The sequence below is a fragment of the Cryobacterium adonitolivorans genome (genome assembly GCF_004402695.1).
GTDB lineage: Bacteria > Actinomycetota > Actinomycetes > Actinomycetales > Microbacteriaceae > Cryobacterium > Cryobacterium adonitolivorans.
In genome coordinates this window covers 229,156-284,917 of the sequence record NZ_SOFL01000008.1, presented here as the reverse complement: position 1 = coordinate 284,917, position 55,762 = coordinate 229,156, and the positions used below count along the sequence as shown (strand labels likewise).

Here is a 55,762-nt window from a genome sequence, read left to right as displayed (position 1 = left end):
GTGGAGCCGCCGTGCAGGGTGGTGTCGGCACCATCGGTGGCGCCATCATCGGTGGTCTGATCATCGGTGTGCTGAACAACGGCATGTCGATCATGGGCATCGGCATCGAGTGGCAGCAGGCCGTGAAGGGCCTCGTGCTGCTCCTGGCCGTCGCCTTCGACGTCTACAACAAGCGTCGCTCCGGCGGACGCTAGGCACCACGCCTTTCCCGGCCGCCGGCCCCGCCTCTTCGGATGCGGGGCCGGCGGTCTTTGTGTGCCCGCCGCGGCTTCTGGCTCCGCACGGTGGCCCGCCCCATGTCTCGCGGCCCTCGTTGTGTGTGGTGGCCCGCGGTAGAGCACGTGCCGCCGGGGTCGGTGCGTGCCGCGGGGGCTATTGCGTGCCGCCGGGGCGGGCGAGCCGTTGGGTGGAGCACACGCGGAGCAGGGAAGGCCTGGCAGGCGCGCGTCCTCCACAGAGAGCGATGACGCGATCTCCGCACCGGTTCCTGGACGGTGCGTTGCTGTCGGTGCACGGCGCGTGAAGCTGCCGTATGTCCAACCTCCAGCCCTCGCCGTCCAGCCGATCGAACGCAGACGATCCTTCGGGTACCAGTCGCCGTCATCCGGCTCTCCGCCTCGCTGAAGTGGTCGGCGCTCGGCATGGCGGTCTTCTTCCGGCCGGGGCCCTGCGAGAGGCTGGAGTCTCCTCGCGCCGCCTGCACACCCTGTGCGCGGAGGGCGTGCTGCACAGTATCCGCCGCGGCGTGTACGTGGCGGAAGAGCGTTGGCGCGCAGCGGGTGTCGATCAGCGGTACAGCTTGCTGGTGAAAGCGACCGCTCTGGCCGCCAGAGAGCCGCTGGTCTTGTCGCATCAGTCTGCGGCCGTACTGCACGGGCTGCCGCTAATTGGGCCCTGGCCGGCCACGGTGCATGTCAGTACGCCTGGCGCGATCGGCGGCAGCAGCGCACGATTCATCACCAGCCATCGAGGGCCGTCGCCGGTAGATATCCAGGTCATCGAGGGGTGCCGGGTGACCTCTCTCGCCCGCACGCTGGTGGATGTTGCGACGACGTCGACCCTCCTCGCCGGAGTGACGATGGTGGATCACGCGCTGCGTGTTGAGCAGGCCCGGGTTGAGCGGGAGCTCAAGCAGGCTCGGAGAGGGCACATCCCGGGGCGCCCCGCGCTGAGCAAGGAAGACCTCTACCTAGAGCTTGCGGTCGTGAATCCGCGCACCGGCCGGATGCGCGCCGAACAGGCGATCGCCTTCGCGAACCCGCTGGCGGCGAACCCGGGGGAGACGCTGAGCCGGGTGCGCATCTTCCAGCTTGGCTTCGCCGCCCCGGAGCTGCAGGTGTGCTTTCCCGACATCCTCGGCGGAGATGCCTGGGTGGACTTCTTCTGGCGCCGGGTGCGCAAGATCGGCGAATTCGACGGTTTCCTCAAGTACGGCACGGGACCAGTCCTCGGCGATCGTGACCCGAGTGCGGTGGTCTGGCGGGAAAAGCAGCGCGAGGACGCGTTACGGGCCCGGGTGTCGAGCTTTGACCGTTGGGGTTGGGACCTCGCACTCTCACCCACCCGCTTCCACGGCTTCCTCACCGAGCGGGGAGTGCCCCGCGCCTGATCGCATCCGTTCGCGGCACGTATTGTGTGCCGCGGCCCGTGTCGTTACGCGGGCCGCCACACTCAACGCGGGCCGCCACACTCAACGCGGCCGTGAAACGTAACGTGTGCCGTGAGCACGAGCGCCGCCGCGCGGCGATGCGGATGTTGTCCGGGTGTGGTGCCTGCGGCGCGGGGTGGTGCGATGGGCATGGGCCGCCGCTCGTGATGAAATTGGCATGAAATAGGGGTTGTGAGCGCTAACTTGTGAGCGCTAACATTCCCACAACGGTCAGAATCGACCGCTCCCGGCACCAAGGCACGCAGCGCGGTACCGCCGGGAAACTAAACAAGGAGGTTTGGTTAGATGAAGAAAATTATTGGTATGGCTGCTGCCGGAGCGATGCTCCTGGCTTTGGCCGGTTGTGCGTCGGGCGCCGACTCCTCGACGGGCGCGGGCGACGCACCCGCCCCCGAAGATCTCATCGTGGGATTCTCCCAGGTAGGCGCGGAGAGCGGCTGGCGCGCAGCCAACACGAAAGACATCCAGGCGGCGTTTGAAGACGCGGGTATCGAACTGAAGTTCTCCGATGCGCAGCAGAAGCAGGAGAACCAGATCAAGGCCATCCGCTCCTACATCCAGCAGGGCGTTGACGTCATCGCGTTCTCGCCGGTGGTCGAGTCCGGCTGGGACACCGTGCTCAAGGAAGCCAAGGACGCCGATATCCCCGTTGTGCTGACCGACCGTTCGGTCGACTCGGCGGACACTTCGCTGTACGTCTCGTTCCTCGGCTCCGACTTCGTCGAAGAGGGCAAGAAGGCGGGAAATTGGGCGACCGAGGAGTTCGCCGACGCCGACGCCGTCAAGATCATCCAGCTTGAGGGCACCACCGGTTCAGCGCCGGCTATCGACCGTGCTGAGGGTTTCGCCGATGTTATCGGCAGCGACCCGAAGTTCGAGATCGTGGCCAGCCAGACGGGTGACTTCACCCGCTCCGGCGGCAAGCAGGTCACCGAGGCGCTGCTGAAGTCCAACCCTGACGTCGACCTGATCTACGCACACAACGACGACATGGGCCTGGGCGCGATCGAGGCCATCGAGGCGGCCGGCCTGAAGCCGGGCGTCGACATCAAGATCCTGACGATCGACGCGGTCAAGGACGGCATGCAGGCGCTGGCAGATGGCAAGATCAACTTCATCGTGGAATGCTCGCCGTTGCTCGGCAAGCAGTTGGTCGACATCGTGAACAAGGTGGTGGCCGGCGAAGAGGTTGAGACCCGCATCGTCACTGAAGAGACCACCTTCACACAGGAAGAGGCTATCGCGGCCCTGCCGGACCGGCAGTACTAGCCACACGGCACCACCCGCACCACCAGATTGGCACCACCCGCTCGCCGCGGGCCGACACCCAACCGGGGCCGGCCCGCGGCGACAGCGCAACAGGCATCGCCCGCAGTCCCAGACCGCCATCCGTCTCAATGAAGAGAGCCAGGCATGACCACTCAGGCCCCCGTCGTCGACATGACGAACATCTCAATCTCGTTCCCCGGCGTGAAGGCGCTCGACCGGGTGAACTTCCGCATGTTCCCGGGCGAGGTGCATTCGCTGATGGGGGAGAACGGCGCCGGCAAGTCGACCATGATCAAAGCGCTCACCGGTGTCTATCCGATCGACTCCGGCAGCATCATGCTCGACGGAAAGCCGCTCGTGATCAGCGGGCCTGCGCAGGCGCAGGAGGCCGGCATCAGCACGGTGTATCAGGAGGTGCACCTGCTCACCAACCTCTCGGTGGCCGAGAACATCATGCTCGGCCGGGAGCCGCGCCGCGGTGCCGCGATCGACTGGAGGGCCATGCGGGCCAGGGCGGCAGAGATCCTCGACGGACTGAACCTCGACATCGACCCGGCATCGCAGCTCGGCTCACACTCCCTGGCGGTGCAGCAGCTCGTGGCCATCGCCCGCGCGATCGACGTGCAGGCGAAGGTGCTCATCCTCGACGAACCGACTTCCAGCCTCGACGTCGACGAGGTCTCCGAACTGTTCCGCGTCATCCGCTCGCTCAAAGAGGACGGCGTGGCGATCCTGTTCGTCTCGCACTTCCTCGAGCAGGTCTACGAGATCTCCGACCGGCTCACCGTGCTGCGCAACGGCCAGCTCGTTGGCGAATACCTCACCGACGAGATCCTGCGCATCGAGCTCGTGCACAAGATGATCGGCAAGGACATCGCCGTGCTCTCTGACCTCGACCGCAAGGCCCGCGCCCCGATCAGCGAGGAGAGCGAGGAAATGCCCTTCGTGCAGGCGATCGGCCTGGGTCGCAAGGGCTCCATTGCCCCCGTTGACCTCGACGTCTACGAGGGTGAGGTCGTGGGCCTGGCCGGGTTGCTCGGCTCCGGCCGCACCGAACTGGCCCGGCTGCTCTCCGGCGCGGACCGGCCCGACCACGGTGAACTCAAGATCGGGGGGCGTGCGCTCCGGCTGCGCACCCCGCGCCTGGCCCTGAAGAGCCGCATCGCCTACTCCTCGGAGAACCGGCGCAGCGAGGGCATCATCGAAGACCTCAGCGTGCGCGACAACATCGTGCTCGCACTGCAGGCCGACCGGGGCTGGTTCCGGCGCATCCCCAGGAAGCGACAGGACGAGCTCGCGGCCAGCTATATCCAGGCCCTCAACATCCGCCCACCGGATCCGGACGCCATTGTGAAAAACCTCTCCGGCGGCAACCAACAGAAGGTGCTGTTGGCCCGGTGGCTGGCCGTCGCCCCACGCCTGCTGATTCTGGACGAACCCACCCGCGGCATCGACGTGGGTGCCAAGGCCGAGATTCAGAAGCTCGTCTCAGATCTGGCCGAGAACGGGATGTCGGTGGTTTTCATTTCAGCCGAGCTGGAGGAGGTGCTGCGCCTCAGCCACCGCATCGTTGTGATGCGTGACCGGGAAAAGGTTGCCGACATCGTCAACGACGACGTCACGGTGGGTCAGATCATGACCCTCATCGCGAGCGGAGCAGAATCATGAACCCCACAGTCAGCAAGGCTCTCAAGCACAGACTGTTCTGGCCGATCGTCACCCTCCTGGGCCTTCTCGTGCTGAACGTGGCGGTCTACCCCTCGTTCTTCTCCATTCGCTTGCAGGACGGCCACCTCTTCGGCAGCCTGATCGACATCCTCCGCAACGGAGCACCCACCCTGCTGGTGGCGCTGGGCATGACCCTGGTGATCGCGACCCGCGGTATCGACCTGTCGGTCGGTGCGGTCGTCGCCATTTCCGGTGCCCTGGCCTGCTCGATCATCGCCGGCTCCTCCGACCCGAACAGCCCGACCACGGTGCTGGCAGCGGTCGGCATCTCCATCATGCTGGCCCTCGTGCTCGGCGCCTGGAACGGATTCCTGGTGTCGGTGATCGGTATCCAGCCCATCATCGCGACGCTTATCCTGATGACGGCCGGCCGGGGGCTGGCGATGCTCATCACCGAGGGCCAGATCGTCACCATCAACTCGGCACCGTACAAGGTGATAGGCGGCGGATACTGGCTCGCTTTGCCCGCGTCGATCGTCATCGCCCTGGGGATGTTCGCCCTCGCCGCACTGCTCACCCGCAAGACCGCGCTCGGTCTGCTGATCGAATCCGTGGGCATCAACCCCCAGGCCAGCCGCATCGCCGGCGTGCGCAGTCGCAGCATCATCTGGATGGTCTACATCTTCAGCGGTCTGTGCGCCGGAATAGCCGGGTTGATGATCAGCTCCAACGTGACCGCCGCCGACGCCAACAACGCCGGCCTCTGGATCGAGATGGACGCCATCCTCGCCGTCGTGATCGGCGGCACCTCGCTGGCCGGCGGACGATACTCGCTCGGCGGCACCTTGATCGGCGCGGCAATCATCCAGACCCTCACCACCACGGTTTACACCGTCGGCATCGCCCCCGAAATCACCCTGGTCTTCAAGGCCCTCGTGGTGATCATCGTGTGCCTGCTGCAGTCACCCGCCCTCCAAACGCGCCTCGGGTCGCTCCGCCGCAGACCCGTCACGACTTCCACCGGAGGGGTCCTCTCATGAGCATCCGCACGATCGACCCGACCACCGCCCGCCCCAAGTTCGTGCCGTCGCGCCGCCGGTTCGACCTCGGCTCGCGGTACACCCCGGTGCTGGTGACCCTGGTTCTGCTCATCGCCATGTGGGGCGTCGGAGCCACCCGGTACCGCGGTTTCCTTTCGGTGCAGATGCTGCTCAACCTATTGATCGACAATTCCTTCCTGCTGGTGCTTGTGGTCGGCATGACCTTCGTAATCCTGACCGGGGGTATCGACCTGTCGGTGGGGTCGGTGGTGGCCCTGTCCACCATGATCGCGGCGTCGCTGCTGCGGGCCGGCTGGCCACCGCTTGCCGTGATCGTCATCGTGCTCGTCGTGGGCTCCACCCTCGGGATGCTGGTGGGCCTGGTCATCCACTTCTTCGAGATCCAGCCTTTCATCGCTACCCTCGCCGCCATGTTCCTGGCCCGTGGGCTCTGCTACGTGATCAGCTTGAACTCGATTTCGATCACCAACCCGTTCTTCGTCGACATGGCGCAGACCCGTATCCCGCTGGGGCCTGGGCTGATGATCACTCCCAGCGTGATCATCGCCGTGATCGTGGTGGGCATCGCGTTCTTCGTGCTGCACTACACCCGCACCGGCCGCACCGTGTACGGCATCGGCAACGGCGGCCAATCCGCGATGCTGATGGGCTTGCCCGTCGCCCGCACCCGGGTGCTCGTCTACGTGATCAGTGGGTTCTGCTCCGCCCTCGGTGGGGTGCTCTTCACCTTTTATACGCTGTCTGGATACAGCCTCACCGCGGTCGGAATGGAGCTGGATGCGATCGCCGCTGTCGTCATCGGTGGCACCCTGCTCACCGGAGGCTCCGGCTTCATCCTCGGTTCCGTGCTCGGCGTGCTGGTGCTCGGCATCATCCAGACCATCATCAGCTTCGAGGGCACCCTGAGTTCCTGGTGGACCAAGATCGTGATCGGCGCCCTGCTGCTGGTCTTCATCGTGCTGCAGCGCCTCCTCACCACTCTGCGGCGGTAATGCAGGGGCTCGGCAGTCGAGAGAATAGTAGTGCGCGGATTTCGGCGCATCGGTGCGGTCGCACCGGCTGCAGGAGGTGGTTGTGACGGACGACTATAAGGCGCGCGTCGCGACGATCTTCGACGTGGCCCGGCTCGCCGGGGTGTCGCATCAGACGGTGTCGCGGGTGCTCAATGACCTGCCCAACGTGCGGCCGGCCACCCGGCAGCGGGTGGAGAAGGCCATCGCCGCGCTGAACTACCGGCCCTCGCCCGCCGCGCGCGCCCTGGTCACCCGGCGGTCGCGCACCATCGGGCTGATCACGACGGGAGGGCCGGACTACGGCCCCTCCAGCGCCGTGCTCCATTTCAATGAGGCGGCGCGCAATGCGCGGTACGCGGTGAGCATGGCCAGCATGCTCAAGTCTGAACCGGATTCGCTTCGATCGGCGGTGGAGCTGTTGCTGCGCCAGAACGTGGAGGCGATTGTGCTGATCGCGGCCCACCGTGGCGCCCTGGACGCCGTGCAGGGGATCGAACTGGGCGTGCCGCTCGTCGCGGTGGACTCCAGCGGTCGGAGCGGCTTTCACAGTGTGGCCATCGACCAGTACCGCGGGGCCAGGGCCGCTGTCGCCCACCTTGCCGGGTTGGGTCACACCCGCATCCGCCACCTCGCCGGGCCGGCCGACTCGATGGATGCGCTCGAACGTGTGCGCGGCTGGCGTGACGAGCTGGCTGCCCGCGGGCTGGTGGCGCTGGAGCCTATGGTGGGGGACTGGTCGCCGGCCAGCGGATTCGGCTTCGGCACGGCGCTCGCCCAGCAGGGAGCGTCGTTGGATTTCACGGCGGTATTCGCCGGCAACGACCAGATGGCGCTGGGCTTGGTGCACGCTCTCACCGGGCATGGTTTCACGGTGCCGCGAGACGTGAGCGTGATCGGCTTCGACGACATCCCCGAGTCGGCCTACTTTGCTCCGCCGCTGACGACCATGCGGCAGGACTTCGACAGCCTAGGCCGGGACATTCTGTTCACCCTTCTGGCCGTGCTCGCCGACGAGGACTCACCGGGAGTGCCGCCCATGGTGCCAGAGCTGGTCATCCGTTCGTCGACGGCGCCGCCGCCGCGACCGTCGCTCCCGACCGGCGGATAGAGCACCTGCCGTCGCCGGTCGCGCCCGACGTGCCCGACGCGCCCGGCGACGAATTCCACAGGGTGAAATCCGGGCGTTCCGCTACCTGTGGATAACTGAGCCCGGCGCCGCGGGATTCTGCGGCTTTCGACTGATACGGCCTGTTGACAACCGGTGGAATGTCGGTGGATAAGTACACAATTGTAATTCCCGCATGTAGTGGCTGTTCCCATTCGCAATCACTAGATGTAGTATTGAAGTCCAAGCAATCGCACAACGCTTCACAAAGAACTTCGCACTTCACGGGTGCATTTCCACCACATTTCAACTACGTCTTCACCACGGATTTCGCACAGCTTTGCCTACGGTCCTGAACGACGAGAACGATACGAGAGGCCTCTTCGATGGCAATCACCGTTTACACCAAGCCGTCCTGCGTGCAGTGCACCGCGACCTACCGCGCCCTGGACAACAAGGGCATCGAGTACAACATCCTCGACCTGTCGGCCGACGAGAACGCACTCGAGGCCGTCAAGGCGCTCGGCTACCTGCAGGCGCCCGTCGTCATCACCGATGAGGACCACTGGTCGGGCTTCCGTCCCGACAAGATCAACGAACTCGCCGCGCGCCTGGCGTAACCGCCAGTGCGCCTGGGGGGCGCCGACCGCACAACTCGCACGAAAAGGGGACCCATGCTGCTTCAGGCTGATTCCACTCGCGAGTCCACTGCCGGTGCGGCCGAACGGGCCGCCGGGGAGATCGACGCCGGAGACGTGGACATCGTCTACTTCTCGAGCACCTCCGGCAACACCCAGAGGTTCGTCGAGAAGCTCGGCCGCCCCGCCGCCCGCATCCCGCTCTACGCCAAGGATGCGCCGCTCGTGGCCCGGAAGCCGTTCGTGCTCGTCGTGCCGACCTACGGCGGCGGCGATCTGGGGCCGGCCGTGCCGCGCCAGGTCATCCGCTTTCTAAACGACAAACGCAACCGCTCACTCATCCGCGGCGTCATCGGCGCCGGGAACACGAATTTCGGTGTGGCGTTCTGCCTCGCCGGGGACATCATCGCTCAGAAGTGCGGTGTGCCCCACCTGTATCGCTTTGAAGTATTCGGCACACCGGACGACGTAGCCGCCGTTCACGAAGGATTGGAAGAATTTTGGAAGCAACAGCCGTGAAGGTCACCCCGATCAGCCCGCCGTCAGGCCTGGACATGGACTATCACTCCCTGAACGCCATGCTCAACCTGTACGGACCGAACGGGGAGATCCAGTTCGACAAGGACCGCGAAGCTGCCCGGGAGTTCTTCCTGCAGCACGTGAACCAGAACACGGTGTTCTTCCACTCGCTGCGCGAACGCCTCGACTACCTGGTCGAGAAGGAGTACTACGAACAGGCCGTGCTCGACCTGTACACCTTCGAGTTCATCACCAGTCTCAACGAGCTGGCGTACTCGAAGAAGTTCCGCTTCCAGACCTTCCTCGGTGCGTTCAAGTACTACACCTCGTACACGCTGAAGACCTTCGACGGTAAGCGTTACCTCGAGCGATTCGAGGACCGTGTCGTGATGACCGCCCTCGGCCTCGCCCAGGGCGACGAGCAGCTCGCGATCGCCCTCGTGGAGGAGATCATCGCCGGCCGATTCCAGCCCGCGACCCCCACCTTCCTGAACTCCGGCAAGGCGCAGCGCGGCGAGCTCGTCTCCTGCTTCCTGCTGCGCATCGAAGACAACATGGAGTCCATCTCCCGCGGCATCAACTCCTCGCTGCAGCTGTCCAAGCGCGGCGGCGGCGTAGCCCTGCTGCTCTCCAACATCCGTGAGTCCGGCGCGCCGATCAAGCAGATCGAGAACCAGTCCAGCGGCATCATCCCCGTGATGAAGCTGCTCGAAGACTCCTTCAGCTACGCCAACCAGCTTGGTGCCCGCCAGGGCGCCGGCGCGGTGTACCTGCACGCTCACCACCCCGACATCATGCGCTTCCTCGACACCAAGCGGGAGAACGCCGACGAGAAGATCCGCATCAAGACCCTCTCCCTCGGAGTGGTCATCCCCGACATCACCTTCGAGCTGGCCAAGAACAACGAGGACATGTATCTGTTCTCCCCATACGACGTCGAGCGCGTCTACGGTGTGCCCTTCGCGGACATCTCGGTGTCCGAGAAGTACCACGAAATGGTCGACGACTCGCGCATCAAGAAGTCCAAGATGAAGGCCCGCGACTTCTTCCAGACCCTCGCCGAGATCCAGTTCGAGTCCGGCTACCCGTACATCATGTTCGAAGACACCGTGAACGAGGCGAACCCGATCAAGGGCCGCATCAACATGTCGAACCTGTGCTCGGAGATCCTCCAGGTCAACACCCCGACCACGTACAACGAGGACCTCTCCTACGACACCATCGGCAAGGACATCTCCTGCAACCTCGGCTCGATGAACATCGCGCTGGCCATGGATGCGCCCGACTTCGGCCGGGTCGTCGACACCGCGATCCGCGGACTCAGCGCGGTCTCCGACCAGAGCCACATCGCGTCGGTGCGTTCGATCGAGAGCGGCAACGACAAGTCTCACGCCATCGGCCTGGGCCAGATGAACCTGCACGGCTACCTCGCCCGTGAGCGGGTGTACTACGGCAGCGAAGAAGGCATCGACTTCACCAACGTCTACTTCTACACGGTGCTCTTCCACGCCCTGCGCGCCTCGAACAAGATCGCCATCGAGCGCGGCACTGCCTTCGAGGGCTTCGCGGACTCGACCTACGCCTCCGGTGCCTTCTTCGACAAGTACACCGATCAGGTCTGGGCTCCCAGCACCGTGCGTGGCGCCGAGCTGTTCGCTAACTCGGCCGTTGAGATCCCGACCCAGTCCGACTGGGCCGAGCTCAAGGCATCTGTCATGGCGCACGGTATCTACAACCAGAACCTGCAAGCCGTGCCGCCGACGGGGTCGATCTCGTACATCAACAACTCGACCGCGTCGATCCACCCGATCGCCTCGAAGATCGAGATCCGCAAGGAAGGCAAGCTCGGCCGGGTGTACTACCCGGCGCCGTTCATGACGAACGACAACACCGAGTTCTACCAGGATGCCTACGAAATCGGCTACGAGAAGGTCATCGACACCTACGCCGCTGCCACCCAGCACGTGGACCAGGGCCTCTCGCTGACGCTGTTCTTCAAGGACACCGCCACGACCCGTGACATCAACCGCGCGCAGATCTACGCGTGGAAGAAGGGCATCAAGACCATCTACTACATCCGCCTGCGCCAGATGGCCCTCGAGGGGACCGAGGTTGAGGGCTGCGTCAGCTGCGCGCTTTGATTTCATAGCGAAAATAAGTCGTTGGTCGAGCTTGTCGAGACCACGAAAGCAGATCTCGTGATCTCGAGGTCTCGACAGGCTCGACCAACGGTGCACCACCACAAGAGGACTAAGAAATGATTGACAAGCTCAAGCTCGTCTCACACGTTGACGCGATCAACTGGAACAAGATCGAAGACGAGAAAGACGTCGAGGTCTGGAACCGCCTCGTCAACAACTTCTGGCTGCCAGAGAAGATCCCGCTCTCCAACGACGTGCAGTCCTGGAACCAGCTCACGCCGGTGGAGCAGCAGCTCACCATGCGAGTGTTCACCGGGCTCACCCTGCTCGACACCATCCAGGGCACCGTCGGCGCCGTCTCGCTGATCCCCGATGCGATCACCCCGCACGAAGAAGCCGTCTACACGAACATCGCGTTCATGGAATCGGTGCACGCGAAGAGCTACTCCTCGATCTTCTCGACACTCGCGTCCACGAAGGAGATCGACGAGGCGTTCCGTTGGTCGACGGAGAACGTCAACCTGCAGAAGAAGGCGTCCATCGTGATGGACTACTACCAGGGCGACGACCCGCTCAAGCGCAAGGTCGCCTCGGTGTTGCTCGAGTCGTTCCTTTTCTACTCGGGCTTCTACCTGCCGATGTACTTCTCCAGCCGCGCCCGCCTCACCAACACGGCGGACCTCATCCGCCTGATCATTCGGGATGAAGCCGTGCACGGCTACTACATCGGCTACAAGTTCCAGAAGGGTCTCGAGGGCGCCACGCAGGAGCGTCGCGACGAGATCAAGGACTACACCTTCAACCTCATGTACGAGCTGTACGAGAACGAGGTGCAGTACACGCAGGACCTCTACGACGAGGTCGGACTGACCGAGGATGTGAAGAAGTTCCTTCACTACAACGCCAACAAGGCGCTGATGAACCTCGGCTACGAGGCCATGTTCCCCAAGAGCGTCACCGACGTGAACCCGGCGATCCTGTCGGCGCTCTCACCGAACGCCGACGAGAACCACGACTTCTTCTCCGGGTCGGGTTCCTCGTACGTCATCGGCAAGGCCGTCAACACCGAAGACGACGACTGGGACTTCTAGTCCGCTCGTTCGATCCGTCACAGGCCAGGGCACCCGCGTTCACAAACGCCGGGTGCTCCGGTATCAAACCCACGGTCACCTAAGCGCGGCCGGCCGTGTGTGCACAACTCCTGCAATTCGCCTCTCGCCGGTTCGGATGTCCGCGGAATTGGGCGGCGGTGCCCGGACGGGCCTGAAAACTGCAGGAGTTACGCAACCTAGCCCGGATGGTGGCTGGGTGTCGGGCGAGCGCGAGGCAGGGCTAGGACGTGGGTGCGACCTCGGCGGCGGGTGCGGTTGCACCAACAGCTCGGTGCGGCCTCGTCGAGGATGAGCAGAGACAGGTTCGCGAGAAACGCCCTGGCGCGATGGTGAGTAGCTGGCGCTCGCCGGCTTAGACGCAGGGTTGTGATCCGGACCTGCCCGAGCGGCCTACGCTGGGGAGATGTCCCGCACCATGCGCCTGAAACCGAACGAGCTGGTCGCGGCGTGGCCGGACGGGCCCGCCCGCGACGCCATCGGGGAGGTCGCGCGGGCGTTCGCGGCGAACCTGCGGCGCGCCATCGGGTTGCGGAGCATTCGCAGTGCCGCGGAGGTCTGCGGCATGAACCACGCCACCCTCATCGGCATCCTGGAGGGGCGGGCCTGGCCGGACATGGAGACGATCGCCAAGCTCGAACGTGGGCTGGATGCGGCGCTCTGGCCGGGCCACGCGCCGGAGGTCTGACGGGTTCCTTTGGTTGCGGCACGAGGTCGGCTTGCGGGATCTCGACAAGCTCGACCCGCGAGGCGGGCGCGACCATCCGCTGATCGAGCCTGTCGAGATCCTGCGAGGCGAGCCTCGCGCGGCGCTCAGCGGTGGTTTTCGGTCTGCTCGATCTGGTCGGCGAGATTGTCTGGACTGAGGTCGGCGTACTTGAACTCGGCGGTGAGCGGCAGTTCGAGGTGCAGGTCGGTGCCGATGCAGATCTCGATGGTGCCCGAGAGCAGCGCGAAGTCGAGCACGTGACCGCCATGCTGCCGGTCAGCGTCGATGAAGTGCACATGCCCGCCGGGCACCCCGATGCCCTGCCCGTAGAGCGGGGTGCGGAAGCCCGCCACGACGCCGGTGGAACTGCCGAACTCCAGGGTCTTCTCGCCCCGGATGGCCTCCGACATGGGCTGGTACGGCTTCTCCTGCCGCTGCACCGCCCGCACCCGCACCCACTCGAACTCGCCGGTCAGTCGCACCGCGTAGAGGTAGTTTGCGCTCTGCAGACGTTCGTTGATGAGCGCCACCGCCTGATCGCGGGTGGCGGGCCCGGCGACGGGGATGGTCACCGTGGGGACGAACTCGGTGACCACGGCGAACGGGCTCAGGTCGGCGCCCGCGGCGGGCGCCACCGTGCCGTCCACCCGCATCCGGTAACAGACGCCGTCGAGGATCAGCATCTCACCGTCGAGCGCGTTGAAGGTGCCCAGGCCGAAGTCGCCGTGCTCGAGCAGGGTGGCCACGGTGGTGTCGCCGTCGTAGACGCCGTCGAGTAGGGCGCTCATGAGGCTGGTCTGGTAGACGAGATGGCGGCCGGTGGGGACGTCCACGATGGTTCCTCCTGAGCTTGACGCGGGGGTTAGAGCGACGGGATCAGCTCGGGCACCCGGCAGGGCTGGCCGAGGCGGTAGTTGAGGCAGGAGCCGAGGGCATCCGGGTACGGGTCGGGGTCGCCGGAGCCGAACCAGGCCGTGTAGAACAGCCAGAAGTTGAGGTTGCCGTGGGTGGAGCATCCGTCGCCGTCACTGTCGGGGTCGGCGAGGGCCGCCTCGTTGGGCTGGTACGGCGTGTAGTTGTACAGGTTGGCGGTGGCCTGGTTCTGGATGTCGACGGTGCTGGCGCCGCACGCGGCGTCGGGGTTGTAGCCCACCTCGGTGTCGCCGATCATGTAGGTGCGGTCGGGCTCCTGGGTGTACTGCCGGAACTGCCAGGCCGCGTTGTAGACCTGATTGAAGAAACCGAAGTACTCGGTCTCACAGTCCGCCGTGTCGGGGCAGCCGTAGCCGGTCGCGCGCAGGTAGCCGGACTCGGTGGGCCGGCTGAGCAGGGACTGCTCCTTCTGTAGCAGCACCAGCAGAACGCGGGGGCTGATGCCGCAGGCCTCGGCGACTTTGCTGAGGATGGTGCTCGCGTGTTCGTTCTCGGCGCCGCGATAGGCGGCGCAGTGGCCCGCACCGGCGGCGGGCTGGTCGACGGTGCTCTCGCGGTACTCCCAGAGGCAGGGCGAGCTGTCGCTGCGGATGCAGCTGCGGGACAGCAGGAACGACTGCACCTGCTGCTCGGTCATCGCGTCGGCGTTGAAGAAGGTGTAGTCGCTGATGATGCGGCCCGGCTCGAAGCCGGCCAGGTCGATCTCGTTCGTGGCGGTGGGCGTCGTGGGGGCCGCCGTGGCGGGTTCGGTGCGCACGGCGGCGCCGACGAGGGCCGCCCCGGCCAGGACGACGACGAGAACAGCGGCAGTCGCGAGCGCGGGCAGACGGTGGCGCTCGAAGAAGCTCATCCCCCGAGACTAGCGAAGGCGTTCGGACGCCGGGTGGGAGAGGGGCTGCGAGACCTGCGCGCCGGCACGGCGAACCGGTTGCGCGGCCGGGTCGAATTCCGCGCCGGGATGCCTCGTGCTCTTCCGGCGGCAGGCCGGGGACGGTTGAATGGAACAGAACCGTCGGAGTCGGACGATCCGCCTTCCGCGGCAGGAGGTCACCATGGATGCTGGCACGGGCACAGGCAAGGACCCGGAGGCCGATGCGGGCGATGCGGCGGCGGTGCACGCCGAGGCGGCCGCGCAGCCGGCGCAGGAGCCGGGTCCGCGCACGGGCATCGTCGTCGGGCATGACGGATCGGCGGACGCCAATCAGGCCCTGACCGTGGCCCTCGATCTGGCCGCCGGCCTAGCGGTGCCGGTGACCATCGTGCGGGCCTGGACCATCGACACGGCTCCGCGCCCGGCGAACTGGGAATTCGGCTACGTGTCGTCGTACTCCGACTACGCGGGGGCCGTGCGGGATCGCCTGATGAACGACACCCGGTCGGTCGTCGCCGAGCATCAGGGGCTCACAGTGGAGTATCGGGTGGCGTTGGGCGGTCCGGCGAAGACTCTCATCGAGGTGTCACGGGGGTCCCGGATGCTCGTGGTCGGCTCCCGGGGGCGCGGCGGACTGGCCGGGATGCTGCTCGGCTCGGTCAGCGAGCAGTGCGTGCGGCATGCGGACTGCCCGGTGCTCGTGGTGCGGCCACGGTCCTGACCGCGATGGGCGGTCGGCCGGGCTCCCGAGTGAGGGTCAGTCGACCCGCAGCCGGTTGCCCACCGCGAACCAAGCGAGCGCGCCGAACAGCGGTGCGAAGACCACCGTTAGCACCCAGCGCGTACGCGCCGGTTCGCTGAGGTGAACGGCCCGGGCGACCTGCGCGAGGGCGGCCACGATGAGCACGAGTGCCCCCAGGCCGGCCAGGACGATGAGTGTCAGGCCGATCAGCCCGCCCAGCGCGGCGCCGTCGATCGCGCCGCCGTCCAGGACGTCTGCCTGGCTGAGTGGTCCGTGCCAGGTGCTGCTGAATATTCCAGTGCTGTTCATTCGTCGGTTTCCCCTCGATCCCGGCAGATGGTGCCCGGCGGCGGCGCGGGGCGGGTGGTGCGGTCGTCGTCGGCCGGGAAAACAGGTTCCCCCCGGAATGCTCGCCCGGCCTGAGGAAAGCATACCAAACGGTATGATTCTTTGTGAGGCGATGTCGAAATTGGTCTCGGTGTTGCGCCGCGAGGCGCCCGTTTCGACTCGAGGAGCGTCATGGCCCAGCAGGCACGCGCCGTGGAAACCCGGGCGGTGATCATTCGCGCCGCCGCCGATGTCTTCGGCGCCGTGGGCTACGGCGGCGCCTCGATGGCGGACATCTGTGTCGCGGCCGGACTCACCAAGGGGGCGCTGTACTTCCACTTCGCGTCGAAGGAGGCGCTGGCCCTGGCGGTCATTGACGCCCAGCACGAGCGGGCGATCGGGCTCGGCGACGAGCTGCTGCACAGCGAACAGCCCGGCCTGCACGTGCTGCTGCGGATGGCGTTCGAGCTGGGCAAGCAGGTGCGCGACGATCCGGTGTCGCGGGCCGGCATCCGCCTGACGATGGAGTCGAGCAACCTCTCGGTGCCCGTCGTGACGCCCTACGAGGACTGGATCGCGGCCTGCGCCCTGCTGCTGCGGCGCGCGATCCTCGACGGTGACGTGCGCGCGGACGTGGATGTCGCCGCCGCCGCCCGGTTCATCAGTCCGGCGTTCACGGGTGTGCAGGTGGTCTCCGGCGTGCTCACCGGCCGGGCAGACCTGATGCAGCGGATCGTGGAGATGTGGTCGTTCGTGCTGCCGAGCCTGGTGGTGCCCGAGCGCTGGGACGCGCTGCGGACCTTGCCGGCGGAGCTGGCCGACGTCTGGGGTCAGGCCCCACCGACCGCGTGACTGTTGCCCGTGCGGACAATTGGTGCCGGTGCGCCGGACGCAATTGCCCGCACGGGACGCAGAAGCACGCTGGCGGCTAGTCCTCGTCGGTGACCACGCTCAACAACACTTTGATGTTGCCGCGGGTGGCGCGGGAGTACGGGCAGACCGCGTGCGCGGCCTCCATCGCGGCCTGGGCGGTGGCCGGGTCGGCGCCGGGGATCTGGGCTTCGATGGTGACCTCGAAGTCGAGACCGGCAGCCATGCCGCCGACCAGGTTGACGGTGAGCGTGACGGCGGACTCCGAAACGTCGACCTTGGTCTGGCGTGCGGTGGCCTTGAGGGCGTTATGGAAGCACGCTGCCCATCCGCTGGCGAAGAGCTGCTCGGGGTTGGTGCCGGGCCCGTCGTCGCCGCCCATGTCCCTGGGAATGGACAGGTCGAGGTCGAGCTTGTTGTCGCTGGTGACGACCTTGCCGGTGCGGCCGCCCCAGGAGGTGGCGGATGCGGTGTAAATGGCGTTGGCCATGATTGTCTTCTTTCGGGTAGCGCGGAGCACACTGGACTCAGCGTTCGACACCGAGCCGCAAAGTGCTTCGTATTTGAAACAATTGATTCTCACCATAACGGAGGACCGCCCATGGGAATTCCCGAACCATCCATTTCGGCCGATGAGATGCGTGCCTGGGCAGCCCTGTTCGAGACGTCGAACATCGTGCAGTACGCGGCCGACCGCAACCTGCGCGACTCGGTGGGCCTCACCCTCGCGCAGTTCGAGATCCTCCTGCGCATCGGCGAAGCCGGCACCGAGGGTCGGCGCATGACCGACATTGCCGATTCGCTCACGGTCTCCCGCAGCGGCCTCACCTACCAGGTGGGCCAGCTGGAGCGGAAAGACCTGGTCCTGCGGCAGCCGGCTCCCGACGACGACAGATCGGTCATCGCCCACATCACGCCGGCCGGCCTCGACCTGTTGAGGGAGGGCATCCCCGGCTACGTCGACCTGGTGCGAGAAATGCTCTTCGACAGGCTCAGCCACGCCGACCTGATGACCGTCACCGAGATCCTCGACGACGTGCGCCGCCAGCTCAAGGAGCAGCCGAAGCGGTCGACGTACCGGCGTGCGCGGCGCAGTGTCGCCCAGGCCGGCGCGGATGCCGGCGCGGCGGCCGGCGCGGTGCCGATCACCGAGTAGCGCCGGGAGGGGGTTGCATCAGTCGTGGCGGTGGGCAGACTGGGGTGATGAGCATTCCCACGCACGGCGATAGCCAGCCCGGCGCTGGCGAGCAGCGCACTGTCGAACTCGTCGAGGATGAGCGTCGCTACGTGCTGCTGCTCGACGGGGTGCGGGTGGGCAACACCGTCTACGCCGACCACGGTGACCAGCGGGTGTTCGTGCACACCGAGATCAGCATGAATCAGTCGGGCAAGGGGCTGGCGTCGACGCTGGTGGCCGCCGCGCTCGCCGATGTGCGGGCGCGCGGGCTGCGGGTCGTGGCGCTGTGCCCGTTCACGGCGGCTTACCTTCGTGGGCACCGCGAGTACGACGATCTCGCCGACCCGCTGACCCCGCGGCTGAAGGCCGACCTGCGCGCGGCGCAGCTGATCTAGCGCCCTCCGCGACGCCCGCGAGTTGCTCCTGTGTGGACGAGCTGCCCCGGCGCAGTCGGGCAACTCGTCCGCAGCGGGGCAACTCACGGGTCAGACGGGAGTTGGCTCCACTTCGCTGAGTTCCACCTGGCGGGGCGCCGGCTCGTGGCCGAACAGCCGTGGGCGCAGCCACAGCGACACGTAGACCAGGGCGATGAGGGCAGGCACCTCAATGAGCGGGCCAACGATGCCGGCCAGGGCCTGCCCGCTGGTGGCACCGAAGGTGCCGATGGCCACGGCGATGGCCAGCTCGAAGTTGTTGCCAGCGGCCGTGAACGCCAGCGTGGCCGTGCGGGCGTACGGCAGCCCGACCAGCCGGCCGGCGACAAAGCCCGCAGCGAACATCAGTGCGAAGTAGACCAGCAGCGGCAGCGCGATGCGCACAACGTCCAGCGGCCGGTCGATGACCTGCCGGCCCTGCAGGGCAAAGAGCAGCACGATCGTGAAAAGCAGGCCGTAGAGGGCGAACGGGCCCACCCGCGGCAGGAACCGGCTCTCGTACCAGGCGCGGCCACGGGTGGCCTCGCCGATGCGGCGGGAGAGGTAGCCGGCCAGCAGCGGGATGCCGAGGAAGACCAGAACACTGGCGGTGATTGCCCAGATGGAGAAATCGGCGCTCGTCGTGGCTAGGCCGAGCCAGGCCGGCAGCACCTGCAGGTAGAACCAGCCGAGAGCGGCGAACGCGATCACCTGAAACACCGAGTTGATCGCCACGAGGAACGCCGCGGCCTCCCGGTCGCCGCAGGCCAGGTCGTTCCAGATTAGCACCATGGCGATGCACCTGGCCAGGCCCACGATGATCAGGCCGGTGCGGTATTCGGGCAGGTCGGGCAGGAACGCCCAGGCCAGCGCGAACATCAGCGCCGGGCCCACGAGCCAGTTCAGCACCAGTGAGGACACAAGCAGGCGCCGGTCGCCGGCGACGGCGCGGGCATCCGAGTAGCGCACCTTGGCCAGGACCGGATACATCATCACGAGCAGGCCCACAGCGATCGGCACACTGACCGAGCCGATCGAGAAGGCGTGCAGCAGGTCGCCCACGCCGGGCGTGAAGACGGCAAGCAATAGTCCGAGTGCCATCGCGAGCAGAATCCAGACCGGCAGCAGCCGATCGGTGGTGCCGAGTTGCGTGGCGGCAGGAGCGGGCTGGTCGGCGGATGTCATGGAGCTCCATCGGTCACGGCTGAGAAATAGATGAACGTCGATATTGAGTGTGGCGACAGCATCGTCCGATGTCAATTCGCGTGTCAGAATGGGGGAATGGTGAACGTCGAAGTCGTGCAGGCCCCCGCGGCAGCCGACTGCTGCGCACCGCCCGCCCGGGAGACCCTCGCCGCGGACGGCGCGGAAAAGCTCGCCAAAACCCTCAAGGCCATCGCCGATCCGGCCCGCCTGCGGCTGATCTCGATGGTTGCCGCACATGACGACGCCGAGGCCTGCGTCTGCGACCTCACCGAACCCCTCGGGCTCAGCCAGCCCACGGTTTCTCACCATCTCAAAGTGCTGGTGGATGCCGGAATTCTTTCTCGAGACAAGCGCGGCACCTGGGCCTACTACCGACTCGTGCCTGGCGCCCTGGACGCCCTGGCCCGTTCGGTCGTCACCGTCTGAGCAGCCGGTTCGGCCGGACCGACCGAGCGCTCGTTTCGTAGGCCGCGCGGATGCCTGCACATGCATGCATGCACACGGATTACCCAGAAACGTGATGTAACGTCACTTACTTGCGCCCGGAGCCGACGTCGTCGCCGCGGTGTTGGATTCCCATTCGGCGGTGCCACTATCTCGGTTCCCGTCCGCTCCACGCCCTATCCGGCCGGCCCTGTTTCGTGACACGGGTCGTCGCCGGCGAGTGACCTCTCGAAGTCTGGCGGATCCGCGTCCTGCTCCCGCTCCGACCAGAAAGCTTTGTCATGCCCATTTACACAGCGCGCACCCTTGCCCACAGTTCGGCTGGGGAGGCTCATGCGCAGGCGTAGCGGATTCATCGCGCCGCCCTCCCGCCGCCGACAGGCCACCGCGGTCACCGCCATGACCTTCGTGGCCCTGCTCACGGCCGCCGGTGCGCTGCCCGCGCAGGCCGCCTACGTCGACGCCGACGGTGCCGCGGCCAGCGCGGCGAACGCATCCGTCGCCAGCAGGTTCCAGCCTGCCGCCGCGCCCGAACAGAGCGTCACCGTGTCCGCGCAGGCCCCGGTCGCCGTGCAGGTGGACACGTTCGCGGCCGAAGAGGTAGCACCGCCGCCCCCCGTGGTCGTCGCTCCCGCCGCCGCGGCCGCGCCCGCCGCTGTCGCCGCCGCTCCCACCGGGGCGAGCGTGCGCTGGCCGTTCCCCGGCTCCATCCGCATCTCCGACGGCTACGGACCCCGCTCGGCGCCCTGCGCCGGTTGCTCGACCTTCCACGACGGTCTCGACATGAACCCGGGCGAGGGTACTCCGATCGGCTCCATCGCCGACGGCGTCGTGAGCTCGGTCACCGCGTTCGACGACGGCGGCCTGGGCGTGCACGTCATGATCGACCACGTCGTGGACGGCCAGAATGTCACCAGCACCTACGCGCACATGCGCGCCGGCTCCGCCGCCGTGAGCGTGGGCCAGTCGGTCACGGCCGGCCAGGTAATCGGCAACGTCGGCAGCACGGGCCAGAGCACCGGGCCGCACCTGCACCTGGAACTGCACCTCGACGGGGTGACCGCCATCGACCCGTTCGGCTGGCTGACCGAGCACGCGGGGCCGATGTAGCCCAGCCGGTTCGGCTCCCGCCGGGCACTGGTCACCCAGAACGCACAAGCCCAGAATGGTCACTCCGGCCCGACGCCGTCTCAGACGCCGACTGGATGGCGGAGCTCCGGGCCGGGGTTCTGCGACCGGGCCTGGAGCGTCTGGGCCGCTGGGCCGCGACGCGAGTCCGCCAGCGGCTGCTGACGGCGTTCGACGCCGCCCACACCTGGGAGCGGCACGGGTTCACCCTCGAGCACGAGGACCAATGGGCGTGTTCCTGATCGCGCCGGTCGTCGCCTAAGAGGAATCCCCGGGCGTGCGGTCCCATCGGGGGAGTCAGGGTGTCGGCGGAACCTGAAAGTACAGGTGGGCGTGCACGCGGCATCCGTCGTTGAACGCCGACCCGCAGGCCGGGCAGGCGGACACGGACCGGTACGCCTCGATCGTGAGGGTCTGCCCGCAGGCACCGCAGAGGATGGCCAGCTCGGCCCACTCGGTCGGTGCCCACTGTGCGGCCGGGTGCGACTCCGTGTCGGCGTGGCACTGGAAGCACGGGTAGAACCTGTCGCAGCAGCGAAACTTGATCGCGACGATGTCGGTGGGCCCGGCGTAGTGCACGCAGCGGGTGTGCGCATCGACGGTGGCGCCGTAGACCCGCGGCCTGGCCGAGTGCTGGTCGGTGGGGGCTTCGTGCACCATGCCGTCTCCTTCGGGGTGCACCACGCGCCCATCCGCTTAGATTCGCTGACAAATGTGGCCGATGCGGACTTCTGCGCCCGGTATGCCGGTCGCAATTGTCCGCACCGGCCACAGTAGCCGAGCGCGAGGACTACTCGCCGGTTTCGGTGCCGCTGGTGTCGGTCGTCGCGGTGGCCTGCTCCATGACGAAGGTCTCGAACGCCGCGGCGTCGCCGAGGTCGCCTTCGTACTTGACGCCCTGAACGAGGACCGTCGGGGTGCCGGTGAGGGGGCCGATGTCGGTGTTGGGCAGCGGGTTGTCCAGCGCGCGGGCGCTGGCGTCGCCGACCCAGTCGCCGAACTCCTGGTCGGTGATGCAGGTGGCCACGGATTCGTCGGTGACGCCGGCCTCTTCGACGAGGCTGACGAGCTCGGCGTTGGTGAGGCCGGTCGTTCCCTCGGTGGGCTGGTTGGCGAACAGGGCACTGTTCACGTCGAGGAAGGTGTCCGGCTGGTAGTTGGCCACACAGGCGGCGGCGTTGGCCGACCGGGTGGAGTACTTGCTGCCGCTCGAGGACTGGTCGAGGATCGAGATCGGGTGCGTCTCGAGGGTGATGTTTCCCGCGGTGAGCCAGCTGGAGAGCTGGTCGCCGTTCGTGGTCTCGAACTGGCCGCAGTACGGGCACAGGTAGTCCAGGTAGACCGCGATGTTCACGGTGCTGGTGAGCTCGCTCACGTCGGTGGGCACGGGCTCGGCGTCGGCCGCGGTGGCCTCGGTCGGCACGGCGCCGATGGTGGTGCCGTCGCCCTGCATCAGGATGCCGTCACTGGCCATGTTGAGCGGCCCGGGCGAGGGCGGCTTCACGCTGCCCACGATCAGGACGGCGACGATGGCGGCGACGGCCACCAGGGCCAGTCCGATGCCGCCGCGCAGGAACCAGCGGTTGCGTGCCTCGCGCTTCTTCTGTTCCTCCCGCTGGATACGGGCGGTTTCGCGGGCCACCTCACGGCGATCCTTTTTCGGGGGGAGTGCCTGGCCGGGGGTTGTCGCGTTCATGAGCTATCTGTGCCGTTTCGTCGGGACTGGTTCTCACCTCGACGATATCGACCCGGCTTTGAGACCGGTTGTCGGGTGCTGTGAGCTAGCTGGGAGGATCGCCCTGGCTGGGCGCCCAGGACGAGCCTACGACCAGACCGGGGGGGACCGGAAACGAGCGCCGGCTAGAACCAGGTGCTCAGGTGCGGGGCGTAGGCAGAGCGCAGCGCCGTGTCCAGCCGGAGAGCGGCATCCGGGGACTTCTCAGCGATGCGGCCGGCGCGGGTGAGGTCGACGGCGCTCGTGCCGCCGAGGTACAGCGACGCCAGGTCGGCCGCCGAGAGGGCGACCTCCACGGCGCCGGCCGGGGCCGCGCCGGTGAGCGGATGTGCCTTCCCCGACCCGTCGGCGGCCACGGTGAGTAGAAACCGGCCCTGGGCGAAGCCGAGGTCATCGGTGACGTCGAGCAGGTAGTCGCCCGGTGCCGCGTAGCTGCGGGCGCCGAGCGCCACCGGAACGTCGAGGATGCGCAGCCAGAGGTGGTCGCGTTCGCTGGTCTTGCGCACGGCACGGTGGTCGGAGACCTGCCAGGCCACGGGCTCGGAGACGCTGCGGAGGCCCGCGTTGATCTCGTTGACCATGTCCATTTCGATCACGAACCGCCAGAGCGCGGCGTAGGCGTCGTCGGTCGCCGCGACGAGGTCGACAAGCTTGAGCTGGCCGGGCTGGCTCACGTTCTGCAGTGCGATCTCGTAGAGGGCGAAGCCGGCGATGGTGCCGTCGGCGTCGTCGTAGCGCACCGCACGGATGCCCCGCTTGTGCGCGTCGGGTTCGTTGGGCAGCAGGCCGAGGGCGCGCTTCCACCAGATCTCGCGGCGGTCGACCTCGCCGGGGGAGCGGTCGCGGGTGCGTTCGAAGACGGCGGGCCCGTCTGCGAGGAGCGATTCCGGGCTGACGAACTGCACCCGGCCGGCCGGGGTGGGGCCGGTCCAGTGGGCCCGTTGGGTGTCGACGAGGTAGGAGGACTGCCGAGCCGATGGGCCGAAACCATACCGGCCGTAGATGGTGGCCTCCGAGACCGTGAGCATGGCGATCGGCAGGCCGAGTCGCACGGCGGTTCGGAGCTCCGAGGTGAGCATGGCGCGGGCGATGCCCTGGCGGCGGTGGGTGGGCGAGACGGTGACCGAGCTGATGGCCCAGGTGCCCAGGGTGGTGCCGCCGGGCACGGTCAGGCCCATTTCCCAGGACCGCACCGTGGCGACCGGGGTCTCCGGGTCGGCCTGTGAGGCATCCCAGACGCCGGTGACCCTGTCGGTGGCGATGTCCTCGACCTGCACCTCGAGGGTGCCCTCCGTGGGCGTGATCTCATGGAAGCCGCGGGCATCCGCCAGCAGCCAGCGCTTGAGGCCCGCCTCGTCGGTGGCGTCGAGCACTGCCAGCCTCAGGCCGCGCTTGGTGAGGGCGGCTGTGGATTCGGGGTCGACGGGTGCGGAGGCGTTGGCATTCACCCGTCCAGCCTAGTCACGCGGTTCCCAGGTGTTCCGGTGGAGGGCGAGGCGGGTGTGCAGGGCTGGATGCCCTGCCGCGCCACCCGATTGGGGCCCACCACGACCGCCAGACGGCTGCAACGTTGTAATCAACCGGGTAAGTTCGGAAGCGAGCAGATCGACGCACCGAGAACCAGGCGGTGGCCGCCCGGAACCGCGACCGCGACCGGGCGCGCGGACTGTTCGCGGCAACGACCGACGGGGAGCGAAATGGCAGCAACACTGCGCGATGTGGCGGCGCTCGCCGGGGTGTCGATCAAGACCGTCTCCAACGTCGTCCACGACTTCCAGCACATCCGGCCCGCGACCAGGGAACGGGTGCGCGCGGCCATCGACGAGCTCGGCTACAAGCCCAACATCTCGGCGCGCAGCCTGCGCTCCGGGCGCACCGGCGTGATCGGCCTGGCCCTGCCGGAGCTCAGCCTCAGTTATTTCGCCGAGCTGGCAGACGCGATCATCCAGGCCGCAGAGCGCCGCCACCTCGTCGTGCTGCTGGAGCAGACCGGCGGCGGCGACCGCGACCGCGAGATCGCCATGCTCTCGAGTCCGCGGCTGCAGCTCACCGACGGCCTCATCTTCAGCCCGCTGGGCCTGAGCACCGAGGATGCCGCCCTGCTCAACGTGGGCTACCCGATGGTGCTGCTCGGCGAGCGGGTCTTCGGCGGACCCGTGGACCACGTCACCATGCACAACGTGGAGGCCTCGAAGGCCGCGACCCTGCACCTGATCAGCCGGGGCCGCCGCCGCATCGCCATCATCGGCGCGCACGAGGGCGAGGTAGTGGGCTCCGCCGTGCTGCGCGTGCAGGGCTACCGCGAGGCCCTCGCCGAGGCCGGCATCCCGTTCGACCCCGCCCTGATCTGCAACGTGGGCCGGTGGCACCGGGTGGACGGCGCCGAGGCGATGCGCGCGCTGATCGACACCGGGGTGAGTTTCGACGCGGTCTTCGGGCTCAACGACACCCTGGCGCTCGGCGCCATGCGGGTGGCCCAGGTGGCCGGTCTGCGGGTACCGGAGGACGTGATGTTCATCGGCTTCGACGCCCTCGACGAGACCAAGTACTCGCTTCCGACCCTGTCGACCATCGACCCCGGCCGCGACGAGATCGCCGACACTGCAGTGCGCCTGCTCGTGCAGCGCATCGAGGAGGGTGTGACCCCGCCGTTGCCCGAGGTGTACCTGGCCGACTACACCGTCATCGACCGGGAGTCGACGGCGGGCTGAACTGCATGAGGCGGCAGCCGTGGGCCGGCACGCGCAGGGTGAGGCCGCCGTCCGCCACCGTGACCTGACCGCCGTCCCACAGGTCGGTGGCAGTGGCCGCCCGGTCCGGTGCGCCCAGCGCCGACAGCGGCAGGTGGATGTCTCTGGCGGTGTTCCCGGTGTTGAACACGGCAACGTGGAGCGCAGCGGGCTCATCGACTTCGGCCCCGGCCACCGAACTCCACACCACGGTGTCGTCATCCCGCCAGAGCTCGCGCTGGCCGTGCGAGTCGCGGTGCATGCGCAGCACCGCCGGATTGGTGAGCAGGGCCAGGGTCTCCGGCGGGGTGGACGGCAGGTCGCCGCCGAACATCAACGGGGACCGGGCCACGCACCACAACGTGAGCATGGTGCGTTGTTCGTCCGGCGTGAGCCGGCTCATCCGGTCTTCGCCGCGTTCGGCCCGGATGCCGATGCGTCCCAGCGGCAGCATGTCGGAGCCGGCCCAGGCGCCGGGTCGCTGGTGCGGAGCCCAGCGGGCGAGCCGGCCGAACTGGCCCATGATGTCCTCCCACCGGTCCCAGAGGTCGTCGGACACGCGCCACAGGACGGCATGGCCGGCGAGGTGGTCGCGGTGGGCGAGGGAGAGATCGGTGCCGGGGGAGAGGCTGAGGGTGATCGGTCGCCCCGAGCGGGCGATGGCCAGGGCGTAGGCCTCAATTTCACGCGAGTGGTACGGCGCGAGCATGTCGTCGGCCTTGATGAAGTCCACACCCCAGGCAGCGAACTGGGCCACCTGGGCGTCGTAGTAGGCCTGCGCGCCGGGGTGAGCGTGGTTCAGACCCACATTGTCGGGATTCCAGCTGCAGGACGAGGCCGGATCGGCGATGTCGGCGGCGGTCACCCCGGGAAGCTCGAAGACGGGCAGGGCCCGCTCGACCGCGGTGCGTGGGATCCCGCGCATGATGTGCAGCCCGAAGCGCAGGCCGAGAGCGTGCACCCTGTCCGCGAGCGGAGCAAAGCCGCCGCCGTCCGCCGCCGACGGGAACCGGTTGGTTGCCGGCAGCTGGCGGCCCCAGGCATCCATGTCGATGCCGGGCTTTTCGTTGTAGCCGCCGGCGCGGGCGGCTGGGTCGTACCAGGCGATGTCGACCACGATGGTGTCCCAGCCGAAGTGCAGCAGGTGGTCCGCCATGAACTCGGCATTGGCCAGCACCTCGGCCTCTGTGACGGTGGTGCCGTAACAATCCCAGGAGTTCCAGCCCATCGGGGGACGGTCGTCGCGTGGGCTGGCGTCGTGGTTCGTGGTCAGGTCAGCGTTGAATTCGAGGGACATCGAGAGGCTCCGGTTCGGTGGGCGGCCCGGCTACAGCGGGCAACGGGACGGTAACGTCTATTGCAACGTTGGAATTTTTTCCTGGAATTCGTTGCGATTGCTTCGAGCCTGACATACTGTTACAACGTTGTAAAACGTTTTGGACAATGGATGTCCGTCCCGTCGGGCCGTGGCATCACACTCACAGCACAGCCAATCGGGAAGGAACTACGTGATGAAGAAGTCACGTCTTATCGCCGCTTCCGTAGCAATGATCGCTACGACCGGCCTCTTGCTCAGCGGATGCTCGGCAGGAGCAGCAGACACCGGTGAGAAGCAGCTCACATTCATGTTCCGCGGCGGCGAAGACGAGAAGGCCGCGTACACGACGGCCATCAAGGCATTCGAAGAAGCCAACGACGTCAAGGTCAAGATCATCAGCACCACCGCCGATGACTACTCGACCAAGCTCAAGGCGGCCATCGCCGGCAAGCAGATCCCCGATGTGTTCTACATCGCCCAGGGCGACATCCAGGCCTATGTGAACAACGGCGTCGTCCTCGACATCACCGAGTACGTCGAAGGCTCGGACACCCTTGACCTCGACAACATCTGGGAATACGGCGTGGACAGCTACCGCTTCGACGGCAGCCTGGTCGGCGAGGGTGCCATCTACGCGCTCCCCAAGGACGTCGGACCGTTCTCCTTCGGCTACAACAAGAGTATGTTCGAGGCCGCCGGCATCCCGCTGCCCGACGTGGACGTGCCCCTGACCCTCGAAGAATTCGTGGACATCTCCAAGCAGCTCACCAAGGACCTCAACGGCGACGGCGAGCTGGACCAGTGGGGCACCGGCCTCAACGTGCAGTGGAGCCTGCAGTCGTTCGCCTGGTCCAACGGTGCCGACTTCCTCAACGAGGACCGCACCAAGGTCACCGTCGACACCCCGGAGTTCGCTGAGGCACTGCAGTGGTTCGCCGACCTGTCCAACGTCGAGGGCGTCACCCCCTCTACCGCGCAGGCGCAGACCCTCGACACCTACCAGCGTTGGATGAGCGGCCAGATCGCGTTCTTCCCGGTGGGCCCGTGGGATGTCTCCACGTACGCCGAGCTCGACTTCGACTGGGACCTGATTCCCTACCCGGCCGGCAAGACCGGGGAGTCCGCCACCTGGGTCGGCTCGCTCGGCATCGCCGTCGGCAGCACCACCGAGGACCCTGAGCTGTCCGCCAAGCTCGTCGAATACCTGTCGGCCGACGTGACGGCGCAGCAGACCCTGGTCGACGCCGGTGTGCAGATCCCGAACCTCAAGGACATGGCCGACACCTGGGTGGCCGACTCGACCTCCAAGCCGGCCAACAAGCAGGAGTTCCTGGACATCGTCAACGGCTACGGTCGGGCGCTGCCCGCGAACAACACCTACAACGCCGAGTGGTACGACGAGCTGTTCACCAACATCCAGCCGGTGCTCGACGGCAAGCAGACCGCCGCGGACTACCTCAAGGAGGCGCAGCCCAAGATGCAGGCCTTCCTGGACGACGCCAACGCCCAGGCCGGTATCGGCTAACAACCGCCCCGGATGCCGCGGCCGCGCACGACGCGTGGCCGCGGATCCGCCCCCGGCTCCGGCCGGCCCCTGCCCACGGAATCAAGTCAAGGAAGATCGCTGATGTCCACCACAGTTCTTCGCTCCAAGCCGCGCCGCTCACGACTGCATCGGCGCGAGCACCAGGTTGCCCTCGCGTTCATCGCGATCCCCCTGATCGGCTTCCTGCTTTTCACGCTCTACCCGCTGCTCTACTCCGTCTACGCCTCGTTCACGAGCTGGAACGGCCTGGCCGCTCCGAAGTTCAACGGCATCGACAACTACATCAAGATGTGGAACGACCCTTACTTCCTCAAGGCCATGTGGAACACCTTCTACATGATGATCGGCATCCCGATCGGCCTCGTGCTCTCGATGGCGCTGGCCCTCGGGCTCAACCGCAAGATGCGCGGCACCACGTTTTTCCGCACCGTTTACTACGTCCCGGTGATCTCCTCGATCGCCGCGATCGCCATCCTCTGGCAGTGGGCGTACAACGGTGACTTCGGCCTGGTCAACCAGGTTCTGGACATCTTCGGCATCCAGGGTCCGAACTGGCTGGCCGACAAGGACACCGTCAAGCCCGCCCTGATCATCATGGCCACCTGGAAGGGCCTGGGCTACTCCATGCTGCTCTACCTGGCCGCGCTGCAATCGGTGCCGCGCTACCTCTACGAAGCCGCGTCGCTCGATGGCGCCGGCACCTGGCAGCAGTTCCGCAACATCACCCTGCCCATGGTGCGCCCGGTCACCTTCTTCCTCGTCGTGACGAGCATCATCGGTGGATCGCAGATCTTCATCGAGATCAACATCATGACCCCGCTCGGTGGCCCGGAGTTCAGCTCGGCGTCCATCGTCTGGTACATCTGGCGCCAGGCCTTCAACAACCTGCACATGGGGTACGCGTCGGCGATGTCGATCGTGCTCGGACTGATCATCTTCGTGATCACCGTCATCCAATTCCGGCTCAACCGCCGCAACCAGTTCTCGATCGACTGAGGCCGCCATGAGTACATCAACGTCCCTTCCCGGCCCGGTCGCCGCCGCCGCTCCGCTGCTCGACCCGCAGGCCGGGCTGCCCGGCCGCACCCCGCTGCGCTCCGGCCGCCGCAGCACGCCCTCCGGTGTGTCGCGTTCCACCAGGTACACCATCGGCAACGTGCTTGTCACGGTGATCCTCTCGCTCGGCGCGATCGTGATGCTCGGCCCGTTGCTCTGGACCTTCTCCACCTCGCTGAAGACCCACGACGCCATCTTCGCGCTGCCGCCGCAGTGGATCCCCGACCCGGTGATGTGGGAGAACTACGTCAGGGTCTGGTCGGCAGGGCCGCTGCTCAGCGGCATCCGGAACAGCCTGATTGTGGCCGGCACCGTCACCGTGATCGGCTCACTGACCTCCTCGGTCGCCGCGTTCGCCTTCGCGAAAATGCGGATGCCGTTCAAGAACGCCGCGTTCCTCATGCTGTTGGCCGGACTGATGATCCCGTTCCCGACCATCATGATCCCGCAGTTCATGGTCTTCGCCGAGATCGGCTGGGTCGACACCCTGCTGCCGCTGATCGTGCCCGGACTTTTCGGCAACATCATCATGATCTTCTTCCTCAAGCAATACCTCGAGAACGTGCCGGACTCCATCATCGAGGCGGCCAAACTCGACGGCGCCTCCTACCTGCAGATCTTCACCCGGCTGATCTTCCCGGCCATCCGCCCCGCCATGGCCGCCCAGTTCATCCTGTGGTTCATGGCCGTGTGGAACGACTACCTGGCCCCGATCATCTACCTGAACACGCCGGAGAAGCAGACCCTGCAGCTCGTGATCGCGAGCTTCAACGCCCAGTACGCCAGCCAGACCGACTACCCGCTGATTATGGCGGCGTCCTTCATTGCGCTACTGCCGGTGCTGATCGTGTTCATCATCTTCCAGCGCCAGATCATCGAATCCGTCGCCCTCACCGGCGGGAAGGGCTGACCATGACCGTTCTCAATCAGACCCTGCCCGGCGAAACGCTGCCCGGCGAGGCGTTGCGCAGCCTGGCCCCGGCGCCCGCCGGCGACCCGGCCGCCTGGGGCTCCCGCAACGCCCACGACCCCACCGTCGTGCGCGACACCGACGGCACCTGGTACATGTTCTCCACGGATGCCGCCGCCGGCGCCGGCTCGGTGCAGGCCGGCGTGCACGTGCGCCGGTCCGACGACCTCGTGCGCTGGACCTTCGCGGGCACCGCTCTGGACGGCGTGCCCGGCGCCGCTTTCGAGTGGAGCCAGGCGCCCGGACTCTGGGCCCCGGAGGTCGTGCGTTGGCCGGCTCCCGGCGCCGCGGACGACGACGGCGACACCGGTGCTGTGCAGTGGCACATGTACTACTCGGCGTCCACCTTCGGTTCGAGCACGTCGGCAATCGGCCTGGCCGTGGCGAGCCGACTGGCCGGGCCGTGGGAGGACCGCGGCATCGTCGTGGCCACCCGGGCCGGGACCGACAGCCAGAACGCGATTGACGCGGCCGTCACGGTCGACCGGTCCGGTATCCCGTGGCTGACCTACGGGTCGTTCTTCTCCGGCATCTACACGCTGCCGCTGAACCCTGAGACCGGCGGGCCACAAACTCCGGGGGATCTCGGCACCCTCATCGCCCGCCGTCCGGTGTCGGTGGACCGGGCGATCGAAGGCGCCTTCATCGTCTACCGCCGCGAAGAGGACCGCTACCTGCTGTTCTGCTCCTACGACTCGCTCTTCGACAGCTACAACGTGCGCGTGGCCGTGGCCGAGGAGATCACCGGCCCGTACACCGACGTGCTCGGCCACTCGATGACCGACCTCGACAGCGCTCTTGAACCGTGCGCTGCGGCACTGATCGGCACCAAGGTGCTCGGCAGCCACCGGTTCGGCGATGACACCGGCTGGCTCGCCCCTGGGCACAACTCGATCCTGATCGAACCGGGCCTTGCCGGCTCGATTGCCGACGAGTACTTCATGGTGCACCACGTGCGGTTCGCCGATGACCCCACCCAGCACGTCGTGCAGCTGCGACGCACCTTCTTCACAGAGGCCGGCTGGCCCGTCGTCTCGCCGCAGCCGTTCGCCGGCGCCGACCCTGAGCGTCTGGCCGTACCGGTGAGCCTGGCCGGCCCCTGGCGCGCGGTGCGCCTGGCCCCGGAATCGAGCGCGCTGGTGAACGCCGACACCGTCACCGTCACCATGGCGCCCACGGTGCTGGTCCCCACCGGGCCGGACACCGCGGATGCGCCCGAGCGACTCTTCGACGGCAGAACCGAACTCGTGCGGCTCGTGGTCGGCGGCACCGACACCGTCGGGGGCGCTGCGTCCGGTACCGAGCTCGACGCCGTGGTCTTCACCAGCTGGGACTGGGCGAACGCCCGGCCCGCCCTCTCGTTCAGCGGCCTCGCCGCCGACGGGGTGGCCTGGTTCGGTACGAGAGGAGCCTGAGATGGACGACTACGCCATCGGCTGGGCCGGGAAGGTGATGCACTGGCTACGATTCGCCATCGCGCTCGTGCTGATCAACCTGCTCTTCGTCGCTGGCACCGTCGCCGGCCTGATCGTGCTGGGCGTGTTCCCGGCGGCCACCGCCGCGGCGATCCTACTCGGACGGCTGCGCGCCGGCCAACCCAACGACAGGCTGGTGCGGGACTTCATCACCGCCTACGGAGCCCAGTTCTGGCACCTCGCGGTCGTCGCAATCCCGTTCCAGCTCGCCGCGATGCTGGTGTTCCTCGACCTGGTGGCCCTCCAGACCACGGCGGTCGCCGGCAGTCCGGTGAGCGCCGTGCTGCTCGTGCTACTTGTGGTCGTCTCCGTCGCCACCCTGCTCGCGGCGTCCTCGGCGATCACGATTTGCACCCGCTACCGCGACTCCGCCCGGTCGATCTGGCGGTACGCGTTCGTGCTGCCGTTCGTGTCCCCGCTGATGAGCCTGTCGCTGATCCTGGGCCTCGGTGCGCTCATGCTCGCCCTGTTCCAGTTCGGGGTGCTGATGCCGCTGATCGGGGCCTCCGCGCCGTTGTTCGTGGCTGGCTGGCTCATCGACCATCGCCTCGCCGCACTCGACGCCACGCACCCCGCACACGGTGCGGTGCGGAACGAAGACGGAGCCCTGCCACTCGCACCCGGCCGGCGCGCGTTGCCAGCCTGAACCGCCCACCCTCAGCTTCTTCCCGCTTCACTCGACTTCGCCCCACCTTTTCAACGTTGCACAGATAGGACAGGATCTCCATGACCACCGCACGTATCAGTATCGACCGCACCAATGTGGTCGCCACCATCAACCGGCGCATCTTCGGCTCCTTCGTGGAGCACCTCGGCCGCTGCGTCTATGACGGGATCTACGAGCCCGACCACCCCACCGCCAACGAGGACGGCTTCCGCCTCGACGTGGTCGACCTGGTCAAGGAGCTCGGCTCCACCACCATCCGCTACCCCGGCGGTAACTTCGTGTCCGGCTACAAGTGGGAAGACGGCGTCGGCCCGCGCGATCGGCGCCCCGTGCGCCGCGACCTGGCCTGGCACTCGCTGGAGAGCAACCAGGTGGGCCTGGAGGAGTTCGGTCGCTGGTGCGAACTGACCGGCTCCGAACTGATGATGGCCGTGAACCTGGGCACCCGCGGCATCGAATCGGCGCTCGACCTGCTCGAATACGCCAACGGCGAGGCCGGTACCGCGCTGGCCGATGAGCGCGTCGCCAACGGCAAGACCGAACCGTACGATATCCGCATGTGGTGCCTCGGCAACGAGATGGACGGCCCGTGGCAGGTCGGCCACATGTCCTCCGACGACTACGGCAAGATCGCGGCCCGCACCGCCTCGGCGATGAAGACCGCTGACCCGTCGTTGGAGCTCGTGGTCTGCGGATCCTCCGGCTCGGCGATGCCCACGTTCGGTGAGTGGGAGCGGGTCGTGCTCGAGCACAGCTACGAGTCGGTCGACTACATCTCCTGCCACGCCTACTACCAGGAGCGGGGCGGCGACCTGGCTTCCTACCTCGCGTCGTCGCTGGAGATGAAGTACTTCATCGAGACCGTCGTGGCCACGGCCGACCACGTCAAGCACAAGCTGCGCAGCCAGAAGACCATCCAGCTCTCCTTCGACGAGTGGAACATCTGGTACCTCGACGAGCACCGCGACTCCGAAGAGGTCAACGACGAGTGGCGTTTCGCTCCGCGTCAGCTCGAGGACGTCTACTCGGTGGCCGACGCCGTCGTGCTCGGCAATTTGCTGATCACCCTGCTGCAGAACCACGACAGAGTGGGCTCGGCGTCGCTGGCCCAGCTAGTGAACGTGATCGCCCCGATCATGACCGAACCGGGCGGAGCTTCCTGGCGCCAGAGCACGTTCTTCCCGTTCTCGGTGACCTCCAGGCTCGCCCGTGGTGAGGTGCTCACGCCCCGCATCGACGTCGGCACCTACGACACCACCCTGTACGGTGCCGCCCCGCTGGTGGACTCGGTCGCGACCGTGGATGCCGAGACCGGCACGAGCGCGGTGTTCCTGGTGAACCGCAGCCAGACGGAATCGATCGAGGTAGCCATCGACGTGTCCGGGCTCGGCGCATCCGTCATCACGGAGGCCGTCACCCTGCACGACGCCGACCCGTACGCGAAGAACTCGCTGGCCGACCAGAACCGGGTAGGCCTGAAGGACCTCGTCGGTTCGGTCCTCGCCGACGGCACGCTCACGGTGACCCTGCCGCCCGTCTCATGGTCGGCGATCGCGCTCGGTTAGGACGAACGGGTCGGGCGGGCACGCCCGCGGGCCTGCTCGTCCTGACCCTGGCGGCGGTGCTCCTGTTCGTGCTGAGCGGTTGCTCGGCCGAGCAGGGGGCCCGCGAGCTCAGCGGTGACATTGCCACCCACGACCCGGCCTACGTGACCGGGGCCGATGGGGAACCGTCCTATATCTACTCCACCGGAAACGGGCAGGTTGCGGACGGCAACATCCAGATCCGCCGCTCCGTCGACGGGCTGGACTGGGAATACGTCGGTGAGGTCTGGCAGGAGAAGCCGGCCTGGCTGGTGGAGGCGGTGCCCGCGGTGGACAACCTATGGGCCCCGGAGCTGTACCAGCACGAGGGTACCTGGTACCTCTACTACTCGGCATCGCTGTTCGGCACGAACACCTCGGTGATCGCGCTGGCGACCAACAGCACCCTCGATCCGGATGCGGCCGACTACGAGTGGGTCGACCGGGGCAAGGTGATCAGCTCCGCGGGCACCGGCTACAACGCGATCGACCCCGGGGTGGTCGAGGATACCGACGGGACGCCCTGGCTGAGCTTCGGCTCGTTCTCGGCCGGACTCCAGCTCGTCGAACTCGAGTGGCCGAGCGGGCTGCGCGCCGACGCCGCCGACCCCGTGCTGATCGCGGACCGCGACCTGGCCGTGAACGCGCTCGAGGCTCCGTTCCTGCTCGCGCACGATGGCTTCTACTACCTGTTCTTCTCGCGGGACTTCTGCTGCCGCGGCGTGGACAGCACCTACAACATCGCCGTCGGGCGCTCGGACACCGTGGACGGGCCGTACCTGGACGCCAACGGCGCCGCGCTGCTGGACGACGGCGGCACCCCGCTGCTCTCCAGCGATGGGGACCGGGTCGGCCCCGGCGGCCAGTCGGTGTCCGGCGGCACCCTCGCCTTCCACTACTACGACGAGAGCCTGGACGGCGCCTTCCAGCTCGGCCTCATCCCGCTGCGCTGGGACGACGGCTGGCCGGTCGTGGCCTGGGAATAGCCGCACCGCCGTTCGCTTTCGCCACTACTCACAGGAGTTCACATGCCCATCCATGGACCCGTCAGCCCGCTCGCGGGGGAGCACAGCGCCCTCCGCCCGCTACCCCTCGACGCGGTGAACCTCACCGGAGCCGGTCAGCTCGCCAGCTGGCAGCGGGTGAACCGGGACGCCACTCTGGCGCACTGTGTCGAGCAGCTCGAGGTGTCGGGGGCGCTGGCCAACCTGCGGATCGCGGCCGGCCTGGAGAGCGGGGTCTTCCGCGGCTTCGTCTTCGCGGACTCTGACGTGTACAAGGTGCTGGAGGCCATCGGCTGGGAGTCCGGGCGTGCCGGGGGTGGGGCGGACACCTTCGCCGGGTTCGTCGACGACACCGTGGCGCTGCTGCAGGCCGCGCAGCAGGACGACGGCTACCTGGACTCGTTCTTCCAGGTGGCCAAGCCCGACGAACAGTTCGCCGACCTGCGCTGGGGCCACGAGCTGTACTGCCTCGGGCACCTGCTGCAGGCCGGGGTGGCGTGGCAGCGCACCCGCGGGCGCACCGACCTGCTCGAGGTGGGGCTGCGGTTCGCCGCACTGGTCGAGCGGCACTTCGGCGCCGGCGGGGTGGACGCGGTTTGCGGTCACCCGGAAATCGAGACCGCCCTCGTCGAGGTGTACCGGGTGACCGGGCAGCGACGCTGGCTCGAACTCGCCCAGCGCTTCATCGACCTGCGCGGCCACCGGACTGTGGGCGAGGACCGGTTCGGCTACACGTACTTCCAAGACCACGAACCCATACGAACCGTGCCCGGGGCTACCGGGCACTCGGTGCGCCAGCTGTACCTGGCCGCCGGCGTAGCCGACGTCTACACGGAAAACGGCGGCCCCGAACTGCTCGCCGCCCTCGAACGCATCTGGTCAGACGTACACCAGAGCAAGATGTACGTCACAGGCGGGCTCGGCTCCCGGCACCGCGACGAGGCCTTCGGGGACCCGTTCGAGCTGCCGCCGGACCGGGCATACTCCGAAACCTGCGCCGCGATCTCCAGCGTGCAGTTCAACTGGCGGATGCTGCTTCTCACCGGCGAGGGCCGGTTCGCCGACGAGATCGAACGCGCGCTGTACAACGCCGTCGCCGGGTCGACCACGAGGGACGGCACCGCGTTCTTCTACTCCAACCCGTTGCAAGTGCGCACCCACCGGGACGGCGCTCACGAACAGGCCCCGACCCGCCGGGTGGGCTGGTACGACTGCGCCTGCTGCCCGCCCAACCTGGCCCGACTGGTCTCGTCGATGCAGCACTACGCGGCGACGACTGCGAATGGATCCCTACAGCTGCACCTCTACGAGACCGGCACCATCGACCTCGGCGAGGTCGGCGGCGCAGCCGTCGTCGCCCGGATCAGCACCGGGTACCCGGTAGACGGCGTCGTGGCGATCGAGTTCGACGCGCCGTTCACCGGCGGCGAGGTGGCCCTGCGGGTGCCCGGCTGGGCTGAGTCCTGGCTGCTCACCGTGAACGGGGTGGCGGCGGACGCCCCGGTGACCAGCGGCTACCTGCGGGTGGCGGGGGCGGACATCCGCTCTATCGAACTGGTTCTCGACCTGCCCGTGCGGCTGCGGAGGGCGCACCCCCAGGTGGATGCGGTGCGCGGCTGCGTCGTGGTGACTCGCGGGCCGCTGGTCTACGCACTGGAACAGGCCGACCTGCCCGAGTCCCTGGTTCTCGAAGACTTCATCATCGATGCCGCGGCCGGTGCCAAACTGGGCCCGATCGATGCGGAGCTGGGGGTGCCGTTGGTCCGGATCACCGGGGCGCGGCGGGTGCCGGACTCGGGAGAGCTCTACCCGGTGGCCGGGCAGGTGTGGCCGGCCCGCGGCGACGCCGTCACCGTCACCGCGGTGCCGTACTACCGGTGGGGTAACCGCGCGCCAGGGGGAATGCGCGTCTGGATTCCCACCAGCTAGCCTCGGCGTTCAGAGGCCCGTCGCACGCTCGCGGCGCAGGTTCTTACTGATGGCGCAGCCCGCGCTCAGGCGCGGTGCGCGGCGTACTGGGCGCGGATGACGGGGCGGAAGTCCGGGGTGGGGTGCGCCTCGACGGCCACCGCCCAGGCCGGGCGGGTGCCCGTGAGCGACCAGGCCGCCTGGGCGGCACCGCCATCGGCCACATACTCGCCCGGGGTGGGCACAGCCACCGGTGCATCGAAAACCTGGGCGGCGATGAACTGCACCGCCGGGTTCTGAGCCGCTCCGCCGATCAGCAGGATGCGTTCGACGCTGACTCCCTGCGCCCGCACGGCGTCCAAACCGTCGGCGAGTCCGCAGAGCAGCCCCTCGATGGCGGCCCTGGCCAGGTTCGACCGGGTGGTCGAGGCGAGGGTCATCCCAAAGAGGGATGCCGTGGCGTCGGGCAGGTTGGGTGTGCGCTCGCCCTCGAAGTACGGCTGCAACACCAGGCCCTGGGCGCCGGGCTCGGCCTCCAGCGCGAGCCGGCCCAGTTCGTTGTGGTCGACGCCGAGCAGGCCGGCGATCGAGTCCAGGATGCGGGCGGCGTTGAGGGTGGCGATCAGCGGCAGGTGCAGCCCGCTGGCGTCGGCGAACCCGGCGACGGCGCCGGAGGCATCCTCGCTGGGCACCGCGGTGACGGCGAAGACCGTGCCGCTGGTGCCGATCGACACGATCACGTCGCCGGCCGCGGCTCCCAGGCCCATGGCGGCGCCGGCGTTGTCGCCGGCGCCCACTCCCACGATGAGACCGGCGGGAACGCCGGGCAGGGCCACGGTGGTGCCGGCGGTGTCGCCGGGGCCGAGCACCCGGGGGAGCACGGCGTCGTGACCGAGCCCGCGCACGAGCAGCTCACGGTCGTATTCATCGTGGGCGGCAGAGAAGTAGCCGGTGCCGCTGGCATCCGAGCGATCGGTGGTCAGTGCGGTCAGGTCCGGACCGAGCTCGCTCTCGCCGGCCGGACCGTAGCCGCGCAGCCGCCAGCTGAGCCAGTCGTGCGGGAGGGCGACGGCGGCGACCCTGGTGGCGTTGGCCGGTTCGGCATCCCGCAGCCAGCGCAGCTTGGTGACGGTGAACGAGGCCACCGGCACCAGGCCGGCGCGGCGGGCGTACTCCGCGGCGCCGACCTCGTTGGTCAGGTCGGCGGCGGCCTGTGCGCTGCGGGTGTCGTTCCAGAGCAGGGCCGGGCGGATGACGCGGCCGTCTTCATCGAGCACCACCATGCCGTGCTGCTGCGCGGCCACCGACACGGCGGCAACGTCGTCGAGCCCGCCGGCGGCCTGGATCGCGGCCAGGAGGGCATCCCACCAGGCGGCCGGATCGACTTCGGTGCCCGCGGGGTGACCGGCCTTGCCGGAGCGAACGAACGCCCCGGTGTCGGCATCCCGCACAACAACCTTGCAACTCTGTGTCGACGAGTCGACTCCGGCAACCAGCGCCATGACGCCCTCCAAACCTTAAAAATCCGCGGTGGTGGGCATAACTCCGGCAATTGTCGACCCGGTCCGAGGTCGGCCCCGAACTTCCGGGGCTGTGTGTGGACGGGCACAAGAATTGCAGGAGTTATGCCACCACCCGCGGGTCGGCGGCATCCTCGCCGGCGGCCCGGGGTGGTTCACACATAAAATGTTCTGGGTATAAACATATTCGGTCCGGCGGGGATGTTCAAACGGTCGCGGGCCCCCGCGGCATCCCGAGCAGCCGGCAGGTGGTGGCTACCGCGCGCTCAAGATTGGCCGCGCCATCGACGAGGGCGCTGGGCAGGTCTGAGACTCCCTGCACGATGGGCACCAGAGCGACGAAGCCGTGGTCGTAGAGCGCCTCCGCGCCGGAACCGATCCGGCCCGCGAAAGCGATGACCGGGACGCCGTGGACCGCTGCGACCTCGGCGACGCCCAGTGGCGTTTTCCCATTGAGGGTCTGGGAATCGATGCTGCCCTCGCCGGTGAAGACGAAATCGGCGCCGGCCATCCGGTCGGCCAGGCGCACGGCATCCATGACGACATCAACACCGCGGCGCATGTAGGCAGGGAAGAAGGCGAGAAAGGCGGCCCCGAGTCCGCCGGCGGCGCCGGCGCCGGGGACAACGGCGACATCCGTGCCGGTCAGGGCGGCGACCACGGCGGCATAAACGCTCAGGGCGGCGTCGAGCCGACGGACCGTGGCGGGATCGGCGCCCTTTTGCGGCCCGAAGACGGCGCTGGCGCCGGTGGCACCCAGCAGCGGATTCGTCACGTCGCTGGCGATCTGGACCGTGGTGCCGGCCAGGCGCGGGTCGAATGCGGCCAGGTCGATCCGGTGCAGCCGCGCCAATGCCGCACCACCGCGAGGAAGGTCCGCACCGGCATCATCCAGGAGGCGGGCGCCGAGGGCCTCGAGCATCCCGGCGCCGCCGTCGTTCGTCACCGAGCCGCCCAGACCCACGATGAAGCGCGTCGCACCGTGGTCCAGTGCGTGGCCGATCAACTCGCCGACGCCGTAGGAGCTGGCGGCCTTCGGGTCCCGGTCCGCGACGGCGACCAAGTCGATCCCGGCCGCGGCAGCGATTTCGATGATCGCGAGGTGCTGCGAGTCGACATAGCCGTACCGGGCCTGAACGGGGCGTCCGAGGGCATCGTGCACCGGGGCGGTGAGGACCACACCGCCCAGGGCGTCGGCGAGGACCTCAGTGGTGCCTTCCCCGCCGTCGGCCATGGGTGCGCCCACGCAGTCGGCGTCGGGAAACACCGACAGCACACCGCGTTTCATGGCGGCGACGGCCTCGGTCGCGGTCATCGATTCCTTGAACGAGTCGGGGGCCAGAACGAATTTCATTGGATCGATCCTCTGTTCTCAGCGACGAAACGGCGGGAAGAGGAGGCACCAGTCCTGGCCCGCCCGACCACAACTGACTCGAGCCAGGGCACCCGCGTGGCGTCGAACGCCCAGTTCTCGCCACGGTACTGCATGCCTGCTGCACGCCCTCCTGTCGAAATCGTTGCACACGTGGGCGATGCTATTGCCCGCGGCGTACCGACGGGCTGGCCGGATGCCGGCGGATCGGATTAGCCTCGCCTCATGGTCTCCCTTGATCCCCGGCCCACTGGCCCGCAGGCGCTTCTGTTTTCTCCCCTCGCCCTCGGCACCTCGGGCTGGTCGCCGCGGAGTGCCGCCGAGAACAGCGCCACGGATGCCCTGGCCGCAGACTTCGCGGCCGGCCGGCTCAGCACGAACGTCATCGACTCCTCCAACATCTACGGCGATTCGCACTCCGAGGAGGTCATCGGCCGGGCGCTGGGCGGCAACGATCCCTGCGGCAGTCGCTTGACCGCCTGGGCCTGGATTCCGTCGACGTCCTGTTTCTGCACGACCCCGAGAACGTCGGCTTCGAGAGCGTCATGCAGCCGGGCGGTGCCGTGGATGCGCTCGTGGCGATGCGGGATCGTGGTGTGGCCCGTTGCATCGGTATCTCCGGCGGACCGGTCGCGATGATGCGTCGCTTTGTTGACACCGACATCTTCGACGTCCTGATCAACCACAACCGCTTCACACTGGTGGACCGCTCGGCGCTGGGCCTGTACCAGGCGGCCAGGGAGCGGGGAATGATCGTCGAGAACGCCGCCCCATTCGGCGCCGGAATCCTCACCGGCGACCCCCGGTTCGCCGGTACCTACGCCTACGGCCCGATCCGGCCGGAGACCCGGGCCGCCGTGGAGGCCGCAACCCTGATCGCGGCCGAGGCCGGCATCCTGCTGGCCGCGCTCGCGTTGCAATTCAGCCTGCGGCATCCGCTCGTGGACACGACCGTGGTGGGCGTGCGCACTCGTGAGCGCTTCGACGAGGCGGTCGCCCACGCCTCGATCGACGTGCCGGACGCGGTCTGGGCCGAACTGGATTCCGTCGCCCCGCCGCCCGGAAGGGGATCGACGCCGCCTGAGCGCCGCTCTTGTTGGGTGCCCTGCTGAGCCGGCTGCGAGCCGCTGGCGGTTGTCAGCCCCGCTCGAGCAGGCCCAATTCGACGCCGTCCGCGTCCAGCAGTCGCAACTGGTTGTCGTCGATGACGGCCAGCCTGGCCTGGGCCACCCACGATGGCACGAGGACTCCTTCGCAGCCCATTGCGGTTGACAAGCCGGCAGTGGCGAGGAGGGCTCCGGCGCCGTCGGTCGTCCACCGCCCCTGGTTTCCGTTGCAGCCGTCGGATCCGGTCCACGAGCCATCCGCTTCGAAGAGCAGGTGCGGCTCGGTGTAGCCGTCGAAGGAGGGCGGCACCCACCGCCCGGTCAGCTCGTCGGTCGTGGCCGGGGTGGACCCATCTGGCACGGCGACCGGCCTGCGGAGGGCCGCGCGCACCGCATCCGTGATCGGGGGTGGCTCGGTGAAGGAGTCCACCGCTGACGGGATCGGGTCAGGCTCGCCGTCGACCGTCAGGCTCGCGACCACTGTGCCGACCGCGTCGACGAGTTCCCAGCCGGCATCGGTTGGTTGATACCCGGTCACCGATTCGAGCCAGGCCACCTCTGGAATGGTCCCATTGGCGCCACATGCGCCGCTGGCGCCGTTGACGGAGGCCAGGAATAGGGTGTCGGTCGCCCGCCACTCGCCCATGATCATGCCGCAGTCCCGCAACACCTCGAAATGCGGCACGTCCAGCCGCAGCCAGGTGTCGGCCTCCTCCTCGGCAACGCCCGAGACCCGCCACAGGTTCACCAGTCCGATCGAGGTCGAGTCGGCGGTCGTTCCCGGTCCCACCGGCGGCGCGCCCGGGGCGCCCGCGCATCCGGACAGCGTGAGAGCCAGCCCGCAGAGCATCACCACCATTGGCAGCCGAAGCCGCATTGCCATCCTTGCCGCGCGCCGCATGCCTGCCCCGTTCGCTTGCCGCTGCCCCTGTTGCGCGTCAGGCTACCAGCGCCCTCCTCCGCCGTCACCCGACTCGCGAGCTGAGAGAAAAGCACTCAAAACTCGCGCGGGAAGGTGCTTAGCTCACAGCTCGCGGAGGGGGTGAGCGGGAGACCCGGCCAGGAAGACCTGGCCGGGGCGGTACAGCGGGGTTCTGCGGGTCAGCGGGCGCCGAGCAGGTGCTCGAGGGCCAGCTGCTGCAAGCGCACGAAGCCGAAGCCCTTGCCGCCGAAGTATTCCTCGGGGGCGAAGTCCTCGTAGGCGCTGGTGTCGGCGAGGAAGTCGTCGTAGCTCTCGCCGGCGGCCAGAGTCGTCTGCGACAGTTCCGGCACGCGGGACGCGGCCAGCTGCTCCTGCACCTCGGGGTCGGCGCGGAAGGCCGCGGCACGCTCCTTGAGCAGCAGGTAGGTGCGCATGTTCGCGGCCGCGGAGTCCCAGACGCCGGTGATGTCCTCGGTGCGGCTCGGCTTGTAGTCGAAGTGGCGCGGGCCGTCGTAGGACGGGCCACCGTTCGGGCCGCCGTTTTCGAGCAAGTCCACCAACGAGAACGCGTTCTGCAGGTCGCCGTGGCCGAAGACCAGGTCCTGGTCGTACTTGATGCCGCGCTGGCCGTTGAGGTCGATGTGGAACAGCTTGCCCTGGTAGAGCGCCTGGGCGATGCCTGCGGTGAAGTTCAGCCCGGCCATCTGCTCGTGGCCGACCTCGGGGTTCACGCCGACGAGTTCGGGGCGCTCGAGGGTGGTGATGAACGCCATGGCGTGGCCGACGGTGGGCAGCAGGATGTCGCCGCGCGGTTCGTTGGGCTTGGGCTCGATGGCGAAACGGATGTCGTAACCCTTGTCGGTGACGTAGTCGCCGAGCAGGTTGACGGCCTCGCGGTAGCGGTCGAGGGCCGCGCGGATGTCCTTGGCGGCGTCGTACTCCGCGCCCTCGCGTCCGCCCCACATCACGAAGGTCTTGGCTCCGAGCTCCGCGGCGAGGTCGACGTTGCGCATGACCTTGCGCAGGGCGAACCGGCGCACGGCACGGTCGTTGGAGGTGAAACCGCCGTCCTTGAAGACCGGGGCGCTGAAGAGGTTGGTGGTGACCATCGGCACGATCACGCCGGTGTCGGCGAGGACCTGCTTGAGGCGGTCGATCTCCTTCTGGCGGGCGGCATCCGTGGAGCCGAAGGCGAAGAGGTCGTCGTCGTGGAAGGTGAGGCCGTATGCGCCGAGCTCGGCCAGGCGGGTCACGGCCTCGACGGTGTCCAGGTGCGGGCGGGTCGGCCCGCCGAACGGGTCAGCCCCGTTGTAGCCGATGGTCCACAGGCCGAAGGAGAACTTGTCGGCGGGGGTGGGGGTGAGTGACATGAACGGAGCTCCGATTCAACTTCATTGGCGATTTGTTGCAATTACCAACATATTACACACGCCGAGCCGATCCGTACAGTCACCGGCGCAACCCAGAGGAAAACCCCCGGCCACAACATATTCGCCCAACCACCATATCTACCCGGCCGGCTTCATGCGCGGCCGCGCTCCCCGCCGCTAGCCCCGCGAGTTGCCCGGTTCCGGACGAGTTGCCCCGGCGCGGCGGGGCAACTCGTCCGCAGGTGGGCAACTCGCTGATCTGGGATTTGTCGTCAATGACCACAAACCACAACCGGGTGTTCCTGGGCCCGCTGCTCACCGGTGCCTCCCCGGCCGACCTCCTCGAAGACACCAAAGACGTGACCGACTGGGCGTCGTTCTGCCCGGCGACACCGAGATCATCCACCAGCCGCTTGCTCGGGGTCGACTATTACTCCAGCACCCTGGTGCGGCTGTGGGACGGCGAGACGTCCCGCCAGAACGCCGACGGCCACAAGGGCCGTCGGCGGCTCACCCTGGCCCGGCGCCGACCGGGTGGAGTTTTTCGCCCAGCCCGGCCCGTACACCGAGATGGGCTGGAGACGGAGGACGGCCCCGGGTGCACGACGTGGAGCGCACCGACTACCTGCGCCGGCACTTCACCAACGTGCACCGGGCGATGGCCCGTGGAGTGGACCTGCGCGGCTGCCAGGTGTGGTCGCTGATGCAGCCTCCCCTAAGCATCCCGCGAACTGTGAGTTAAGCACCGAAAACGCGAGTTTATCGGGGCTTTTCTCACGGCTCGCGGGGGAGTCTAGCGGGGGTCTGACCAGGAGTGCTCGGGGGAGTAGCCCAGCAGGCGGCGGGCCTTGTCGATGGAGAGCAACGTGTCGGTCCCGTTGACCTCGCGGAGCTCTACGTTCGGGAAGACCTCGGCGGCCAGCTCGGCGCTCGGCCGGCGCATCACGGTGTCGGCGGCGGCGATGATGAAGCGCTCGAAGCCGGGCGGCGCGGTCTGCAGCGCCTTGAGCACGGCCTGGGCGCCGTCACGGCCGTCGATGTAGCCCCAGAGGTTCCACTTGCGCAGCGTCGCATCCGCCTGGAACCCGTCGAACCTCGCGTAGTCCTCCGGGTCCATCACGTTGGAGAACCGCAGCGCCGTGATCGACAGCTCGGGGTCCCAGCGCACCAGCTCGATGGCCATCTGTTCCTCGAGGTGTTTCACCAGCGAATAGGTGCTCTCCGGCCGGGCCGGGTACTCCTCGTCGACCGGGATGTAGGGCGGGTCAATGTCGAATGGCAGGCCGAGCACGGTCTCGCTCGACGCGTAGACGATGCGCTTGATGCCGTTGCGGCGGGCGGCCTGGAACACGTTGTAGCTGGAGAGCATGTTGTTGTGGAAGGTGGCGACATCGGGCGCCAGACCCGGCGCGGGGATCGCGCCCAGGTGCACCACGGCGTCGAAGCCGTCCACCTGGTCGTTGACACCGGCGAAGGCGTCGACCACCTGTCCGTAGTCGGTGAGATCGATGCGCACGAAGCCCGCTCCGCGGCTGCCGGCCAGGTCGAAGTTGATCACCTGATGGCCCGCGGCGCGGAGCCGCTCGAGTACGGTTATGCCGAGCTTGCCGCTGCCGCCGGTGAGGGCGATTCTCATGCTGGGGTATTCCATGGACTTCCTTGTCTGAGTCGATTTGTAGCGTTCTGCAACGTATCACGGCAGGCAGGGAGGGTAGCCGGGTATTCTGGGGGCCAGAGTGACTTGCGCTCGCAGAATCGGGCGTCAGCCAGACGGAGGAACCGTGCAGGGCAGCAGCCATGACGACGTGCGCAGACACAACCTGTCTGTGGTTCTGCGACTCGTGCATCGTAGCGGGGCCGCGTCGCGCTCTCAGCTCACCAGGGTCACCGGACTGAACCGGTCCACCATCGCCGCCCTCGTCGCCGAGCTGGTCGAGCGTGGGCTTGTCGTCGAGAGCGAACCGAGCTCCACCAACCAGGTCGGCCGGCCCAGCCCCATCGTCAGCGTCAGCGAGCAGGTCGTGGCGCTCGCCGTGAACCCGGAGATCGACGCCGTCACCATCGGCATCGTCGGCCTCGACGGCCAGGTGCACCGCCGGGTGCGCTACCCCACCGACCAGTCCCCGAGCGTGCCCGAGGCCGTCAACATCGCCGCCGCCGTGATCGACGGCATGCGCGGCGAGCTTGAGGCCAGGTTCAAGGTCGTGGGAATCGGCGTGGCCGTGCCCGGACTGGTGCGCGCCCACGACGGACTCGTGCGGCACGCGCCGCACCTGGGTTGGATCGACGAACCCCTCGCCGAGATGCTCGAGGCCGCCACCGGATACCCGGTGCTCGCCGCCAACGACGCTAGCCTCGGCGCCATGGCCGAGCGCTTCTTCGGCGCCGGCAAGGGAATTACCGACCTGATCTACCTCAACGGCGGCGCGAGCGGCATCGGCGGCGGCATGATCGTCGGCGGAGCGCCGGCCGGCGGCATCGCCGGCTACGCTGGCGAATTCGGGCACACCAGGGTCAGCGACAGCGACAGGGTCGACTCCGCCGGTATCCGCGGCACCCTCGAGGCCGAGGTCACCAGGCGCGAGCTGCTCGAGGTGCTCGGCCTGGCCGGAGCGGACGCCGACGAGCTGGAACAGGCCCTGCTGGCGTCCACGTCAGCGGTCGTGCGCGCCGAGGTCAACCGTCAGATCGACCACCTCGCGGTGGCGCTGGCCGGGGCCATCAACATCCTCAATCCGCAGTTGGTGGTGCTCGGCGGGTTTCTCGCCGCACTGCTCGCGGTGGATGCCGACAGGCTGCGCTCCGCCGTGGCGTCACACTCGCTCGACGCCGCGTTCGGCAGCGTGCGGCTCAGCGCCGCGGAGCTCGGCTCCAACCTGCTGATGATCGGCGCCGCTGAGCTGGCCTTCGAGGGCCTGCTCGACGATCCGGCCGGACTCCCGGCGGGCGCGGGCACGATCTCAGCCTGAGCCCTCATCGACTGAGCCCGGCTCCGCGCCCGGAGTCAACGTGGGCGTGAGGGATCCGGGCACCCGCAGGAAGTTCCCGATGATCGCCCGCCGGTCGTTGGCGCGCTGTACGAGCTGCACCTCGCTGCGCGGGTGCGCACCGGCCAGGGGGATGGTGCGCACGCCGGCCGGCAGGTTCAGGGTGGCGCTGGCCGGGGCGATGCTCACCCCGAGGCCCGCTCCGACCAGGTGCAGGATGGTGACCCAGGAGGACGCCTCCTGGACCACGCGGGGTTCGAAGTCGGCTTGGCGGCACGGCTCGAGGTTGCGCAGGTAGGCTCGCTCGCCCGCGGTGCGCGGATAGAACACGAACGGGTCCTCGCGCAGCATCCCGGCGTCCAGGACCGTCAGGCCGGCCGCCGCGTGATCGCTCGGCACGACGGCGACGAAGGGTTCAGTGGCCAGGGTCGTCATCGTGATCGCGGGGTGGGGCTCGGAGTCGCGCACCACGCCCATATCGATCTCGCGGGCGAGCAGGCGGTCCAGGATCAGCGAGGTGAAACCTTCGTGCAGCTGCACGTGCACGGCAGGGTACAACGACCGGAACGCGCGAATACGCTCGGTGATGCCCAACGGAATGGCCGACGTGATGAAGCCGATGTCGAACCGGCCCTGCTCCCCGCGCCCGATCCGAGCGGCCTCGTCGACGTCGGAGGCGGCCTGGCCGAGGAGCCGCCGGCTGCGCTCCAGGAACGCCACCCCGGCCTCGGTCAGGACCACCCGGCGCGAGGTGCGGTCGAAGAGCGGGGTGCCGATGATCTCCTCGAGCTTGCGGATCTGCTGCGAGAGTGGCGGCTGGGCCATACGCAGGAGTTCCGCCGCTCTGCCGAAATGCAGTTCCTGGGCGACCTCGACGAAGTAGCGCAGGTGGCGGAGTTCCAGGTGAGCGGCCATACACCGAGGCTATCAAGACGTTTGATGTCCTGATTCATGTCGAGCCGATATTGGACGTCTGGATGTCGTGCTCGCAGAATGGAAACACCGCACGAAGGAGCCCTCCATGTCACTCGCCGCCGCCCAGCGTCGTCCCCTTGTCATCGATGCGATGGCCTCGGTCGAGGATGCCCTCGCGTTCCGGGACCTCAACGAGGAGTGGATCAGCCTGCTTTTCACCCTGGAGGACGCCGACCGGGCGCTGCTGAACGACCCCGTCGGCCGCATCCAGGGCGTCGGCGGCGTTGTGCTTATCGCCCGGCTGGGGGAGGAGCGGGTCGGCTGCGTCGCCGTGCTGCCGACGGGTAACGGCGTATACGAGTTGTCCAAGATGGCGGTCAGTCCGCCCGTCCGCAACCGGGGCCTGGGCCGGAGCCTGATCCTGGCGGCCATCGACACCGCCCGGCGGCTCGGCGCCGCCTCGCTGTTCCTGGGCAGCAGCACCAAGCTGCCGAACGCCGTGCACCTCTACGAGTCGGTGGGCTTCACGCATGTGCCCGCCGAGCGGATCGGCCCGATGCCCTACGAGCGGGCGGATGTCTTCATGGAGCTGCTGCTCTGACCGGAACGTGCAGGAAAGGCCGGATCCGCGCAATCTTTTTCGGGATGCCTTGCACGGGGAATAGAACCGACCGGCGCACGCTTTTTGCAGCTGGGCGATCGCCCACTATTCCTTTTTCTTGCACGACCCCGACCGAGGACTCTTTTACGTGACTACTGCCGTCATCCCCGTGATCTCCGAGGCGCAACTCGCCTCCACCGCCCGGCACCCAGGTGACGCGCTTTCCCGTGGGCAGCGCATCGTCTATATCATCATCCTCGGCGCGCTCACGGCCCTCGGGCCCTTCACCATCGACCTGTACCTGCCGGCGTTCCCCACCCTCGAGAGCGAACTCGGGGTCTCGGCCGCCGCCATCCAGCTCACCCTGACCGGAACCATGATCGGCTTCGGCTTCGGCCAGCTCATCGTGGGCCCATGGAGCGACAAGGTCGGCCGCCGACTGCCCCTGCTGCTGGCCACGGGCTTCCACGTGCTCGCCTGCGTCGGCGCCGCACTGTCGACCGACATCGTGACGCTCGGCATCTTCCGGGTGCTGCAGGGCTTCGGCGCCGCAGCCGGCGCCGTCGTGGCCATGGCCATGGTGCGCGACCTGTTCGGCGGCAAGCCGCTGGTGAAGATGCTCTCCCGCCTGGCCCTGGTCAGCGGCCTGGCGCCTGTGCTGGCCCCCGTCATCGGCTCGCAGCTGCTGCTCGTGATGCCGTGGCGCGGCATTTTCTGGGTACTCGCCGGCTACGGCATCGTGGTCATGGTGGCTGTCGCGATCTGGATCGTGGAGACCCTGCCGCAGGACCGCCGCACCGTGCCGGGCCGCTCGAGCCTCGGTCAGCGTTACCGGGCCGTGCTCAGCGACCGCACCTTCGTGGGTGTTGCGATCATCGGCGCGATGACCTTCACCGGCCTGTTCTCCTACCTCTCGTCGTCGCCGTTCCTCTTTCAGCAGGTCTACGATTTCAGCGCTCAGCAATACGGGGTGCTTTTCGCGGTCAACTCCCTCGGCATCGTCGTGGGCGTGCAGGCCAGCTCGCGCCTGATGCACCGGTACAACGTGGGGCCGCAGAACATCCTGATCGGCGCCACCGCGGTTCTCGTGGTCATGTCCGCGGCCATCTTCACCCTCGACCTGTTGGGTGCGGGCCTGTGGGGCACCCTCATCCCGCTGTGGTTCTTCATCGCCGGCTGCGGGTTCACTTTCCCCACAGTGCAGGTCATCGCCCTCAACTCGCACGGCAGCGAGGCCGGCACCGCCGCCTCCGTGCTCGGCGCCGCCAACTTCGGCATCGCCGGGCTGATCTCGCCGGTCGTGGGCCTGCTCGGGGTCGGCACCGCCGTGCCGATGGCTTCGGTGATGGGCGTCTGCGCGATCATCGCCATCCTCAGCCTCTGGTTCATCGTGCGCCCGCGCACGGTAGCGGCGCTGACGCACTGACCGCCCACCGGGTCCGATCTAACATGGGTTGATGGACCCCTCCCGAAATCCCGAAACTGAGCCCACCCCACCCGGGCCCACCCGGCCCGACGCCGCGGCGGATGTGCCCGCCCGCCGGATCGCCCGTCGGTGGCCGCTGATCAGCGGTGCGGTCGCCGTCCTCCTCGCGTTCCTGCTCGGTGCCCTGATCCTCACCCGCGGCAACGGCCGCCCCATCGAGGCCGACGCGGAGTGGATGGAGGAAATCCTCGAGCACCGCTCCCCGGTTTGGGAGGTCCCGGCGCTGGTGATGAACTTCCTGGGCGCCGGCATCGCCGGGGTGATCGTGATTCCCCTGCTGATCGTGGTGACCCTGCTCGTCCTCAAGCGCCCCTGGGCGGCGCTGTACTTTGTGATCGCCACCATCGTCAGCGCGGGCCTGGTTCAGCTGCTGAAGACCCTGTTCGGCCGGGCCCGTCCCGAAGACATGCTGATCACCTCCGACTTCGGTTCGTTCCCGTCCGGCCATGTCGCCAATGCCGCCACCATGGCCGTCGCGCTGGGAATCATTTTCCCCTGGCTTTGGGTGTGGATCGCCGGCGCCGTCTACACGGTGGCGATGATGGTGAGCCGCACCTACCTCGGTGCGCACTGGCTCACCGACACCGTCGGCGGGCTGTTGCTCGGAGTCGGCGTCGCCGTGGTCCTGTGGGCGCCGCTGGCGGCCAAGCTCGACGGCGAGAACACCATCGCCAGGCGGCGGGCAGCCTCGCCCTCACCCCGGACTCACGGGCAGTAGCCCGGGACTATTGCACATCCTCGGGCGCACGCATGTGGGCCGTGGGGCTGACATTTGAGGCGGCGGCGCGCTAGCGTCTTGGCATGAAGATCCTTCTCGTTGGGGCGGGTGGCGTCGGTGACGCATTCGCCAAGATTGTTGCCCGCCGTTCTTTCTACGAGCACGTGGTGGTGAGCGATTACGAACTCGGCCGGGCGGAGCGCACGATCGCGTCGATCGCGGCCCGGCACGGCGCGGACGTCGCCGCCCGGTTCACGGCAGCGCGTGTCGACGCCTCCGACCCGGAGGTGGTAGCCAGGGTGGCACGCGAACACGGGGCCACCCACGTGATGAACGCCGTGGAACCGAAGTTCGTGCAGAGCATCTTCGCGGGCGCGCTCGCCGCCGGCGCCGACTACCTCGACATGGCGATGAGCCTGTCCGAGCCGCATCCGACCGACCCGCACGCGCGGACCGGGATCAAGCTCGGCGACGACCAGTTCGAGCAGGCCGGCGACTGGGAGACCAGTGGCCGCCTCGCTCTGGTGGGCATGGGAGTCGAGCCCGGGCTGAGCGACGTCTTCGCCCGGTACGCGTCCGATCACCTGTTCAGCGAGATCGACGAGCTCGGCACCCGGGATGGCGCCAACCTTGTCGTGCGCGACGAGGCCGGGACCGAGATCTTCGCGCCGTCGTTCAGCATCTGGACCACCATCGAGGAGTGCCTGAACCCGCCGGTGATCTTCGAGAAGGACCGCGGCTGGTTCACGACCCCGCCGTTCAGCGAGCCAGAGGTGTTCGACTTTCCCGAGGGCATCGGGCCAGTGGAGTGCGTGAATGTGGAGCACGAAGAGGTTCTGCTGATGCCGCGCTGGCTGGATGCGAAGCGGGTCACCTTCAAGTACGGGCTCGGCGAAGAGTTCATCGGGGTGCTGCGCACCCTGCACCTGCTCGGCCTCGACAGCGTGGAGCCGGTGCGGGTGCGCACCGCGGACGGCCCTGCGATGGTGGCGCCCCGGGACGTGGTCGCCGCGAGCCTGCCCGACCCGGCCACGATCGGCCCGCGAATGACGGGCAAGACCTGCGCCGGAGTCTGGGTGACCGGCACCGGCCTGGATGGCGCGCCGCGGGAGGTCTATCTCTATCACGTGAGCGACAACGAGTGGACGATGGCGGAGTACGACGCCCAGTGCGTGGTCTGGCAGACGGCGATGAACCCCGCGATCGCGCTGGAGCTGCTCGCGACCGGCGTCTGGACCGGCACTGGAGTTCTCGGCCCGGAGGCCTTCGACGCGAAGCCGTACCTCGACCTCATGGCCGCCCCCGAACCCGCCGGTTACGGCCAGCCCTGGGGGCTGGATGAACGCACCCCCGCCGCCTGACCCGCTTCGCTAGAGTTTCCCCATGGATAACGACGATTACGACGACCGCCCGGTCGGTTTCATGGGCAAGCTCAGGAATTTCAAGGGGCTCACCTGGGTGTTGATCCTCTCCCTGGTCGCCATCACGGTCGGGGCCACGACGCTGCTGTTCCTCTTTCAATAGACCCAGCCACCGCCAGGGGCGCAAGGCCTCCGTCGGCCTGCGCCGACATCTTGGAGCCGACGAAAGAGACACCATACTGACACCCGCCGCGGCGATTTGCCTCCGTCTTCAGTAAGTACGCCGACTTCACCGGCCGGGCGCCGCGCAGCGAATACTGGTGGTTCGGCCTGCTGCTCTGGGTTGTCATCGCCGTGATCAACGTGCTGCCGCCGGTGCCCACCGGAACCAACATGTACGGTGACCCCGCTCACAACCTCGAGGTCGTCCCGATGCTGCTCGGGCCCATCGTCTTCATCGGCGTCCTGCTGCCTGCCCTCGCCGTTCTCGTCCGGCGGCTGCACGACGTGAACTTCTCCGGCTGGTTCGCCCTACGTGGCCTGATCCCGGTTGTGGGTGCTAACCGCCTGCGGGGTGCGGATGCGGGATGATCGGCCGGCTCGCCCCGCACCCGCCCGCGCTGAACCCTCGATTCGGGCGCCGTCCTGTGATGTACTCGTGGGATGAGCGTTGACGAGCACAGCGTGACCGAGGCCTATAGGTTGGCCACCATCGCCGCGGCGTCGGCCGGGGTGACGGTGCGGGCGGCCGAACCGCGCGACGTCGACGGCATCATCGGCCTCTTCGAACGCACCTGGGGGGTGGGCCGCAGCCCCGACCGGGCAATGCTGCTCGCGCTCGACTTCGCGGGTAACACGGTGCTGCTGGCCACCCTGAACGGCAAGCCGGTCGGCGCGACGCTCGGGTTCCTGGGCTGGACCGACGGGGTGCACCTGCACTCCCACATGGCCGCAGTGGTGCCATGGCACCGAGGTGGCGGCGTGGGCTACGCCCTTAAACTCTTTCAGCGCGCGCTCTGCCTCGAGCAGGGCATCACCGAGATGCGCTGGACCTTCGACCCGCTGATCCGCCGCAACGCGCACTTCAACCTGGTCAAGCTCGGAGCCGAGGTGACCGGGTTCCTGCCCGACTTCTACGGCCGGCTCGACGACGTCATCTCGGGCAGCGACCGCAGCGACAGGTTCGAGGTGCGCTGGAGCCTTGACTCCCCGCGGGTGCTGCGCGCGCTCGCCGGGGGACCCACCCCGGCCTGGACCGCCGTGGCCCGCTGGCCGCTCGACGTGGATTTCGAGCAGCTGCGGGCCGACGACCCGGTCGGTGCCGCCCGCCGCCGGGAGGAATCCAGGCTGGTCTTCGCCGAGGCGCTCGGGCGGGACCTCCGGCCGGAGCTGACCGCCGAGAACGACTACGTGTTCACGGCCGAGCCGATCGAGTCCGAGCCGGAGCCAGGGCGGCGCGGCGGGGCAGCGGGCGATTTCGGCAGCGGCTTGCCCGAGGTCAGCACGCTGATGGCGGGCAACCCCAAGGCGCGCCACACGGATGCCGCCGGCCGTCAGGCTCGCTGACACCGGTGCTGTGTGGCGCTATCCGCACCACCGGCCTTACCGGCCCAGGCTGGCGCCCGGGTCGAGGTCGTGCGGTGCCCGACCGGTGATCCGACGCTCGAACCAGTACAAGAGTTCGGGGCGCAGCCGGTTGAGCTCGGTGAGTGTCAGCGGATCCGGCACGCGCACCACAGGGGCGCCCAGCTCGTCTGTGACGGTATCCATCGCGCCGCGCGAGTAGAACTGTCCGCGCATCCGCACCAAAAGTTGACCATCGGCGCCGGTCACGAAAAGCTGCGGGTGGGTGTCGACGGCGCTGCTTTGGTAGAGATCGAGGACCACCACACTCGCGACCTGCTCCACCGGAAAATTTGTCACCTGGCCGAAGAAACCCCGCTCGGAGATGCCGGTGTCGTCGACCCAGACGCAGGTGCGCAGAAAACCGACGATGCCGACGGTTGCCGCGAGCATCACCAACAACTGCACGATCAAGACCGGAATCCACTCCCCGTGGGGGATGGTGAGCCAGTAGAGCACGGCGAAGACCGGCGCGAAGAAGGCCAGGATTGACAGGGTCGTCTGACGCAGCAAATGCCCGTGCGGTCGCAGCACCTGCGCACGCAGAGCAGTACCCGTGATTTTGCCCACCCTCGTGTTCCCCCTCACCCGGTGTACTACCGAGTATGCCCCATGCTCCGTCTACTTAGTAGACACCGTTCGGGGGCCACGGAGCGCTAAGCCAGGCCCATGAATCCAGTGCAACCGGGGCCGCCCAGGCGTCGTAGAGTGTCACAGTGAACTCGCGTGCGATGATGGGAACGGGCCTGGACCGGCCGAAATTCCGCCTGCACCCCGCACAGGCGGTGGCCGCGGGCTTCGCCCTCACTATCCTGATCGGCGCCGGACTGCTCTCATTGCCGATCGCCAAGGTCGGCCTCGGCGGTGCGTCGTTCGCGGAGGCGATCTTCACGGCCACCTCAGCGGTCTGCGTGACCGGGCTCACCGTGGTGGACACGGCCACCTTCTGGACCCCGTTCGGGCAGGTCGTGATCCTGTTGCTCATCCAGATCGGCGGCTTCGGCGTGATGACCTTCGCGTCGGTGATCGGGCTGGCCGTTGTGCGTCGGATGTCGTTGCGCACGCGCGTCACCGCCGCATCCGAGGTGAAGAGTGTGGGCCTTGAAGATGTGAAGGGGCTCGTGCTCGGCGTTGTCAGCATCTCCCTGGTGGTGGAGGTCGTGGTCGCGGTGCTGCTCAGCCTGCGTTTTCTGTTCGGCTACGGCGAACCGTTCGGCCGGGCGATCTGGCTCGGGGTCTTCCACTCGGTGTCGTCGTTCAACAACGCCGGGTTCGCGCTGTTCAGCGACAACCTGATGGGCTACGCCGTCGATCCGTTCATCTGCCTGCCGATCGCGGCCGCCGTGATCCTCGGCGGGTTGGGTTTTCCGGTTATCGTGCAGTTGCGAAAGTACCTCGGCTCGCCGCGGCAGTGGACCATGAACACCCGCTTGGTGCTCGCCGGCACGGTGACCCTGCTGGTCGCCGGCACCGTCTACATCACCGCGGTGGAGTGGACCAACCCGGCCACGCTGGGCCCGCTGGACTGGCCGGCGAAGATCCTGGTCGGCTTCTTCCAGTCGGTGCAGACCCGCACCGCCGGGTTCAACAGCATCGACGTCGGGGAGATGGACTCCGCCAGCCTGCTCGGTATGGACGTGCTGATGTTCATCGGCGGTGGCCCGGCCGGCACCGCCGGTGGTATCAAGATCACCACCTTCGCGGTGCTGTACTTCATCCTGGTCGCCGAGATCCGCGGCGACGGCGTCGTGAACGTGTTCGGCAAGCGGCTCTCCCGTGCGGTGCACCGGCAAGCCATCACCCTCGTGCTCCTGGCCGTTTTCGTCGTCACCGCGTCCACTGCGGCCCTGATGTTGCTCACCGACATCGGCCTCGACGCATTGCTGTTCGAGGCGATCTCGGCCTTCGGCACTGTCGGCATGTCCACCGGAATCACGGCCGACCTGCCCCAGGCCGGCCAGGTGATCCTCATCCTGCTAATGTTCATCGGCCGGCTCGGTCCGATTACGTTTGCTTCAGCCCTCGCCCTGCGGGAGCGCCCCACCAGGTTCGAATTCCCGAAGGAGAGGCCCATCATTGGCTAAATTCCGGTCGTCATCGTTCTCCCTGTTCAGCCAGCGGCAGCCGGCACGGAGGGCGGAGGAGGACTCGGTCGTCGTGATCGGCCTCGGCCGGTTCGGCAGCGCCCTCGCCCTCGAGCTGATGGCGAGCGGCACCGAGGTGCTCGGCATCGACGGTGACGAGGAGATCGTACAGGCGCACAACCGGCTGCTCACCCACGTTGTGCGCGCGGACTCCACCAAGGAGGAGACCCTGCGACAACTGTCGGTGCCGGAGTTCAGCAGCGTCGTGGTCGCCATCGGCGGGGACATCCAGGCGAACATCCTCACAGCGTCGCTGCTGCTCAAGCTGGGCATACCCAATATCTGGGCCAAGGCCGTGAGCGAGCCGCATGGCGAAATTCTGCGCCAACTGGGCGTGAACCACGTGATCTACCCGGAGAAGGACATGGGCAAGCGCGTCGCGCACCTGGTTCGCGGTGTGATGCAGGACTACATCGCCATCGACGATGACTTCGCCCTGGTGAAGACCGCACCGCCGCGGGAGATCCTCGGTCGGCCGCTCAGCGAGACCCGGGTGCGCACCGTGCACGGGATCACCGTCACCGCGTACCACCGCGAGGGGCAGGGCTGGAGCTACACCACCATGGACACCGTGATCGAGGAGGGCGACATCATCCTGGTCGCAGGGCAGAACGAACGCGTTGAGTCGTTCAGC

At 67.7% G+C, this 55,762-nt stretch carries 56 protein-coding genes and 1 pseudogene (2 of these 57 running past the window's edge); 41 read left to right on the top strand and 16 right to left on the bottom strand.

The annotated features are described in order from the left end of the window. The 12 genes from mmsB to E3O42_RS03640 all read left to right on the top strand — a co-directional run. Positions 1–194 carry the end of a multiple monosaccharide ABC transporter permease gene (gene mmsB, locus E3O42_RS03695; RefSeq protein ID WP_134452556.1) on the top strand. Its footprint begins 1,048 nt before the window's first position, so only the last 194 of its 1,242 coding nucleotides appear in the window; its start codon lies beyond the left edge, outside the window; the stop codon is at positions 192–194. 818 nt (positions 195–1,012) lie between these two features. After that, on the top strand, positions 1,013–1,609 hold the full coding sequence (locus E3O42_RS03690) for a hypothetical protein (protein WP_134452555.1): 597 nt from the start codon (positions 1,013–1,015) through the stop codon (positions 1,607–1,609). Between the two features lie 345 nt (positions 1,610–1,954). Next, positions 1,955–2,938, top strand: coding sequence for an ABC transporter substrate-binding protein (locus E3O42_RS03685; RefSeq protein ID WP_134452554.1), 984 nt, complete (start codon positions 1,955–1,957; stop codon positions 2,936–2,938). 144 nt (positions 2,939–3,082) lie between these two features. Then, a complete protein-coding gene (locus E3O42_RS03680) occupies positions 3,083–4,606 on the top strand; it encodes a sugar ABC transporter ATP-binding protein (RefSeq protein ID WP_134452553.1) in 1,524 nt (507 codons plus the stop codon). Further along, complete coding sequence (locus E3O42_RS03675) at positions 4,603–5,646, top strand: ABC transporter permease (protein ID WP_134452552.1); 1,044 nt, start codon at positions 4,603–4,605, stop codon at positions 5,644–5,646. The genes E3O42_RS03680 and E3O42_RS03675 overlap by 4 nt, the downstream gene beginning before the upstream one ends. After that, positions 5,643–6,659, top strand: coding sequence for a galactofuranose ABC transporter, permease protein YjfF (gene yjfF / locus E3O42_RS03670; RefSeq protein ID WP_134452551.1), 1,017 nt, complete (start codon positions 5,643–5,645; stop codon positions 6,657–6,659). Before E3O42_RS03675 ends, yjfF begins: the two co-directional genes overlap by 4 nt. Positions 6,660–6,741: 82 nt before the next feature. Then, positions 6,742–7,788, top strand: a complete 1,047-nt coding sequence (locus tag E3O42_RS03665) for a LacI family DNA-binding transcriptional regulator (RefSeq protein ID WP_134452550.1) — start codon at positions 6,742–6,744, stop codon at positions 7,786–7,788. Between the two features lie 383 nt (positions 7,789–8,171). Then, positions 8,172–8,405: a glutaredoxin-like protein NrdH gene (gene nrdH, locus E3O42_RS03660; protein ID WP_066592430.1), complete on the top strand. Its 234-nt coding sequence runs from the start codon at positions 8,172–8,174 to the stop codon at positions 8,403–8,405. 54 nt (positions 8,406–8,459) lie between these two features. After that, positions 8,460–8,942 (top strand): class Ib ribonucleoside-diphosphate reductase assembly flavoprotein NrdI, encoded by a 483-nt coding sequence (gene nrdI, locus E3O42_RS03655; RefSeq protein WP_134452549.1) that lies wholly within the window; start codon positions 8,460–8,462, stop codon positions 8,940–8,942. Between the two features lie 35 nt (positions 8,943–8,977). Continuing rightward, positions 8,978–11,083: a class 1b ribonucleoside-diphosphate reductase subunit alpha gene (gene nrdE / locus E3O42_RS03650; protein ID WP_134452589.1), complete on the top strand. Its 2,106-nt coding sequence runs from the start codon at positions 8,978–8,980 to the stop codon at positions 11,081–11,083. Positions 11,084–11,199: 116 nt separating this feature from the next. Beyond that, positions 11,200–12,174, top strand: a complete 975-nt coding sequence (nrdF, locus tag E3O42_RS03645; protein WP_134452548.1) for a class 1b ribonucleoside-diphosphate reductase subunit beta — start codon at positions 11,200–11,202, stop codon at positions 12,172–12,174. A 424-nt stretch (positions 12,175–12,598) separates the two neighbouring features. Beyond that, positions 12,599–12,880 carry a helix-turn-helix transcriptional regulator gene (locus tag E3O42_RS03640; RefSeq protein ID WP_134452547.1) on the top strand — a complete coding sequence of 94 codons (282 nt, stop codon included), beginning with the start codon at positions 12,599–12,601 and terminating at the stop codon, positions 12,878–12,880. A gap of 125 nt (positions 12,881–13,005) precedes the next feature. On the opposite strand, the gene budA is transcribed toward E3O42_RS03640, so the two are convergent. Both budA and E3O42_RS18415 read right to left on the bottom strand, forming a co-directional pair. Next, entirely contained in the window at positions 13,006–13,734 is a 729-nt protein-coding gene (gene budA / locus E3O42_RS03635; protein WP_241984607.1) for an acetolactate decarboxylase, read from the bottom strand. A 29-nt stretch (positions 13,735–13,763) separates the two neighbouring features. Beyond that, positions 13,764–14,684 carry a hypothetical protein gene (locus E3O42_RS18415; protein ID WP_241984606.1) on the bottom strand — a complete coding sequence of 307 codons (921 nt, stop codon included), beginning with the start codon at positions 14,682–14,684 and terminating at the stop codon, positions 13,764–13,766. A gap of 202 nt (positions 14,685–14,886) precedes the next feature. On the opposite strand from E3O42_RS18415, the gene E3O42_RS03630 reads away from it, so the two are divergent. Next, the gene (locus E3O42_RS03630; RefSeq protein WP_134452545.1) at positions 14,887–15,426 is read left to right on the top strand and encodes a universal stress protein; all 540 of its coding nucleotides are present in this window, start codon (positions 14,887–14,889) and stop codon (positions 15,424–15,426) included. A 36-nt stretch (positions 15,427–15,462) separates the two neighbouring features. Here E3O42_RS03630 and E3O42_RS03625 read toward each other — a convergent pair whose 3' ends face one another. Further along, the gene (locus tag E3O42_RS03625; RefSeq protein WP_166787885.1) at positions 15,463–15,756 is read right to left on the bottom strand and encodes a PLDc N-terminal domain-containing protein; all 294 of its coding nucleotides are present in this window, start codon (positions 15,754–15,756) and stop codon (positions 15,463–15,465) included. 210 nt (positions 15,757–15,966) lie between these two features. Here E3O42_RS03625 and E3O42_RS03620 point away from each other — a divergent pair, with 210 nt between their 5' ends. Then, the gene (locus tag E3O42_RS03620) at positions 15,967–16,626 is read left to right on the top strand and encodes a ScbR family autoregulator-binding transcription factor (protein WP_134452543.1); all 660 of its coding nucleotides are present in this window, start codon (positions 15,967–15,969) and stop codon (positions 16,624–16,626) included. A 76-nt stretch (positions 16,627–16,702) separates the two neighbouring features. Here the strand turns inward: E3O42_RS03620 and E3O42_RS03615 are convergent, their stop codons facing one another. Further along, a complete protein-coding gene (locus E3O42_RS03615) occupies positions 16,703–17,134 on the bottom strand; it encodes an Ohr family peroxiredoxin (protein WP_174844214.1) in 432 nt (143 codons plus the stop codon). Positions 17,135–17,245: 111 nt separating this feature from the next. Here E3O42_RS03615 and E3O42_RS03610 point away from each other — a divergent pair, with 111 nt between their 5' ends. Beyond that, positions 17,246–17,800 carry a MarR family winged helix-turn-helix transcriptional regulator gene (locus E3O42_RS03610; protein ID WP_134452542.1) on the top strand — a complete coding sequence of 185 codons (555 nt, stop codon included), beginning with the start codon at positions 17,246–17,248 and terminating at the stop codon, positions 17,798–17,800. A gap of 47 nt (positions 17,801–17,847) precedes the next feature. Then, positions 17,848–18,216, top strand: coding sequence for a GNAT family N-acetyltransferase (locus E3O42_RS03605; RefSeq protein WP_134452541.1), 369 nt, complete (start codon positions 17,848–17,850; stop codon positions 18,214–18,216). A gap of 90 nt (positions 18,217–18,306) precedes the next feature. Here the strand turns inward: E3O42_RS03605 and arsB are convergent, their stop codons facing one another. Continuing rightward, complete coding sequence (gene arsB, locus E3O42_RS03600; RefSeq protein ID WP_134452540.1) at positions 18,307–19,419, bottom strand: ACR3 family arsenite efflux transporter; 1,113 nt, start codon at positions 19,417–19,419, stop codon at positions 18,307–18,309. A gap of 96 nt (positions 19,420–19,515) precedes the next feature. Here arsB and E3O42_RS03595 point away from each other — a divergent pair, with 96 nt between their 5' ends. From E3O42_RS03595 to E3O42_RS18410, 3 genes are all read left to right on the top strand, one after another. Then, a complete protein-coding gene (locus E3O42_RS03595; protein ID WP_134452539.1) occupies positions 19,516–19,866 on the top strand; it encodes an ArsR/SmtB family transcription factor in 351 nt (116 codons plus the stop codon). Between the two features lie 351 nt (positions 19,867–20,217). Beyond that, positions 20,218–20,994, top strand: a complete 777-nt coding sequence (locus E3O42_RS03590; protein ID WP_134452538.1) for a M23 family metallopeptidase — start codon at positions 20,218–20,220, stop codon at positions 20,992–20,994. Between the two features lie 95 nt (positions 20,995–21,089). Further along, positions 21,090–21,254: a hypothetical protein gene (locus E3O42_RS18410; protein ID WP_241984605.1), complete on the top strand. Its 165-nt coding sequence runs from the start codon at positions 21,090–21,092 to the stop codon at positions 21,252–21,254. 55 nt (positions 21,255–21,309) lie between these two features. Here the strand turns inward: E3O42_RS18410 and E3O42_RS03580 are convergent, their stop codons facing one another. The 3 genes from E3O42_RS03580 to E3O42_RS03570 form a co-directional block, all read right to left on the bottom strand. Further along, positions 21,310–21,672 (bottom strand): CHY zinc finger protein, encoded by a 363-nt coding sequence (locus E3O42_RS03580; protein WP_134452537.1) that lies wholly within the window; start codon positions 21,670–21,672, stop codon positions 21,310–21,312. 130 nt (positions 21,673–21,802) lie between these two features. Beyond that, a complete protein-coding gene (locus tag E3O42_RS03575) occupies positions 21,803–22,708 on the bottom strand; it encodes a DsbA family protein (RefSeq protein WP_134452536.1) in 906 nt (301 codons plus the stop codon). Between the two features lie 164 nt (positions 22,709–22,872). Beyond that, positions 22,873–24,195: a GNAT family N-acetyltransferase gene (locus E3O42_RS03570; protein ID WP_134452535.1), complete on the bottom strand. Its 1,323-nt coding sequence runs from the start codon at positions 24,193–24,195 to the stop codon at positions 22,873–22,875. Positions 24,196–24,444: 249 nt separating this feature from the next. On the opposite strand from E3O42_RS03570, the gene E3O42_RS03565 reads away from it, so the two are divergent. Then, positions 24,445–25,458, top strand: a complete 1,014-nt coding sequence (locus tag E3O42_RS03565) for a LacI family DNA-binding transcriptional regulator (RefSeq protein WP_134452534.1) — start codon at positions 24,445–24,447, stop codon at positions 25,456–25,458. On the opposite strand, the gene E3O42_RS03560 is transcribed toward E3O42_RS03565, so the two are convergent. After that, positions 25,430–26,773 carry a glycoside hydrolase family 27 protein gene (locus E3O42_RS03560; RefSeq protein ID WP_241984604.1) on the bottom strand — a complete coding sequence of 448 codons (1,344 nt, stop codon included), beginning with the start codon at positions 26,771–26,773 and terminating at the stop codon, positions 25,430–25,432. The genes E3O42_RS03565 and E3O42_RS03560 overlap by 29 nt on opposite strands. A gap of 214 nt (positions 26,774–26,987) precedes the next feature. On the opposite strand from E3O42_RS03560, the gene E3O42_RS03555 reads away from it, so the two are divergent. From E3O42_RS03555 to E3O42_RS03520, 8 genes are all read left to right on the top strand, one after another. Further along, positions 26,988–28,319, top strand: coding sequence for an ABC transporter substrate-binding protein (locus E3O42_RS03555; RefSeq protein WP_134452533.1), 1,332 nt, complete (start codon positions 26,988–26,990; stop codon positions 28,317–28,319). Positions 28,320–28,421: 102 nt separating this feature from the next. Then, complete coding sequence (locus E3O42_RS03550; RefSeq protein WP_134452532.1) at positions 28,422–29,336, top strand: carbohydrate ABC transporter permease; 915 nt, start codon at positions 28,422–28,424, stop codon at positions 29,334–29,336. Positions 29,337–29,343: 7 nt separating this feature from the next. Then, positions 29,344–30,306, top strand: coding sequence for a carbohydrate ABC transporter permease (locus E3O42_RS03545; protein WP_134452531.1), 963 nt, complete (start codon positions 29,344–29,346; stop codon positions 30,304–30,306). A 2-nt stretch (positions 30,307–30,308) separates the two neighbouring features. Beyond that, positions 30,309–31,781, top strand: coding sequence for an arabinan endo-1,5-alpha-L-arabinosidase (locus E3O42_RS03540; RefSeq protein WP_134452530.1), 1,473 nt, complete (start codon positions 30,309–30,311; stop codon positions 31,779–31,781). A 1-nt stretch (position 31,782) separates the two neighbouring features. Continuing rightward, the gene (locus E3O42_RS03535; protein ID WP_134452529.1) at positions 31,783–32,487 is read left to right on the top strand and encodes a DUF624 domain-containing protein; all 705 of its coding nucleotides are present in this window, start codon (positions 31,783–31,785) and stop codon (positions 32,485–32,487) included. A gap of 80 nt (positions 32,488–32,567) precedes the next feature. Next, positions 32,568–34,073: an arabinosylfuranosidase ArfA gene (arfA, locus tag E3O42_RS03530; protein WP_134452528.1), complete on the top strand. Its 1,506-nt coding sequence runs from the start codon at positions 32,568–32,570 to the stop codon at positions 34,071–34,073. Positions 34,074–34,129: 56 nt separating this feature from the next. Next, positions 34,130–35,077 carry an arabinan endo-1,5-alpha-L-arabinosidase gene (locus tag E3O42_RS03525; protein ID WP_241984603.1) on the top strand — a complete coding sequence of 316 codons (948 nt, stop codon included), beginning with the start codon at positions 34,130–34,132 and terminating at the stop codon, positions 35,075–35,077. A 42-nt stretch (positions 35,078–35,119) separates the two neighbouring features. After that, the gene (locus E3O42_RS03520) at positions 35,120–37,024 is read left to right on the top strand and encodes a glycoside hydrolase family 127 protein (protein WP_134452526.1); all 1,905 of its coding nucleotides are present in this window, start codon (positions 35,120–35,122) and stop codon (positions 37,022–37,024) included. Between the two features lie 65 nt (positions 37,025–37,089). On the opposite strand, the gene xylB is transcribed toward E3O42_RS03520, so the two are convergent. Together xylB and E3O42_RS03510 are read right to left on the bottom strand one after the other, a co-directional pair. Then, complete coding sequence (gene xylB / locus E3O42_RS03515) at positions 37,090–38,505, bottom strand: xylulokinase (protein ID WP_134452525.1); 1,416 nt, start codon at positions 38,503–38,505, stop codon at positions 37,090–37,092. Between the two features lie 223 nt (positions 38,506–38,728). Then, positions 38,729–39,877: a glycerate kinase gene (locus tag E3O42_RS03510; protein ID WP_134452524.1), complete on the bottom strand. Its 1,149-nt coding sequence runs from the start codon at positions 39,875–39,877 to the stop codon at positions 38,729–38,731. A gap of 243 nt (positions 39,878–40,120) precedes the next feature. Between E3O42_RS03510 and E3O42_RS19015 the strand changes: the two are divergent. Further along, positions 40,121–40,333, top strand: a pseudogene (locus E3O42_RS19015) (hypothetical protein); the annotation flags it as partial. Positions 40,334–40,353: 20 nt separating this feature from the next. Further along, positions 40,354–41,007 (top strand): aldo/keto reductase, encoded by a 654-nt coding sequence (locus tag E3O42_RS03500; protein WP_134452522.1) that lies wholly within the window; start codon positions 40,354–40,356, stop codon positions 41,005–41,007. Between the two features lie 25 nt (positions 41,008–41,032). Here E3O42_RS03500 and E3O42_RS03495 read toward each other — a convergent pair whose 3' ends face one another. Continuing rightward, positions 41,033–41,878, bottom strand: coding sequence for an META domain-containing protein (locus tag E3O42_RS03495; protein WP_166787884.1), 846 nt, complete (start codon positions 41,876–41,878; stop codon positions 41,033–41,035). Positions 41,879–42,102: 224 nt separating this feature from the next. Beyond that, the gene (xylA, locus tag E3O42_RS03490) at positions 42,103–43,293 is read right to left on the bottom strand and encodes a xylose isomerase (protein WP_134452520.1); all 1,191 of its coding nucleotides are present in this window, start codon (positions 43,291–43,293) and stop codon (positions 42,103–42,105) included. A 454-nt stretch (positions 43,294–43,747) separates the two neighbouring features. On the opposite strand from xylA, the gene E3O42_RS18815 reads away from it, so the two are divergent. Next, positions 43,748–44,035, top strand: coding sequence for a family 1 glycosylhydrolase (locus E3O42_RS18815; protein ID WP_338144920.1), 288 nt, complete (start codon positions 43,748–43,750; stop codon positions 44,033–44,035). Between the two features lie 51 nt (positions 44,036–44,086). Here the strand turns inward: E3O42_RS18815 and E3O42_RS03480 are convergent, their stop codons facing one another. After that, positions 44,087–44,929 (bottom strand): NAD-dependent epimerase/dehydratase family protein, encoded by an 843-nt coding sequence (locus tag E3O42_RS03480; protein ID WP_134452586.1) that lies wholly within the window; start codon positions 44,927–44,929, stop codon positions 44,087–44,089. 145 nt (positions 44,930–45,074) lie between these two features. Between E3O42_RS03480 and E3O42_RS03475 the strand changes: the two genes are divergently transcribed. Further along, positions 45,075–46,262: an ROK family transcriptional regulator gene (locus E3O42_RS03475; protein ID WP_134452519.1), complete on the top strand. Its 1,188-nt coding sequence runs from the start codon at positions 45,075–45,077 to the stop codon at positions 46,260–46,262. On the opposite strand, the gene E3O42_RS03470 is transcribed toward E3O42_RS03475, so the two are convergent. Next, positions 46,254–47,195, bottom strand: a complete 942-nt coding sequence (locus E3O42_RS03470) for a LysR substrate-binding domain-containing protein (protein WP_134452518.1) — start codon at positions 47,193–47,195, stop codon at positions 46,254–46,256. The two genes, E3O42_RS03475 and E3O42_RS03470, sit on opposite strands and share 9 nt — an antisense overlap. 106 nt (positions 47,196–47,301) lie before the next feature. Between E3O42_RS03470 and E3O42_RS03465 the strand changes: the two genes are divergently transcribed. From E3O42_RS03465 to E3O42_RS03440, 7 genes are all read left to right on the top strand, one after another. Then, positions 47,302–47,796, top strand: coding sequence for a GNAT family N-acetyltransferase (locus E3O42_RS03465; RefSeq protein ID WP_134452517.1), 495 nt, complete (start codon positions 47,302–47,304; stop codon positions 47,794–47,796). Between the two features lie 148 nt (positions 47,797–47,944). Beyond that, complete coding sequence (locus E3O42_RS03460; protein WP_241984602.1) at positions 47,945–49,222, top strand: multidrug effflux MFS transporter; 1,278 nt, start codon at positions 47,945–47,947, stop codon at positions 49,220–49,222. A gap of 31 nt (positions 49,223–49,253) precedes the next feature. After that, a complete protein-coding gene (locus E3O42_RS03455; protein WP_134452516.1) occupies positions 49,254–50,000 on the top strand; it encodes a phosphatase PAP2 family protein in 747 nt (248 codons plus the stop codon). 83 nt (positions 50,001–50,083) lie between these two features. Then, complete coding sequence (locus E3O42_RS03450; RefSeq protein WP_134452515.1) at positions 50,084–51,361, top strand: saccharopine dehydrogenase family protein; 1,278 nt, start codon at positions 50,084–50,086, stop codon at positions 51,359–51,361. 22 nt (positions 51,362–51,383) lie between these two features. Continuing rightward, positions 51,384–51,524, top strand: coding sequence for a hypothetical protein (locus E3O42_RS17910; protein WP_166787883.1), 141 nt, complete (start codon positions 51,384–51,386; stop codon positions 51,522–51,524). A gap of 167 nt (positions 51,525–51,691) precedes the next feature. Continuing rightward, entirely contained in the window at positions 51,692–51,952 is a 261-nt protein-coding gene (locus E3O42_RS03445) for a DUF805 domain-containing protein (protein WP_420897853.1), read from the top strand. Between the two features lie 72 nt (positions 51,953–52,024). After that, positions 52,025–52,927, top strand: a complete 903-nt coding sequence (locus E3O42_RS03440; RefSeq protein WP_134452513.1) for a GNAT family N-acetyltransferase — start codon at positions 52,025–52,027, stop codon at positions 52,925–52,927. 36 nt (positions 52,928–52,963) lie between these two features. On the opposite strand, the gene E3O42_RS03435 is transcribed toward E3O42_RS03440, so the two are convergent. Further along, positions 52,964–53,554 (bottom strand): hypothetical protein, encoded by a 591-nt coding sequence (locus E3O42_RS03435; protein WP_134452512.1) that lies wholly within the window; start codon positions 53,552–53,554, stop codon positions 52,964–52,966. A gap of 161 nt (positions 53,555–53,715) precedes the next feature. On the opposite strand from E3O42_RS03435, the gene E3O42_RS03430 reads away from it, so the two are divergent. Beyond that, positions 53,716–55,068, top strand: a complete 1,353-nt coding sequence (locus E3O42_RS03430) for a TrkH family potassium uptake protein (protein WP_198414053.1) — start codon at positions 53,716–53,718, stop codon at positions 55,066–55,068. After that, on the top strand, positions 55,061–55,762 hold the 5' portion of the coding sequence (locus E3O42_RS03425; protein ID WP_241984601.1) for a potassium channel family protein. The gene runs 12 nt beyond the window's last position; the window shows 702 of its 714 coding nt (coding positions 1–702); the start codon lies at positions 55,061–55,063; the stop codon falls past the right edge of the window. The genes E3O42_RS03430 and E3O42_RS03425 overlap by 8 nt, the downstream gene beginning before the upstream one ends.

What these genes read in the sequence shown, in the direction of transcription:
- E3O42_RS03470 (WP_134452518.1), bottom strand. Translation starts at nt 47,195, where the DNA reads ATGGCCGCTCACCTGGAACTCCGCCACCTGCGCTACTTCGTCGAGGTC.
- arsB (WP_134452540.1), bottom strand. Translation starts at nt 19,419, where the DNA reads ATGACATCCGCCGACCAGCCCGCTCCTGCCGCCACGCAACTCGGCACC.
- E3O42_RS03540 (WP_134452530.1), top strand. Translation starts at nt 30,309, where the DNA reads ATGACCGTTCTCAATCAGACCCTGCCCGGCGAAACGCTGCCCGGCGAG.
- E3O42_RS03630 (WP_134452545.1), top strand. Translation starts at nt 14,887, where the DNA reads ATGGATGCTGGCACGGGCACAGGCAAGGACCCGGAGGCCGATGCGGGC.
- E3O42_RS03510 (WP_134452524.1), bottom strand. Translation starts at nt 39,877, where the DNA reads ATGAAATTCGTTCTGGCCCCCGACTCGTTCAAGGAATCGATGACCGCG.
- E3O42_RS03640 (WP_134452547.1), top strand. Translation starts at nt 12,599, where the DNA reads ATGTCCCGCACCATGCGCCTGAAACCGAACGAGCTGGTCGCGGCGTGG.
- E3O42_RS17910 (WP_166787883.1), top strand. Translation starts at nt 51,384, where the DNA reads ATGGATAACGACGATTACGACGACCGCCCGGTCGGTTTCATGGGCAAG.
- E3O42_RS03575 (WP_134452536.1), bottom strand. Translation starts at nt 22,708, where the DNA reads ATGAACGCGACAACCCCCGGCCAGGCACTCCCCCCGAAAAAGGATCGC.
- E3O42_RS03625 (WP_166787885.1), bottom strand. Translation starts at nt 15,756, where the DNA reads ATGAACAGCACTGGAATATTCAGCAGCACCTGGCACGGACCACTCAGC.
- E3O42_RS18415 (WP_241984606.1), bottom strand. Translation starts at nt 14,684, where the DNA reads ATGAGCTTCTTCGAGCGCCACCGTCTGCCCGCGCTCGCGACTGCCGCT.
- E3O42_RS03620 (WP_134452543.1), top strand. Translation starts at nt 15,967, where the DNA reads ATGGCCCAGCAGGCACGCGCCGTGGAAACCCGGGCGGTGATCATTCGC.
- nrdE (WP_134452589.1), top strand. Translation starts at nt 8,978, where the DNA reads ATGGACTATCACTCCCTGAACGCCATGCTCAACCTGTACGGACCGAAC.
- E3O42_RS03685 (WP_134452554.1), top strand. Translation starts at nt 1,955, where the DNA reads ATGAAGAAAATTATTGGTATGGCTGCTGCCGGAGCGATGCTCCTGGCT.
- E3O42_RS03555 (WP_134452533.1), top strand. Translation starts at nt 26,988, where the DNA reads ATGAAGAAGTCACGTCTTATCGCCGCTTCCGTAGCAATGATCGCTACG.
- E3O42_RS03545 (WP_134452531.1), top strand. Translation starts at nt 29,344, where the DNA reads ATGAGTACATCAACGTCCCTTCCCGGCCCGGTCGCCGCCGCCGCTCCG.
- E3O42_RS03565 (WP_134452534.1), top strand. Translation starts at nt 24,445, where the DNA reads ATGGCAGCAACACTGCGCGATGTGGCGGCGCTCGCCGGGGTGTCGATC.
- E3O42_RS03465 (WP_134452517.1), top strand. Translation starts at nt 47,302, where the DNA reads ATGTCACTCGCCGCCGCCCAGCGTCGTCCCCTTGTCATCGATGCGATG.
- E3O42_RS03560 (WP_241984604.1), bottom strand. Translation starts at nt 26,773, where the DNA reads ATGTCCCTCGAATTCAACGCTGACCTGACCACGAACCACGACGCCAGC.
- nrdH (WP_066592430.1), top strand. Translation starts at nt 8,172, where the DNA reads ATGGCAATCACCGTTTACACCAAGCCGTCCTGCGTGCAGTGCACCGCG.
- E3O42_RS03440 (WP_134452513.1), top strand. Translation starts at nt 52,025, where the DNA reads ATGAGCGTTGACGAGCACAGCGTGACCGAGGCCTATAGGTTGGCCACC.
- E3O42_RS03535 (WP_134452529.1), top strand. Translation starts at nt 31,783, where the DNA reads ATGGACGACTACGCCATCGGCTGGGCCGGGAAGGTGATGCACTGGCTA.
- arfA (WP_134452528.1), top strand. Translation starts at nt 32,568, where the DNA reads ATGACCACCGCACGTATCAGTATCGACCGCACCAATGTGGTCGCCACC.
- E3O42_RS03450 (WP_134452515.1), top strand. Translation starts at nt 50,084, where the DNA reads ATGAAGATCCTTCTCGTTGGGGCGGGTGGCGTCGGTGACGCATTCGCC.
- E3O42_RS03610 (WP_134452542.1), top strand. Translation starts at nt 17,246, where the DNA reads ATGGGAATTCCCGAACCATCCATTTCGGCCGATGAGATGCGTGCCTGG.
- E3O42_RS03675 (WP_134452552.1), top strand. Translation starts at nt 4,603, where the DNA reads ATGAACCCCACAGTCAGCAAGGCTCTCAAGCACAGACTGTTCTGGCCG.
- E3O42_RS03480 (WP_134452586.1), bottom strand. Translation starts at nt 44,929, where the DNA reads ATGAGAATCGCCCTCACCGGCGGCAGCGGCAAGCTCGGCATAACCGTA.
- xylA (WP_134452520.1), bottom strand. Translation starts at nt 43,293, where the DNA reads ATGTCACTCACCCCCACCCCCGCCGACAAGTTCTCCTTCGGCCTGTGG.
- nrdF (WP_134452548.1), top strand. Translation starts at nt 11,200, where the DNA reads ATGATTGACAAGCTCAAGCTCGTCTCACACGTTGACGCGATCAACTGG.
- E3O42_RS03430 (WP_198414053.1), top strand. Translation starts at nt 53,716, where the DNA reads ATGATGGGAACGGGCCTGGACCGGCCGAAATTCCGCCTGCACCCCGCA.
- xylB (WP_134452525.1), bottom strand. Translation starts at nt 38,505, where the DNA reads ATGGCGCTGGTTGCCGGAGTCGACTCGTCGACACAGAGTTGCAAGGTT.
- E3O42_RS03495 (WP_166787884.1), bottom strand. Translation starts at nt 41,878, where the DNA reads ATGCGGCTTCGGCTGCCAATGGTGGTGATGCTCTGCGGGCTGGCTCTC.
- E3O42_RS03680 (WP_134452553.1), top strand. Translation starts at nt 3,083, where the DNA reads ATGACCACTCAGGCCCCCGTCGTCGACATGACGAACATCTCAATCTCG.
- E3O42_RS18410 (WP_241984605.1), top strand. Translation starts at nt 21,090, where the DNA reads ATGGCGGAGCTCCGGGCCGGGGTTCTGCGACCGGGCCTGGAGCGTCTG.
- E3O42_RS03590 (WP_134452538.1), top strand. Translation starts at nt 20,218, where the DNA reads ATGCGCAGGCGTAGCGGATTCATCGCGCCGCCCTCCCGCCGCCGACAG.
- nrdI (WP_134452549.1), top strand. Translation starts at nt 8,460, where the DNA reads ATGCTGCTTCAGGCTGATTCCACTCGCGAGTCCACTGCCGGTGCGGCC.
- E3O42_RS03595 (WP_134452539.1), top strand. Translation starts at nt 19,516, where the DNA reads ATGGTGAACGTCGAAGTCGTGCAGGCCCCCGCGGCAGCCGACTGCTGC.
- yjfF (WP_134452551.1), top strand. Translation starts at nt 5,643, where the DNA reads ATGAGCATCCGCACGATCGACCCGACCACCGCCCGCCCCAAGTTCGTG.
- E3O42_RS03605 (WP_134452541.1), top strand. Translation starts at nt 17,848, where the DNA reads ATGAGCATTCCCACGCACGGCGATAGCCAGCCCGGCGCTGGCGAGCAG.
- E3O42_RS03520 (WP_134452526.1), top strand. Translation starts at nt 35,120, where the DNA reads ATGCCCATCCATGGACCCGTCAGCCCGCTCGCGGGGGAGCACAGCGCC.
- E3O42_RS03455 (WP_134452516.1), top strand. Translation starts at nt 49,254, where the DNA reads ATGGACCCCTCCCGAAATCCCGAAACTGAGCCCACCCCACCCGGGCCC.
- E3O42_RS03580 (WP_134452537.1), bottom strand. Translation starts at nt 21,672, where the DNA reads ATGGTGCACGAAGCCCCCACCGACCAGCACTCGGCCAGGCCGCGGGTC.
- E3O42_RS03550 (WP_134452532.1), top strand. Translation starts at nt 28,422, where the DNA reads ATGTCCACCACAGTTCTTCGCTCCAAGCCGCGCCGCTCACGACTGCAT.
- E3O42_RS03615 (WP_174844214.1), bottom strand. Translation starts at nt 17,134, where the DNA reads ATGGCCAACGCCATTTACACCGCATCCGCCACCTCCTGGGGCGGCCGC.